Annotated in this window: 54 protein-coding genes (2 of these 54 only partly in view); 31 read left to right on the top strand and 23 right to left on the bottom strand. The window is 72.5% G+C overall.

Annotation, left to right across the window (positions count from 1 at the left end):
• From AC0VY3_RS30930 to AC0VY3_RS30915, 4 genes are all read right to left on the bottom strand, one after another.
• On the bottom strand, positions 1 to 888 hold the 5' portion of the coding sequence (locus tag AC0VY3_RS30930; RefSeq protein WP_475551104.1) for a hypothetical protein. It extends 39 nt beyond the left edge of the window; the window shows 888 of its 927 coding nt (coding positions 1–888); it begins with the start codon at positions 886 to 888; its stop codon lies beyond the left edge, outside the window.
• 248 nt (positions 889 to 1,136) lie between these two features.
• Positions 1,137 to 1,682, bottom strand: coding sequence for an N-acetyltransferase family protein (locus tag AC0VY3_RS30925; protein ID WP_475551103.1), 546 nt, complete (start codon positions 1,680 to 1,682; stop codon positions 1,137 to 1,139).
• Positions 1,683 to 1,786: 104 nt separating this feature from the next.
• Positions 1,787 to 1,981, bottom strand: a complete 195-nt coding sequence (locus tag AC0VY3_RS30920) for a DUF397 domain-containing protein (RefSeq protein WP_475551102.1) — start codon at positions 1,979 to 1,981, stop codon at positions 1,787 to 1,789.
• Complete coding sequence (locus AC0VY3_RS30915) at positions 1,978 to 2,820, bottom strand: helix-turn-helix domain-containing protein (RefSeq protein ID WP_475551101.1); 843 nt, start codon at positions 2,818 to 2,820, stop codon at positions 1,978 to 1,980. The genes AC0VY3_RS30920 and AC0VY3_RS30915 overlap by 4 nt, the downstream gene beginning before the upstream one ends.
• Before the next feature lie 142 nt (positions 2,821 to 2,962).
• Here AC0VY3_RS30915 and AC0VY3_RS30910 point away from each other — a divergent pair, with 142 nt between their 5' ends.
• Together AC0VY3_RS30910 and AC0VY3_RS30905 are read left to right on the top strand one after the other, a co-directional pair.
• Complete coding sequence (locus tag AC0VY3_RS30910; RefSeq protein ID WP_475551100.1) at positions 2,963 to 3,382, top strand: ATP-binding protein; 420 nt, start codon at positions 2,963 to 2,965, stop codon at positions 3,380 to 3,382.
• Positions 3,383 to 3,726: 344 nt separating this feature from the next.
• Complete coding sequence (locus AC0VY3_RS30905) at positions 3,727 to 4,668, top strand: hypothetical protein (protein ID WP_475551099.1); 942 nt, start codon at positions 3,727 to 3,729, stop codon at positions 4,666 to 4,668.
• A gap of 28 nt (positions 4,669 to 4,696) precedes the next feature.
• Here AC0VY3_RS30905 and AC0VY3_RS30900 read toward each other — a convergent pair whose 3' ends face one another.
• Positions 4,697 to 5,221 (bottom strand): hypothetical protein, encoded by a 525-nt coding sequence (locus tag AC0VY3_RS30900; RefSeq protein WP_103509538.1) that lies wholly within the window; start codon positions 5,219 to 5,221, stop codon positions 4,697 to 4,699.
• Positions 5,222 to 5,403: 182 nt separating this feature from the next.
• On the opposite strand from AC0VY3_RS30900, the gene AC0VY3_RS30895 reads away from it, so the two are divergent.
• The 3 genes from AC0VY3_RS30895 to AC0VY3_RS30885 all read left to right on the top strand — a co-directional run bounded on the left by AC0VY3_RS30895 (position 5,404) and on the right by AC0VY3_RS30885 (position 8,616).
• Complete coding sequence (locus AC0VY3_RS30895; RefSeq protein WP_103509536.1) at positions 5,404 to 6,774, top strand: AfsR/SARP family transcriptional regulator; 1,371 nt, start codon at positions 5,404 to 5,406, stop codon at positions 6,772 to 6,774.
• Positions 6,775 to 6,961: 187 nt separating this feature from the next.
• Positions 6,962 to 7,312 carry a YciI family protein gene (locus tag AC0VY3_RS30890; protein WP_030084361.1) on the top strand — a complete coding sequence of 117 codons (351 nt, stop codon included), beginning with the start codon at positions 6,962 to 6,964 and terminating at the stop codon, positions 7,310 to 7,312.
• 95 nt (positions 7,313 to 7,407) lie between these two features.
• Positions 7,408 to 8,616 (top strand): RNA polymerase sigma factor, encoded by a 1,209-nt coding sequence (locus AC0VY3_RS30885; protein ID WP_475551762.1) that lies wholly within the window; start codon positions 7,408 to 7,410, stop codon positions 8,614 to 8,616.
• 37 nt (positions 8,617 to 8,653) lie between these two features.
• Here AC0VY3_RS30885 and AC0VY3_RS30880 read toward each other — a convergent pair whose 3' ends face one another.
• The 3 genes from AC0VY3_RS30880 to AC0VY3_RS30870 form a co-directional block, all read right to left on the bottom strand.
• Entirely contained in the window at positions 8,654 to 9,031 is a 378-nt protein-coding gene (locus AC0VY3_RS30880; RefSeq protein ID WP_146065830.1) for a hypothetical protein, read from the bottom strand.
• Positions 9,032 to 9,119: 88 nt separating this feature from the next.
• Complete coding sequence (locus AC0VY3_RS30875) at positions 9,120 to 12,512, bottom strand: ALF repeat-containing protein (RefSeq protein ID WP_475551098.1); 3,393 nt, start codon at positions 12,510 to 12,512, stop codon at positions 9,120 to 9,122.
• 134 nt (positions 12,513 to 12,646) lie between these two features.
• Entirely contained in the window at positions 12,647 to 13,159 is a 513-nt protein-coding gene (locus tag AC0VY3_RS30870; protein ID WP_475551097.1) for a hypothetical protein, read from the bottom strand.
• Positions 13,160 to 13,410: 251 nt separating this feature from the next.
• Here AC0VY3_RS30870 and glmS point away from each other — a divergent pair, with 251 nt between their 5' ends.
• The 8 genes from glmS (at position 13,411) to AC0VY3_RS30830 (ending at position 21,008) form a co-directional block, all read left to right on the top strand.
• Positions 13,411 to 15,258, top strand: a complete 1,848-nt coding sequence (gene glmS / locus AC0VY3_RS30865) for a glutamine--fructose-6-phosphate transaminase (isomerizing) (protein ID WP_103507543.1) — start codon at positions 13,411 to 13,413, stop codon at positions 15,256 to 15,258.
• Positions 15,259 to 15,303: 45 nt separating this feature from the next.
• The gene (locus AC0VY3_RS30860; protein WP_103507544.1) at positions 15,304 to 15,672 is read left to right on the top strand and encodes a holo-ACP synthase; all 369 of its coding nucleotides are present in this window, start codon (positions 15,304 to 15,306) and stop codon (positions 15,670 to 15,672) included.
• Between the two features lie 75 nt (positions 15,673 to 15,747).
• Positions 15,748 to 17,196, top strand: a complete 1,449-nt coding sequence (locus AC0VY3_RS30855) for an NAD(P)H-hydrate dehydratase (RefSeq protein WP_475551096.1) — start codon at positions 15,748 to 15,750, stop codon at positions 17,194 to 17,196.
• A gap of 44 nt (positions 17,197 to 17,240) precedes the next feature.
• Positions 17,241 to 17,618 (top strand): DUF488 domain-containing protein, encoded by a 378-nt coding sequence (locus tag AC0VY3_RS30850; protein ID WP_242741490.1) that lies wholly within the window; start codon positions 17,241 to 17,243, stop codon positions 17,616 to 17,618.
• Positions 17,619 to 17,678: 60 nt separating this feature from the next.
• The gene (gene alr / locus AC0VY3_RS30845) at positions 17,679 to 18,857 is read left to right on the top strand and encodes an alanine racemase (RefSeq protein WP_103507374.1); all 1,179 of its coding nucleotides are present in this window, start codon (positions 17,679 to 17,681) and stop codon (positions 18,855 to 18,857) included.
• A complete protein-coding gene (locus tag AC0VY3_RS30840; RefSeq protein WP_475551095.1) occupies positions 18,854 to 20,104 on the top strand; it encodes an alpha/beta fold hydrolase in 1,251 nt (416 codons plus the stop codon). The genes alr and AC0VY3_RS30840 overlap by 4 nt, the downstream gene beginning before the upstream one ends.
• Entirely contained in the window at positions 20,073 to 20,618 is a 546-nt protein-coding gene (tsaE, locus tag AC0VY3_RS30835) for a tRNA (adenosine(37)-N6)-threonylcarbamoyltransferase complex ATPase subunit type 1 TsaE (RefSeq protein ID WP_103507376.1), read from the top strand. The genes AC0VY3_RS30840 and tsaE overlap by 32 nt, the downstream gene beginning before the upstream one ends.
• Before the next feature lie 189 nt (positions 20,619 to 20,807).
• Positions 20,808 to 21,008 (top strand): hypothetical protein, encoded by a 201-nt coding sequence (locus AC0VY3_RS30830; RefSeq protein ID WP_103507377.1) that lies wholly within the window; start codon positions 20,808 to 20,810, stop codon positions 21,006 to 21,008.
• Positions 21,009 to 21,038: 30 nt separating this feature from the next.
• Here the strand turns inward: AC0VY3_RS30830 and AC0VY3_RS30825 are convergent, their stop codons facing one another.
• Positions 21,039 to 21,635 (bottom strand): hypothetical protein, encoded by a 597-nt coding sequence (locus AC0VY3_RS30825; RefSeq protein ID WP_475551094.1) that lies wholly within the window; start codon positions 21,633 to 21,635, stop codon positions 21,039 to 21,041.
• Positions 21,636 to 21,769: 134 nt separating this feature from the next.
• On the opposite strand from AC0VY3_RS30825, the gene tsaB reads away from it, so the two are divergent.
• The 4 genes from tsaB to AC0VY3_RS30805 are packed head-to-tail and all read left to right on the top strand — an operon-like array spanning position 21,770 to position 24,316.
• On the top strand, positions 21,770 to 22,417 hold the full coding sequence (gene tsaB / locus AC0VY3_RS30820; protein WP_242741864.1) for a tRNA (adenosine(37)-N6)-threonylcarbamoyltransferase complex dimerization subunit type 1 TsaB: 648 nt from the start codon (positions 21,770 to 21,772) through the stop codon (positions 22,415 to 22,417).
• Positions 22,414 to 22,932, top strand: a complete 519-nt coding sequence (gene rimI / locus AC0VY3_RS30815; protein ID WP_030084389.1) for a ribosomal protein S18-alanine N-acetyltransferase — start codon at positions 22,414 to 22,416, stop codon at positions 22,930 to 22,932. The genes tsaB and rimI overlap by 4 nt, the downstream gene beginning before the upstream one ends.
• Complete coding sequence (gene tsaD / locus AC0VY3_RS30810) at positions 22,932 to 24,050, top strand: tRNA (adenosine(37)-N6)-threonylcarbamoyltransferase complex transferase subunit TsaD (RefSeq protein ID WP_475551093.1); 1,119 nt, start codon at positions 22,932 to 22,934, stop codon at positions 24,048 to 24,050. The genes rimI and tsaD overlap by 1 nt, the downstream gene beginning before the upstream one ends.
• Complete coding sequence (locus tag AC0VY3_RS30805) at positions 24,047 to 24,316, top strand: hypothetical protein (protein ID WP_103507381.1); 270 nt, start codon at positions 24,047 to 24,049, stop codon at positions 24,314 to 24,316. Before tsaD ends, AC0VY3_RS30805 begins: the two co-directional genes overlap by 4 nt.
• Before the next feature lie 21 nt (positions 24,317 to 24,337).
• Here AC0VY3_RS30805 and AC0VY3_RS30800 read toward each other — a convergent pair whose 3' ends face one another.
• Positions 24,338 to 25,057: a TetR/AcrR family transcriptional regulator gene (locus tag AC0VY3_RS30800; protein WP_103507382.1), complete on the bottom strand. Its 720-nt coding sequence runs from the start codon at positions 25,055 to 25,057 to the stop codon at positions 24,338 to 24,340.
• 117 nt (positions 25,058 to 25,174) lie between these two features.
• Here AC0VY3_RS30800 and AC0VY3_RS30795 point away from each other — a divergent pair, with 117 nt between their 5' ends.
• The 3 genes from AC0VY3_RS30795 (at position 25,175) to AC0VY3_RS30785 (ending at position 28,077) form a co-directional block, all read left to right on the top strand.
• The gene (locus tag AC0VY3_RS30795; RefSeq protein ID WP_475551092.1) at positions 25,175 to 26,638 is read left to right on the top strand and encodes an MFS transporter; all 1,464 of its coding nucleotides are present in this window, start codon (positions 25,175 to 25,177) and stop codon (positions 26,636 to 26,638) included.
• A 116-nt stretch (positions 26,639 to 26,754) separates the two neighbouring features.
• A complete protein-coding gene (locus AC0VY3_RS30790) occupies positions 26,755 to 27,219 on the top strand; it encodes a VOC family protein (protein WP_103509682.1) in 465 nt (154 codons plus the stop codon).
• A 69-nt stretch (positions 27,220 to 27,288) separates the two neighbouring features.
• Positions 27,289 to 28,077, top strand: coding sequence for a hypothetical protein (locus tag AC0VY3_RS30785; RefSeq protein ID WP_475551091.1), 789 nt, complete (start codon positions 27,289 to 27,291; stop codon positions 28,075 to 28,077).
• Between the two features lie 171 nt (positions 28,078 to 28,248).
• Here the strand turns inward: AC0VY3_RS30785 and AC0VY3_RS30780 are convergent, their stop codons facing one another.
• The gene (locus AC0VY3_RS30780; protein ID WP_242741481.1) at positions 28,249 to 29,472 is read right to left on the bottom strand and encodes a THUMP-like domain-containing protein; all 1,224 of its coding nucleotides are present in this window, start codon (positions 29,470 to 29,472) and stop codon (positions 28,249 to 28,251) included.
• 132 nt (positions 29,473 to 29,604) lie between these two features.
• Between AC0VY3_RS30780 and AC0VY3_RS30775 the strand changes: the two genes are divergently transcribed.
• Positions 29,605 to 30,528: a polysaccharide deacetylase family protein gene (locus AC0VY3_RS30775; protein WP_475551090.1), complete on the top strand. Its 924-nt coding sequence runs from the start codon at positions 29,605 to 29,607 to the stop codon at positions 30,526 to 30,528.
• 38 nt (positions 30,529 to 30,566) lie between these two features.
• Here AC0VY3_RS30775 and AC0VY3_RS30770 read toward each other — a convergent pair whose 3' ends face one another.
• Positions 30,567 to 31,049, bottom strand: coding sequence for a DUF6234 family protein (locus tag AC0VY3_RS30770; protein WP_475551089.1), 483 nt, complete (start codon positions 31,047 to 31,049; stop codon positions 30,567 to 30,569).
• A gap of 290 nt (positions 31,050 to 31,339) precedes the next feature.
• Here AC0VY3_RS30770 and groES point away from each other — a divergent pair, with 290 nt between their 5' ends.
• Together groES and groL are read left to right on the top strand one after the other, a co-directional pair.
• Complete coding sequence (groES, locus tag AC0VY3_RS30765) at positions 31,340 to 31,648, top strand: co-chaperone GroES (protein ID WP_030084405.1); 309 nt, start codon at positions 31,340 to 31,342, stop codon at positions 31,646 to 31,648.
• Between the two features lie 97 nt (positions 31,649 to 31,745).
• A complete protein-coding gene (groL, locus tag AC0VY3_RS30760) occupies positions 31,746 to 33,371 on the top strand; it encodes a chaperonin GroEL (RefSeq protein ID WP_103509686.1) in 1,626 nt (541 codons plus the stop codon).
• Between the two features lie 88 nt (positions 33,372 to 33,459).
• On the opposite strand, the gene AC0VY3_RS30755 is transcribed toward groL, so the two are convergent.
• From AC0VY3_RS30755 to AC0VY3_RS30720, 8 genes are all read right to left on the bottom strand, one after another.
• Positions 33,460 to 34,446, bottom strand: coding sequence for a hydroxyacid dehydrogenase (locus tag AC0VY3_RS30755; protein WP_103509701.1), 987 nt, complete (start codon positions 34,444 to 34,446; stop codon positions 33,460 to 33,462).
• Between the two features lie 26 nt (positions 34,447 to 34,472).
• On the bottom strand, positions 34,473 to 35,315 hold the full coding sequence (locus AC0VY3_RS30750; RefSeq protein ID WP_103509687.1) for a carbohydrate ABC transporter permease: 843 nt from the start codon (positions 35,313 to 35,315) through the stop codon (positions 34,473 to 34,475).
• Positions 35,312 to 36,247, bottom strand: coding sequence for a carbohydrate ABC transporter permease (locus AC0VY3_RS30745; protein WP_103509688.1), 936 nt, complete (start codon positions 36,245 to 36,247; stop codon positions 35,312 to 35,314). The genes AC0VY3_RS30750 and AC0VY3_RS30745 overlap by 4 nt, the downstream gene beginning before the upstream one ends.
• Positions 36,244 to 37,572 carry an ABC transporter substrate-binding protein gene (locus AC0VY3_RS30740; protein ID WP_475551088.1) on the bottom strand — a complete coding sequence of 443 codons (1,329 nt, stop codon included), beginning with the start codon at positions 37,570 to 37,572 and terminating at the stop codon, positions 36,244 to 36,246. Before AC0VY3_RS30740 ends, AC0VY3_RS30745 begins: the two co-directional genes overlap by 4 nt.
• A 124-nt stretch (positions 37,573 to 37,696) precedes the next feature.
• A complete protein-coding gene (locus AC0VY3_RS30735; protein ID WP_475551087.1) occupies positions 37,697 to 38,821 on the bottom strand; it encodes a LacI family DNA-binding transcriptional regulator in 1,125 nt (374 codons plus the stop codon).
• Between the two features lie 110 nt (positions 38,822 to 38,931).
• Positions 38,932 to 39,705: an SDR family NAD(P)-dependent oxidoreductase gene (locus AC0VY3_RS30730; protein WP_103509691.1), complete on the bottom strand. Its 774-nt coding sequence runs from the start codon at positions 39,703 to 39,705 to the stop codon at positions 38,932 to 38,934.
• Between the two features lie 75 nt (positions 39,706 to 39,780).
• On the bottom strand, positions 39,781 to 41,355 hold the full coding sequence (locus tag AC0VY3_RS30725) for an outer membrane protein assembly factor BamB family protein (protein ID WP_475551086.1): 1,575 nt from the start codon (positions 41,353 to 41,355) through the stop codon (positions 39,781 to 39,783).
• Between the two features lie 179 nt (positions 41,356 to 41,534).
• A complete protein-coding gene (locus AC0VY3_RS30720; protein ID WP_475551085.1) occupies positions 41,535 to 42,203 on the bottom strand; it encodes an MOSC domain-containing protein in 669 nt (222 codons plus the stop codon).
• 81 nt (positions 42,204 to 42,284) lie between these two features.
• Here AC0VY3_RS30720 and AC0VY3_RS30715 point away from each other — a divergent pair, with 81 nt between their 5' ends.
• The gene (locus tag AC0VY3_RS30715; RefSeq protein WP_030084425.1) at positions 42,285 to 43,175 is read left to right on the top strand and encodes a LysR family transcriptional regulator; all 891 of its coding nucleotides are present in this window, start codon (positions 42,285 to 42,287) and stop codon (positions 43,173 to 43,175) included.
• Positions 43,176 to 43,314: 139 nt separating this feature from the next.
• On the opposite strand, the gene AC0VY3_RS30710 is transcribed toward AC0VY3_RS30715, so the two are convergent.
• Complete coding sequence (locus tag AC0VY3_RS30710) at positions 43,315 to 43,650, bottom strand: WhiB family transcriptional regulator (protein ID WP_103509695.1); 336 nt, start codon at positions 43,648 to 43,650, stop codon at positions 43,315 to 43,317.
• Between the two features lie 453 nt (positions 43,651 to 44,103).
• Here AC0VY3_RS30710 and AC0VY3_RS30705 point away from each other — a divergent pair, with 453 nt between their 5' ends.
• The 4 genes from AC0VY3_RS30705 (at position 44,104) to AC0VY3_RS30690 (ending at position 48,441) form a co-directional block, all read left to right on the top strand.
• The gene (locus tag AC0VY3_RS30705; protein WP_003948568.1) at positions 44,104 to 44,715 is read left to right on the top strand and encodes a response regulator transcription factor; all 612 of its coding nucleotides are present in this window, start codon (positions 44,104 to 44,106) and stop codon (positions 44,713 to 44,715) included.
• 279 nt (positions 44,716 to 44,994) lie between these two features.
• Positions 44,995 to 45,570: a sigma-70 family RNA polymerase sigma factor gene (locus AC0VY3_RS30700; RefSeq protein WP_030084428.1), complete on the top strand. Its 576-nt coding sequence runs from the start codon at positions 44,995 to 44,997 to the stop codon at positions 45,568 to 45,570.
• Positions 45,571 to 45,709: 139 nt separating this feature from the next.
• Positions 45,710 to 47,212, top strand: a complete 1,503-nt coding sequence (gene guaB, locus AC0VY3_RS30695) for an IMP dehydrogenase (protein ID WP_030084431.1) — start codon at positions 45,710 to 45,712, stop codon at positions 47,210 to 47,212.
• A gap of 104 nt (positions 47,213 to 47,316) precedes the next feature.
• On the top strand, positions 47,317 to 48,441 hold the full coding sequence (locus tag AC0VY3_RS30690; RefSeq protein WP_103509696.1) for a GuaB3 family IMP dehydrogenase-related protein: 1,125 nt from the start codon (positions 47,317 to 47,319) through the stop codon (positions 48,439 to 48,441).
• A 73-nt stretch (positions 48,442 to 48,514) separates the two neighbouring features.
• Here the strand turns inward: AC0VY3_RS30690 and AC0VY3_RS30685 are convergent, their stop codons facing one another.
• Complete coding sequence (locus tag AC0VY3_RS30685) at positions 48,515 to 49,144, bottom strand: hypothetical protein (RefSeq protein ID WP_242741472.1); 630 nt, start codon at positions 49,142 to 49,144, stop codon at positions 48,515 to 48,517.
• Positions 49,145 to 49,278: 134 nt separating this feature from the next.
• Positions 49,279 to 50,541 carry a nucleotide sugar dehydrogenase gene (locus tag AC0VY3_RS30680; RefSeq protein ID WP_103509698.1) on the bottom strand — a complete coding sequence of 421 codons (1,263 nt, stop codon included), beginning with the start codon at positions 50,539 to 50,541 and terminating at the stop codon, positions 49,279 to 49,281.
• Between the two features lie 242 nt (positions 50,542 to 50,783).
• Between AC0VY3_RS30680 and AC0VY3_RS30675 the strand changes: the two genes are divergently transcribed.
• From AC0VY3_RS30675 to AC0VY3_RS30665, 3 genes are all read left to right on the top strand, one after another.
• Positions 50,784 to 52,490, top strand: coding sequence for a glycerol-3-phosphate dehydrogenase/oxidase (locus tag AC0VY3_RS30675; RefSeq protein ID WP_103509699.1), 1,707 nt, complete (start codon positions 50,784 to 50,786; stop codon positions 52,488 to 52,490).
• A gap of 54 nt (positions 52,491 to 52,544) precedes the next feature.
• Complete coding sequence (locus AC0VY3_RS30670) at positions 52,545 to 53,753, top strand: IS701 family transposase (protein ID WP_475551084.1); 1,209 nt, start codon at positions 52,545 to 52,547, stop codon at positions 53,751 to 53,753.
• 549 nt (positions 53,754 to 54,302) lie between these two features.
• On the top strand, positions 54,303 to 55,725 hold the 5' portion of the coding sequence (locus tag AC0VY3_RS30665; RefSeq protein ID WP_475551083.1) for a serine/threonine-protein kinase. 704 nt of this gene lie beyond the right edge of the window; the window shows 1,423 of its 2,127 coding nt (coding positions 1–1,423); its start codon is at positions 54,303 to 54,305; its stop codon lies beyond the right edge, outside the window.

Here is a 55,725-nt window from a genome sequence, read left to right as displayed (position 1 = left end):
CGTAGCCCCGGGCCCCGTAACGCCACAGCGGCAGTTGGTGGTTGGGGCCACGGCTGCGGCCCGCCTGCTCGGTCCGCAGGATCTCCCGCTCGGTGGCGAGGCGTTCGACCGGCAGGTCACGCAGGGAGGCGCAGACCCCGTTGAGGTGGGCGACGACCTCCTCGGCGGTGCCGGAGAGTCGCGCACCTCGGCCGCGCGCAGGTAGGAGCCGGGCCCGTCGTCGCTCTCGTCCAGCCAGCGTTCCAGGTGCGCCTGCGCCACCAGCCGGCCCGCGTGGGCTCCCGCCGGCGCCGCCTCCACGCACGCCCGGGCGAAGCCGAACGCGTCCTCCCAGCGCCCGCCCCACTTGGGGCAGAGCTGCTGGAGCAGCAGGATCTGGCCCTGGATGTGGTGCGGGTGATGCTCCGCCAGCCGGTCGTACCGCCGTCGCGCCTCGCTCGCCCCGAGTTCCAGCCCCCGGGCGGTCGTCAGCCGGGACATCCAGGCGAGGGCGTACGCGGGTTCGTCGGCGCAGACGCCGATCAGCAGCTGCTCGGCACGCCGCAGCCACGCGTGGAACTCCTGGAACTGATCCCGCGAGACGTGCTGCGCCGTGTACGAGCTGCGGATGTTCCAGCCGACGACGATGTAGCGCGCGGCGAGCAGCGTGCGGGCCAGCGGTGACCCGTGGTCGGCGACGGCGCGTTCCAGGAAGCGTTCGGAGGAGCTGAGGTCGGCGACGAGGTTCGAGGCGACGGCCCGCTCGTCCTCGTCGTCCAGGAAGTCGAAGTACGCCTCCACGGTGTCCCAGTCGTTCCCGCGTACGGCGGTGCGGAGATCCACGAGGGAGGGGATCTGGCGGCAGAGGTCGAACTCCGCGCGTATCAGGTCGGGGTCGGTCGGAGACACGTCGGTCCTTGGATTCGGGCTGCGGACGCGACCGGTGGGGGGCCGGGCGTACGAGGCGCGCGGCGTGTCGACGAACAGGCAGGTGGAGGCGGGGTCGAGCGGTGGGACGAGCGGTGCGGTGATCGGAACGGGAGGCTAGCACCCGGTGCGCGGTGTGTGCCGGGGAGTTTCCCGCAGGCCGGCGCCGACGGCGAGGCGGATGTGGTCCGGGCTCGCCGCGACGGCGCGCGGACGGTCGAGCGCCGACGTCACTCCGTCCGGGCACCGACGCGCGAGGCACCTGCAGCCAGAGCCTTCGCGGTCCAGGTGTACTCGACTTCGGGCAGCGCGAAGCCCTGGTCGAACCGGCAGACTCGCTCGTCCGTACGTGTGGCCCCGTGGCGCTCGTAGAAGGCGATGGCGCGCGCGTTGGCGCTCAGCACCTCCAGGTGGAGGTCCCGCCCGCCGTGTTCGGCAGCGGCCCACGCGAGCGTGTGCCGAAGCAGCCGGCCGCCGATACCGGAGCCCGTACGGCCGGGCCGGGCGTGCAGGTTGTCGAGAAGCAGGCGGCCGTCGGGTCGCGGCGTGATGTAGGCGAACCCCGCGACTTCGCGGCCGCCCACGGCCACGAAGAGTCCCGATGCCGGATCGGGTTCGGCGGTCCGCTCCTGCCAGAGAGCCAGCTTCTCCGCGTCCAGAGGGCTGCCGCTCAGGTAGCTGTCCGGCATGATTCCCGCATAGGCGGTACGCCAACTGTCGGCGTGCAGAGCGGCTATCTGCTCCACGTCGTCCCTCGAACCTGCTCTGATCTCCATGGAGCCGAGCCTCGCGTACGAGCCCGGCCCTTGTCACTCCGCTGCCGCACGGCCTCGACCCGGTCCCCCGGAGTACCCGGAGGGACCGGCGGTACGGACGTGGCTCAGCCCTGCGCTGCGGCGTACGTGATGAAGTCCGCCCAGGCGGAAGGAGTGAAGCCGAGGTGCGGGCCGCCGGCGGGGAGTTGCTTGGAGTCGCGTACGTGGACGGTGGCGGGGGCGGCGGCGACCTCGACGCAGTCGGGGCCGTCGTTGGTGCTGTAGCTGCTCTTGAACCACGTCAGCTCGGTGGTGTTCACGTCTCTCCCAGCAGTTTCTCGATGAATTCCCGCGACAGCCGCGGCGTGAGGGCCTGTGACCGGATGAGGTTGTAGCGCATCTCCAGGATCTGCACCTGCCTCGGATCGGTGATCAGCCCGCTGATGAGCTGAACCTCGTTGTGCCCGACGGTCTTTCCGTCCTTGAGCTTAAGGATGCGGTGCGAGCCGCCCAGACCCGCGTGCTCTTCCGCCTCCGTCGGCATGACCTGGATCTCGACATGCCGCAACTGGCTCAACTCAAGCAGATGTTCGAGCTGGCGTCGCAGGACCATTCTGCCTCCGGTCCGCCGTCGGAGCGTCGCCTCTTCCTGGACAAAGGTCAGCAGAGGAGCGGGGCGGCGGTCGAACACCACCTGCCGGGCCATGCGAGCGGTCACCAAGCGCTCGATGTCGTCCTCGGTGTACGCGGGCCGACGCTGTGCGTACAGCGCGCGGGCGTACTCCTCGGTCTGGAGCAGCCCGTGGATCACCACCCCGGCATACGCGCCGAGTTCGATCGCCTCCGCCTCCAGCTTCGTCAGATCGCGGACCTTCTTCGGATACCGCGCCTCCTCCACGTCCTTCTTCATCGCCGAGACCTTGCCGTTCGCCCCGACGGCCGCGTCCGTCCTGTCCAGGAACTCCGGCTTCGGGATGCGCCGCCCGCCCTCGACCTTGAAGACCAGGTTCTCGCTGTACCCGATGATCGAACCCAGCTCGGCGGCGCGTAATCCGGCTTCCTCGCGCCACAGCTTGATCTGCCGGCCCACGGCCGCGATGACCGCTCCGGAGTCGTCGTCCAGGCCGAACTCATGGTCCTCTTCGGTTCCGTCGATCATCTGCCGTGCCCGCCTTCGGTCCGTGCGCCCGCGCGGCGGGCACCGTACGTACGGGGACAGGCCTGTACACACCAGGGACAGTGACGGTCCGTACCCGTGTCAGTGCTTCTCAGCGTAGTTACGGGCGGCCACGCTGAGTGACGTGAACCGAAAAATCACCCACCCGCGTGCACGCACCGGACAGTTCGCCGTCCAGCTCTCCGCCACCCGCCGGGGCGCCCGCCTCGCCCGGCTGCTCGCCACCGAGCAACTGCGCTCCTGGGGGCTGCCGCTGGAGGACGCGAGCCTCGTCATCGGCGAGCTGGCCACCAACGCGGCGCTCCACGGGTACGTCCCCGGGCGGGACTTCCGCATCCTGCTCAGCGTGTACGGCGACGTGCTGCGGATCGAGGTCGCCGACACGCGGGGTGACCGCCTCCCGGAGAAACGGGATGCGGACGCCGACTCCGAGAGCGGGCGCGGGCTGTTGCTCGTCGAGGCGTTGTCGGTGCGATGGGGTACGGAGCACGGGCCGTTCCCGCGCAAGACGGTCTGGGCGGAGGTGGCGCTCACCGGATCGTGACGGTCGCGACCCGGTGGGGTGGGAGAGGTCGCCGGGAGCGTGGGTCACCGCGTCGCGGTGGACCGCGACGCGGTGACCCACGACGTAAAAGCTCTTAAGCACTGGTCTTTGAGTACGGGAGAAATGACCCGACCCAACCCCCTGGGCCGACCTCTGCGGGTCCTGGTCAGCTCCGGCGGGGCCGTGATCACTCGCATGGGTGAAGTGTGCCAACCGGGCTGGATTTATGACCTGTTGGCGGGCATATGCTCGCGCTGACCACAACATCAGACATTGAGACGGCCCCCGGCCGGGACTGGCATCCCGACCGAAGGCCTGACCACCGAGGAAGTAGGAGCTTCCCGATGGATACCCAGCAGATTAGCGCGCCCTCGCGCGGCCCGTCCTCCGGTGTTGTCCACATCAACATCCGGCTCACCGACGGTTTCTCGATCATCTCCAACCGGCTCTCCCAGCACCGGGGCATGTCCCTGCTGGCGATCGGCCTCGGCACCCACATCCAGTCGCTGCCCGCCGGGCGGCGCATCGGCGTCAAGGCGCTGGCCGCGATCTTCCCGGAGAGCGAGGTCCGTATCGCCGCCGCGCTGCGGGAGCTGGAGCGGCACGGGTTCCTGCGCCGGACCCGGGAGCGTGGCTGCGGCGGCCGCTTCGCCACGCGTACGGAGTCGTACAACCACCCGGAGGCGGCGGCCCGGGTCGCGGTGAGGGCCGTGCCCGAGCCGGAGACCGCGTCCGCGTCCGCGCACGCGCCCGCTTTGGAGCCGGAGACCGCGTCCGTGCCCGTGACGGAAGCTGTGCCCGTGCCCGTGCCCGTGACGGAAGCTGCGCCCGTGCCCGCGCCCCGTCTCGTGCCGCCGCCCACCGCGCCCAAGCCGCCGCCCCCGCCGCTGCCCGTCCCGTGCGAGCCCAGCGCCGCGTTGTCCGCCGAGGCCGCGCGGCTGCTCGCCGGGCTGCACGTCGGCGCGCCCCTCTTCGTCCTCTCCGAGGCGGACGTGGAGCGGCTCACCCCCGGCGTCGCCGCCTGGCTGGAGCGCGGGATGCGGCCGGAGGCCGTACGGGCGGCGCTCACCGGCGATCCGCCCGTACCCCTCCGGCACCCGGCGAAGCTGCTGCGGCACCGGCTCATCGCGCTCCTCCCGCCGACCCGGCCCGCCGCCGTGCCCGTCGTGCCCCTCCAGACCTGCGACGACTGCGACCGCGCCTTCCGGTCGTCCGTGCCGGGGTGCTGCGGGGAGTGCCGCGAGATCCGTGCGTACGGCGGCGAGCCGTCCCTGCTCAGTGTGTGAGGTCAACGGCCCGCCGCCCCGCGTCCGTTCAGTCGATCTGCGCGCAGACGTCGGTCTTGGACAGGACCGCGCCGGTCACCGTCTTGACGCGGTCCGCGCTCCAGTGGAGCTTGTAGGCGCCGTCGACCAGCCACATGCCCCGGGGCAGATTGCCCTCGCCCACGCCGAGGAGCACCGGGCCGATGATGTGCCAGCGCTGGGCCCCGTCGGCGTACTCGTCGATCAGGGCGACACCGCTGGAGTCGGCGTCGTAATAGGCCCCGGTCTCCTTGTTCGTCACCCGGACCACGAGGTCGCCCTTGTAGAAGCTGCGCGTCACGCCTTCGGGCGCGGGCAGTTCGCGGCGGACGACCTCGTCCACGATGGGCTCGCCGTGGATGGGGAAGGCGCACCGCTCTCCCGCCGGTACGTCCCACGGGGCCGAAGGAGCCGGTTCCCAGCCGGATCCCTGCGGAGCGGCCTTGGCCGGGGCCGCCGCCGCCACAGGGGCCGTGCCGAGCGCCACCACGGCCAGGCAGGCCGCGCCGAGAGCGCCGAGAACGATGCTGCGCATGTGAACTCTCCATAGGGTCGAGATCGGGTGATCGTGTGCTGCTCGTGGTCCTGGTCGTGCTGTTCGCCGAAGGATGCTCCGGGGGGCTCACCAAAGACTCACCACGACAGACCCGCCACGACACAGGCGCAGATGTAGGCAAGGTCTGGCCTTGCGGGCGGCGGCAGTTGGATGCTTTGCCGATGGAATTCCAGTTGCTCGGACCCTTCGCCGCGCGGCACGGGGGGCGTCCGGTACTCGCGGGGCTGCGCCGCCAGGAGCGGTGCCTGCTGGCCGTCCTCCTCCTGGAGGCGGGCCGGACCGTCCCGACCGGCCGGCTCATCGACCTGCTCTGGAACGGCGAGGCCCCGGCCGGGGCCCGTTCCACCGTGCACACGTACATCGGCAGGCTGCGCGCCTCCCTCGGGCCCGACGGCGTCCACCTGGAGACCCGCAACGACGGCTACTTACTCCGTGCCGACGACCATGTGATCGACACCCGGGCCTTCGAGGACGGGGTACGGGAGGCCGCGGCCGCCGTGGACGACGAGGAGCGGGTGCTCCGCTACGACCGGGCGCTGGCGCTGTGGCGCGGCGAACTCCTCGCCGACGTCGCCGCCGACGCCCTGCGCGACCGGATCGGCCGGCGGCTCGCCGCGCTGCGGCTCTCGGCGGCGGAGGAACGCGCCCGGCTCCTGCTCTCGCTCGGGCAGCACGAGCGCGTCGCCGCCGAACTGCCCCCGCTCGCCGAGGAGCACCCCGAACGCGAACGCCTCGTCGCGGACAGCATGGTCGCCCTGCACCGCGGCGGCCGGTCGGCGGAGGCGCTCCAGCTCTACCGGGCCACGCGCAGCGCCCTGCGGTCCGCCTTCGACGCCGAGCCCGGCGAGGAACTGCGCACCCTGTACGAACGGGTCCGCCGCGACGACCCGGCCCTGCGGCAGGCCGCCACGCCCACGTACGCCGTCCGGGTGCGCGGCGAGTGGCTGCCGTGGAACACCAGCGGCGATCCGGCCCTGGAGTTCTGCAACACCTACGCCGGGTGGGGCGGCGAACGGCGGGCCGGTTCGGAGTGGCTCTGCGGCTACCGCACGCTCGTGGTCTGGGCCGGGCACCTGGACCTCGTCGACGAACGTACGGTCGTCCGGCTGCTGCGCACCGCGGAGGAGCGGCCCGAGGAGGCGGGCGCCGTGCTGGCGGCGGCACGGGGGTTCCGGAGCGCGCTGTACGGGTGCCTCACGGAGGGACCGGGCCCGGGTGGCAGCGGGGCCTTCGGCCGGGCCGCCGAGATGATCCAGGAGGCCATGCGCCACGCGTCCTTCGTCCGGGGCGAGGACGGTCTCGGGCGCTGGAGACCCCATCCGGAGTCCGGGCTCCGGCTTCCGCTGCACGCCGTGGCCCAGCGCGCCGCGGACCTGCTCGCCCACCCGCGCCGCCTCACCGTCCGGGTCTGCCCGGGGAAGGACTGCGGGTGGCTCTTCCTCGACGCGGGCGGCCGCCGCCGCTGGTGCAGCATGGGCGTCTGCGGGCGGGCCGAGCCGGTGGGGGAGAGCCGGCGGGCGCACTCGTGCTGAGGTCCGTGAGCCGTCGTGCCGAGGCCCGCGAGCGTGAGACCCGCGTGCTGAGGTCCGCAGAACCTTCCTGCTCGAGGTCCGCGAAAAAAGATGTCGGCGGCGTGTCGATCGGACCCGGTCCCGTTCGTCGTCATCGTGTAGGGCGACCCGCACGGCGGGCGCGACACACAGGTGACGGGAGCCGACCATGAAGTACATGCTGCTGATCCACAGCGGGGCCGTCGACGAGCAGGGCGGCGCGCCCGAGTGCACCGTCGAGGACTGGATGGCCTACGACAAGGCCGTACGCGACGCCGGGATCCATGTCTCCGGGGAGTCGCTGGCCGATCTGGTGACCGCGACCACCGTGCGGGTCTCGCCGACCGGGGAGCGGACCGTGACGGACGGGCCGTTCGCCGAGACCCGGGAGCTGCTGGGCGGGTTCCTCGTGATCGACGTGCCCGACCTCGACGCCGCCCTCGACTGGGCCGCCCGGTGTCCCGGCTCGCGCGACGGCGGCTCGGTCGTCGTCCGGCCGGTCGCGGACTTCGGGGCCTGAGAACCGTGGCGGACGAGGACGCCCCGGCGGGGCAGGGCCTTCCGGCGGCCGGCGAGGACGCCCCGGCGGGGCAGGCCGGGGTCGCCGTCGAGGCGGTGTTCCGGGAGGAGCGCGGGCTGCTGCTCGCCTCCCTCGTCCGCCGGTTCGGCGACCTCGACCTGGCCGAGGAGGTGACGTCCGAGGCGATCGAGGCCGCCCTGCGGCACTGGCCCGCCGAGGGCGTCCCCGCCCGGCCCGGGGCCTGGCTGCTGACGACCGCGCGGCGCAGGGCCGTGGACCGGCTGCGGCGCGACCGGACGTACGCCGCCCGGCTCGCCGTCCTGCGGGCCGACGCGGAACGGGCCGAGCCCGCGCCCGCCCCGGAGGCGGCCGGAGCCGGTGAGCTTCCCGACGAACGGCTCCAGTTGTTCTTCACCTGTACCCACCCCGCCCTCGCCGCCGAGGACCGCGCCGCCCTGACCCTGCGCTGCCTCGCCGGGCTCACCACACCGGAGGTGGCGCGCGCCTTCCTCGTACCGACGGCGACCATGGCCCAGCGCATCGTGCGGGCCAAGAAGAAGATCCGCGAGGCCCGCATCCCGTTCCGGGTGCCCGGCCCCGACGAACTGCCGGAGCGGCTGCCCGGAGTGCTCCAGGTCGTCTACTCGGTCTTCACGGAGGGGTACGCGGCCAGCTCCGGGCCCCGTCTCCAGCGGCTCGACCTGGCCGAGGAGGCGATCCGGCTGGCCCGGATACTGCGCAGGCTGCTGCCCGCCGAGCGGGAGAGCGCCGGGCTCCTCGCGCTGCTGCTCCTGGTCCACGCCCGGCGCGACGCGCGGACCGGGCCGGAGGGCGAGCCGGTGCTTCTGGAGGACCAGGACCGGGGGCGCTGGGACCGGCCGATGATCGAGGAGGGGCGTGCCCTGGTCGTCCGGGCGCTGACCGGCGGACCGGCCGGGCCCTACGGGGTGCAGGCCGCCATCGCCGCCCTGCACGACGAGGCGGCGGACGTGGCGGGCACGGACTGGCCGCAGATCGTGGCCCTGTACGACGTGCTCCTCACGCTCACCCCGTCGCCCGTGGTGGCGCTCAACCGCGCCGTGGCGGTGGCGATGCGGGACGGGCCCGAGGCGGGGCTCGCGCTGCTGGACGCGCTGGCGGAAGAGCCCCGGCTGCGGGCGTACGCGCCGTACGCGGTGGCGCGCGGCGATCTGCTGAGCCGGCTGGGGCGGGACGGCGAGGCCGCCGAGGCGTACCGGGAGGCCCTGGAACGCGCGGGCACCGGGCCGGAGCGGGCAGCCCTGCGACGGAAGCTGGGGGAGTAGGGGCGTCCGACACCCCTGGGGCCGCTCAGCCGGCTGCTCACAGCAGGACGAACACCACCGTCACCGCGAACGCCACCGCCAGCACCCCGTACAGGCCGGTCTTCCACTTCGGCATCTCGTACGTCTCACCGGCCAGGGCCGCCGCCCTGATCCTCGGCAGCTCCGGCTTGAGCGCCAGGACCAGCAGTGCCACGGCGAGCATCGAGGCGGAGAACATGATCAGCGCCTCCGCCTCCCCGTGGTCGCGTACGCCGGCGGCGCCCAGGACGGTGACCCCACCGGCGGCGGGTGCGATCAAGGAGAGGAGCGTGGCCTTGCCGTTCCTGAAGGTGAAGTGGACCGCCGCGAGCAGCACCGCGGAGGTCGCCAGTGCCACGAGCCACCACTGCGCCGTCGTCAAGCTCTCTGCCTGCACGCTCTCTCCCGTCCGTTCCGTCGTCCCGTGTGCGGTGCGGGTGGGCGGCGCCGTGTCCGGCGCCGCCCACCCGCACCGGTCAACCCGGTCAGCTCCAGTTCAGCAGACCGATGGCCGCCGTCGTGGTGTCCTCCAGGAAGCCGGACACCTTCATGCCGACCTCGTCCGCGATGCCCGACAGGCTGCTGCCGACCTTCTTGGACACATGGGCCACCGCTCGGCCCTTCCCGAAGAACAGGGCGCTCAGTGCGAACGTGCCCAGATTCTTCTTGAAATCGTCCGTCCCCCAGCTCGCGATGACGTTCACACCGCCCGCCAGCAGGGAGACTCCTCCCGCGACGAGCGAGATCCCACCGAGGATCGCGGCCGCGCCCTGGCCGACGACCGGGATCCAGCCGACCGCCAGGGCCAGACCGCCGGCGCCGGCCGAGATCGTACCGGCGATGGTGCTGACACGGCCGGAGTACTTGATCCACTGGTCCTTGGTCAGGCCGAGGAACTCACCGTCCTCCTCCGCCTTGTTCTTGTCGTTGTCGGCGCTGTCGGCCGGGTTCTTGCCGCTCTGCGCGTCCTCCTTCGCCTTGCGTTCCGCGGCGGCCGCGGCGGCGGCGATCTCCTGCTGCCGCTTCTCGCGGGCGATGCGGTGCGCGTCGGAGGCGACCGCGGCCGCCTCCGAGGCGTCCTTGCCCGCCTGCTCGGCGGAGGCGCGGGCGCTCGCCGCGGACTGTGCGGCGGAGGCGGCGGAGGCCTGGGCCCGGCCGGCGGAGGCGTAGGCCTGGTTCATGGAGTAGTTCGCGGCCCGGGCGGCGGACCGTGCCACCACGGCGGCGCTCTCGGCGCGCTGGGCGGAGGCGGCGGCGCGCGCGGCGGACGCGTCGGCCGCCTCGGCGTTGTTGCGCGCCTTGGTGGCCGCGGCCTCCGCGGCCTTGGCGTAGCCCTTGGCCTTGTCCGCCCAGTCCGCCGCCTCCTCGGCCGCCTGCCGGGCGTCCGCCGCCGCCTTGGAGGCGCGCGCGGCGTCCTCCAGGGCCCGCTGGGCGATCTGCGCGGCGTGCGCGATGGCGGCCCGGATCGCGGCGACGTGCGCCTCGGCGTCGTGGTCGAGGCGGGCGACGTTGAACTGGTCGTGCGCCACGAAGGACCGCCGCATGAGGGCGGACCCCTCCAGGACGACCTTGGCCGCCGAACGGAGGTAGGCCCCGCCCTCGTTGAGGATCTTGAAGACCTCGACGGTGTCGTCTTCCTTGACCGCCTCGACGTACTCCGTGCTCAGGAAGCGGAACAGCGCCTCCGGACTGCCGTCGGCGAGGGCCGCCTCCGCCTTGGCCTTGACCGCGCGGCCGGGGTCCTGGCCGAGGATCGTGAAGATCTTGACGCGGTTCTCGGTGGCGGCCGAATCGGTCATGCCCGCTTCGAGGAACGTGCTCGCCGCGTCGGGGTCCTCGCTCTTCAGCGCCACATGCGCGCCGGCCGCGACATCCGGCGCCGCCATCTCGGCCAGGGCCAGGACGGTCTCGCGGTCGTCCTGCCGCTGGGCCGCCGGGCGGTCGACGTCGATCCAGTTGAGGATCTCGTAGTCGCCCGCCGCGAGCGCGAACTCCGCCGCCTGGCGTGTCCATGTTCCGTGGCTGTCGAGGAGCTTGACCGCCGCCTGGCGGCCCGTGGACACCGCCCGCGGCTGGTCCCCGGCGGTCATGGCCTCCTGCGCCTGCGCGACGAGATCGCGGATCTCCTGCGCCATCTGGTCGTTCTGGGTGCGCTGGGTGGCGATCCGGTCCAGGGCCTCCTGCTCCTGGGCGGCCTTGAGGCGGGCCGCGACGATGCCGACCTCGGTGTCCTGCTCGATGCGTTCGGCCTCGGCCTCGCGCGCCGCCGCCTCGACGTCCGTCGCCTCCTGGACGGCGTCGGCCGCGGTGTTGGCGGCCTTCACAGCCTCCTCGGCGAAGATGCGGGAGCGCTTCGCGTACTCGATCGCCTGTCCGGCGTGCTTGGCCGCGTCCTCGGCGGCGTCGGCGGCCTTCTCGGCGTGCGCGGCGGCGGAGTTGGCCGCCTTGTGCGCCGCGGAGGCCGCCGACGCGGCCTTGTCCGCCAGCTGCCGGGAGAGCGCGGCCGCCCGGGTGGCGCGGGCCGCCTGCGCGTTGGCGTCGGCGGCGGCCTCACGGGCCTTGCGGGCCTCGGAGGTGGCGGCGCCGGCGGCGTTGGCCGCGTCGGCGGAGGCGCTCGCGGCGGCCGCGGCGTTGCCGGCCGCGGAGGCAGCGGCGGCGCCCGCCGCCGAGGCCTGCGTGGAGGCGATGGAGGCCTGGTCGGCGGCCTTCGCGGCGGTCCGCGCCTTTGCGGCGGCGTCCCGGGCGCCCTTGGCCGCCGAGAGCGCGGCGGAGGCCTTGTTGGCGTCACCGGAGGCGGCGATGGCCGCGTTGTAGGCGCGTGAGGCCGCGCGGCCGGCCACGGCGGCCGCCGCTGCCGCCGCCTGTGCGGCGTTCGCCGCCCGCTGCGAGGCGGACTGCGCGGACCGTGAGGCGCTGATCGCGGTCTGCGCCGCGCGGGCGGCCCCGCGCGCCGCGTCGGACGCCTTGTTGGCGGCCGCCGCCGACTTGCGTACGTCGTTCTGCGCGGCCTTGGCCTCGGCCGCCGCGATCAGCGCGGCCTCCTTGGCCTTGACCGCGGCTTCCTTCGCCTGCTCGGAGGCGGCGACGGCCTTGTCCGTCTTGAGCCGTGCCTGCTTGCCCTCGCGCTCGACGATCGACACGAGCTGGTCGATCGTGGCCGTTTCCTCGTCGCGCGCCCGGGCGATGTGCTGACCGGTGTTCAGGAACCACTGGATCGCCTTCGCGGACCCGTCCTGCAGCGCGCGCTGCGCGTACTCCTTCACCTGGGGCGAGGCGGTGGCGAGGATCTTGAAGACCTCGACCTGCTCGTCCTCCTCCTGGCCGTCGAAGCGGGTTTCGAGGAGGAACTTCTCCAGCGACTCCTGGGTGTCCGCGTTCAGCGCGGTGTTCGCACGGCTCTTGATGCCCGTGCCGCCGCTCTCCATGACGCGGAGGACCTCGGCCCGGAGGTCGGTCTTGAGCGGCGCCAGATAGCCGTCCTTGAGGTAGGCGGCGACGGCCTCGTCGCCGCCGGACAGCGCCCGGCTCGCCGCCGTCTGGACGGACCGGCCCGCCCAGGCGAGGCCCTGGAACACGGCCACACGGTTGTCCTCGGCCCTGGCCGGGGCGAGTTCGCCCGACAGGAACGCCGCGATCCGGGCGTCGTTGCCGAGCAGCGCGGCGGCGGCGGCCTCCCGTACGGCCCGGCCACCGGTCAGATACGCCCACAGCACCTGGCCGCGGTCGGTGTCCGGGAGGTTGTCGGGCAGGTCGGAGGCGGTGCCCGCGGCATACGCCGGGGCCCCGGACAGGACGAGCGAGCCGGGTACGGCGGCGACGGCGGTCATCGCGGAGAGTGTGGTGAGGATGCGGCGTCTGCTCCACATGGTGGGTGGCACGACGGAATTCCTTTCGGTGTGGGAACGCTGGACGCGCCGCTCACCCGGGTGAGCGGCGCTGATGGCGTTACGCACGGCGGCATAGCCCCGCGGCTGACCTGCCGTCGGCGCTTTCTCGGGGTGTGTGCCGGCGGCTAGCCGGAGGTGACGATCTCCACGAGCACGTGCTCGCGGCCTTCCGGGTCGGCCGTCTCGCCCACCGGGGCCCAGGAGTTGGCCGCCACGTCGTACTGGTGGTCCTCGCCGTCGACCGTCGTGGACAGCTCGGTCGCGTGGTCCTTGGTCTGGACGCCGTAGACGGCGGGCAGCTCCAGGCTCAGATAGCCGGAGGCGCCCGTGGTCCGGAAGCAGAACTTGTCGGCGCTCTCGTGGCGTACGTAGATCTCCAGCAGATCCGGAGAACTGCCGCACTGCGCCAGCACGATGTGCCCGTCGCCCCGCTTCAGCAGGATCCCCTGCTCGGCGAGGATCTTGTCGGCCTGTGGATAGGCGAAGTCCTCCACGGCGTGGCCCGGCCCCTCGTCCGCCACCGGACGGAGCGTCAACTCCTGCTGGTCCGAATCCGGTTGTCCGGTCACGAGCGCTGCCACGACCACCCCGGACAGGGCGCCAGCGGCCAGGGCGGACTTCAGTACGCGCCTTCTCAAAACCCCTCCTCGCATCACCGGAAGGTGTCCCGAGCCCCCTGCTCGTACCCCGCTGTCACCTTCCGGGTGAACTCAGCCCAACAGCTGCCGCACCCGAAGGCAAGCAAGGCACGTACGGCATAGGCGACATGGGAGGAAGGGGAGTGTGAGCTTCACCACACTGCCGAAAAGGTTGTATGAAGATCAGCGTCGATCGCGTCACGAAGTTTTCAAGAGGCCTGGAATCCGCCTTCCGGCCTTAGGGTGCCGTTATGTGCGGAATCGTGGGTTATGTCGGTGGACAGTCGGCGCAGGACGTCGTCGTCGCAGGACTCAAGCGCCTCGAATACCGGGGCTACGACTCGGCGGGTGTCGCCGTACTCGCGGACGGCGGGCTGGCCGCCGCGAAGAAGGCGGGCAAGCTCGTCAATCTGGAGAAGGAGCTGGGGGACCGGCCGCTGCCGGCCGGGCGGACCGGCATCGGGCACACCCGCTGGGCGACGCACGGAGCGCCCACCGACGTCAACGCCCACCCGCACCTGGACAACGCGGGCCGGGTCGCCGTCGTGCACAACGGGATCATCGAGAACTTCGCCGCCCTCCGCCGCGAACTGACCGGGCGCGGGCACGCCCTGGAGTCGGAGACGGACACCGAGGTCGTCGCGCATCTGCTGGCCGAGGCGTTCTCGGCGGGCGGAGACCTCGCGGACGCGATGCGGCAGGTGTGCCGGCGGCTGGAGGGGGCGTTCACCCTCGTCGCCGTCCACGCGGACCAGCCGGACGTCGTCGTCGGCGCCCGGCGCAACTCACCGCTCGTCGTGGGTGTGGGGCAGGACGAGTGGTTCCTCGCCTCCGACGTCGCCGCCTTCATCGCACACACCCGCTCCGCGATCGAGCTGGGCCAGGACCAGGTCGTCGAGCTGAGCCGCGAGGGCGTCACCGTCACCGGCTTCGACGGAGAGCTCGCCGAGGTGCGCGAATACCACGTCGACTGGGACGCCTCCGCCGCCGAGAAGGGCGGCTACGCCTCCTTCATGCTCAAGGAGATCGCCGACCAGCCGCAGGCCGTCGCCGACACCCTCCTCGGCCGGATCGACGGCGAGGGCGCGCTCCACCTCGACGAGGTGCGCATCCCGGACACCGAACTGCGCGAGGTCGACAAGGTCGTCATCGTCGCCTGCGGCACCGCGTTCCACGCCGGGATGATCGCCAAGTACGCCATCGAGCACTGGACCCGGCTGCCCTGCGAGACCGAGCTGGCCAGCGAGTTCCGCTACCGGGACCCGATCCTGGACCAGCGCACCCTCGTCGTCGCCATCTCCCAGTCCGGCGAGACCATGGACACCCTGATGGCGCTGCGGCACGCCCGCGAACAGGGCGCGAAGGTGCTCGCCATCTGCAACACGAACGGCTCGACGATCCCGCGCGAGTCCGACGCCGTCCTCTACACGCACGCCGGGCCCGAGGTCGCCGTCGCCTCCACCAAGGCCTTCCTCACCCAGCTCGTCGCCTGCTACCTGGTGGCGCTCTACCTCGGCCAGGTGCGCGGCACCAAGTGGGGCGACGAGATCCGTGCGGTGGTGCGCCAGCTCTCCGCCGTCCCCGGCGAGGTCGACCGCGTACTGGAGACGATGGAGCCGGTGCGCGAGCTGGCCCGGTCCCTCGCCCACCACGACACCGTGCTGTTCGTCGGCCGGCACGTCGGCTACCCGGTCGCCCTCGAAGGCGCGCTCAAGCTCAAGGAACTCGCCTACATGCACGCCGAGGGCTTCGCGGCCGGCGAGCTGAAGCACGGGCCGATCGCGCTCATCGAGGAGGGGCTGCCGGTCGTCGTCATCGTGCCGTCGCCGCGGGGGCGTTCGGTCCTCCACGACAAGATCGTGTCCAACATCCAGGAGATCCGGGCCCGGGGCGCGCTCACGGTCGTCGTCGCCGAGGAGGGCGACGAGGCCGTCGTCCCGTACGCCGACCACCTCATCACCGTCCCCGCAACGCCTACGCTGCTTCAGCCGCTGGTCGCCACCGTGCCGCTCCAGGTCTTCGCCTGCGAGCTCGCGACGGCCCGCGGCAACGAAGTGGACCAGCCGCGCAATCTGGCGAAGTCCGTGACCGTGGAGTGAACCGGGGCGTGCGTCCCGGGTGATGGGGATGGCGAGGGTGGGTTCGTGATCATCGGAGTCGGCATCGATGTGGCCGAGATCGAGCGGTTCGGCGCGGCGCTGGAGCGTACGCCCCAGTTGGCCGACCGGCTCTTCGTCGGGAGCGAGCTGACGCTGCCGAGCGGCGAGCGGCGCGGTGTCGCCTCGCTCGCCGCCCGGTTCGCCGCGAAGGAGGCCCTGGCCAAGGCGCTCGGCGCACCGGGCGGGCTGCTGTGGAGCGACGCGGAGGTCTGGGTCGAGGAGAGCGGGCAGCCCCGGCTGCGGGTACGCGGCACGGTCGCCGCCCGCGCCGCCGAACTGGGCGTGCGCGGCTGGCACGTCTCGCTCAGCCATGACGCGGGGGTCGCCTCGGCGGTGGTGATCGCGGAGGGGTGAGCACCCGCACGGCCGAACCGGTCGCCACGCCCTGCGGGGGTGGCGTCGGCCCCTGTGATCGCGGAGGGTTGGACCATGCGACGTGCCTACAGCGTGGAGACCGTACGGGCCGCCGAGGCCGCCCTCATGCAGCGGCTGCCGGAGGGCGCCCTGATGCAGCGCGCCGCCGCCGGACTCGCCGTGGCCTGCGGCGATCTGCTGCGGCGCAACGGCCGGGTGTACGGGTCCCGGGTCCTGCTCCTGGTCGGCAGCGGCGACAACGGCGGCGACGCGCTCTACGCCGGCGCCCGCCTCGCCCGCCGGGGCGCGGGCGTGCGGGCCCTGCTGCTCGCCCCCGACCGGGCGCACCCCGGCGGCCTCGCCGCGCTGCTGGCGGCCGGCGGACAGGTCGCCGACGGGCCGGACGGGCTCGGCGTGCTCGACCTCGTGGTGGACGGCATCACCGGCATCGGCGGGCGCGGCGGGCTGCGCGAGGACGCCGCCGACGTGCTGCACGCGGTGACCCGGGACCGTACGCCGGTCCTGTCCGTCGACCTGCCGAGCGGGGTGGAGGCCGACACCGGGGAGGTGCACGGCGACGCGGTCCGGGCGGACGCGACGGTCACCTTCGGCACCTACAAGCCCGGCCTCCTGATCGACCCGGCCGCCGAACACGCGGGGGCGCTGCGGCTGGTGGACATCGGGCTCGGGCCGGAGCTGCCCGAGCCGCCGGACCTGGAGGCGCTCCAGTACGCGGACGTCGCGGCGCTGCTGCCGGTGCCGGGCGCGGAGAGCGACAAGTACCGGCGCGGGGTCGTCGGCGTGGTCGCCGGGTCCGAGCGCTACCCGGGCGCGGCGGTCCTCGCGGTCGCGGGCGCGCTGCGCGGCGGGGCCGGGGCGGTGCGGTACGTCGGACCGGGCGCGGACGCGGTGATCGCCCGGTTCCCCGAGGCGCTGGTGCACGCCGGGCCGCCGTCGAAGGCCGGGCGGGTGCAGGCCTGGGTGGTCGGGCCCGGGCTCGGTGACGGGCGGGGCGCGGAGGCGGCCGTCGCCGATGTGCTGGCCGCCGACGTGCCCGTGCTCGTCGACGCGGACGGGCTGCGGCTGCTGGACGCGGAGACCGTACGCACCCGGACCGCCCCGACCGTTCTGACCCCGCACGCGGGTGAGGCCGCCGCGCTGCTCGGCGCCGCCCGCGAGGAGGTGGAGTCCGGGCGGCTCGCCGCGGTCCGCGAACTGGCCGCCCGCTACCGCGCCACCGTGCTCCTCAAGGGCTCCACGACCCTGATCGCGGAGGCCCGCGACACCCCCGTACGGGTCAACCCGACCGGTACGTCCTGGCTGGCCACGGCGGGCAGCGGCGATGTGCTCTCCGGTCTGACCGGCTCCCTGCTCGCGGCCGGGCTCGCCCCGCGCGACGCCGCGTCCGTCGGCGCCTATCTGCACGGGCTGGCCGCCCGGCACGGCTCGGACGGGGCCCCGGTCTCCGCGCAGGACGTCGCGGACGGCATCCCGGCGGCCTGGCGCGACGTGCGGGCGGGGTGAGCGGGGGCGATGGTGGAAGCCCCGGCAGAAGGGCGGTGCAGGCGGTGAGCGACCCCGTACGCGTACGCAGGGCGTACGACCCGGCCGAGGACGGCGACGGCACCCGGGTCCTGGTCGACCGGCTCTGGCCCCGGGGCGTCTCCAAGGAGCGGGCCGCCGTCGGCGTATGGCTCAAGGACGTCACGCCCTCGGACGAGCTGCGCTCCTGGTACCACCACGACCGCGCGGACCGGCACGAGGAGTTCGTCGAGCGCTACCGCACCGAGCTGGACGACCCGACGCACACGGAGGCGGTCGAGCAGCTCGCCGGCCTGGTGCGCGAGGGCGGCCCGGTCACCCTGATCACAGCGGCCAAGGACGTCGAGGACAGCCATGTCCCGGTCCTGGTCGACCACCTCAGGCATGTGATGAAACGTACATAAGCCCGGATACCGGCGTGCACTGCCCGGGAGGTGGCGGGTGCCTCTGAGAGACTGGGCGCGATGAACGAGACAGCGTCCCTGAGAGCCCGTGCCGAGATCGACCTCGCCGCGCTGCGCGCCAATGTGCGTGTCCTGCGCGAGCGGGCGGCCGGTGCGCAGCTCATGGCCGTGGTGAAGTCCGACGGGTACGGGCACGGGGCGGTGCCCTGCGCCAGGGCCGCGCGGGAGGCCGGGGCGGCCTGGCTGGGCACCGCGACCCCGCACGAGGCCCTCGCCCTGCGGGCGGCCGGACTCGACGGCCGGATCATGTGCTGGCTCTGGACGCCCGGCGGCCCCTGGCGCGAGGCGATCGAGGCCGACCTCGACGTGTCGGTCGGCGGTATGTGGGCGCTGCGCGAGGTCGTCGCCGCCGCCGGAGCCGCGGGCCGCCCGGCCCGCGTCCAGCTCAAGGCCGACACCGGCCTCGGCCGGGGCGGCTGCCAGCCCGCCGACTGGCCCGAACTGGTCACCGAGGCGCTCGCCGCCGAGCAGGCCGGACGGGTCCGGATCACCGGCCTGTGGTCGCACTTCGCCTGCGCCGACGAACCGGGCCACCCCTCGATCGCCGCCCAGCTCGACGTCTACCGCGACATGGTGGCGTATGCCGAGAAGGAGGGCGTGGAGCCCGAGGTGCGGCACCTGGCCAACTCCCCGGCCACGCTCACGATTCCCGAGGCGCACTTCGACCTCGTCCGGACCGGCATCGCGATGTACGGCATCTCGCCCGCCCCCGAGCTGGGCACCTCCGCCGACCTCGGGCTGCGCCCCGTGATGACGCTCGCCGCGTCCGTCGCCCTGGTCAAGGACGCCCCGGCCGGACACGGCGTCAGCTACGGCCACCACTACCGCACGACCACCGGGACGACCCTCGGCCTGATCCCCGTCGGCTACGCGGACGGCGTCCCGCGTCACGCGTCCGGCCGGGGCCCCGTCCTGGTCGGCGGTCGGCGGCGCACGGTCGCGGGCCGGGTCGCCATGGACCAGTTCGTCGTCGACCTCGACGGCGACCGGCCCGAGGCGGGCGCGGAGGCGGTGCTGTTCGGGCCCGGCGACCGGGGCGAGCCGACCGCGCAGGACTGGGCGGAGGCCGCCGACACCATCGCGTACGAGATCGTCACGCGCATCGGCACCCGGGTGCCCAGGGTGTACGTGAACGGGACAACCGGTCACACCGATCCGACCGGGGGCGGACAGCAGTGAGCGAGAGCAGCGCGGAGGCCGTGGTGGCCGCGACCGCGAACGTGGCCGGCGCGGCCGGTGCGGCGGGCTGGCGCCGGGCGGGGATCGCCGGGGCCGCGATAGGGGTGCTCGCCGCGGGCGCGGCGGCCGGGGTCGCCGTCGAGCGGCTCACCGTCGGGCGCGGCATGCGCAAGAAGGCCCGTCTCGCCCTGGACGCCACCGGGCCCTACGGCTCGCTGCGCGGCACGCCGGGCCGGGCCGTCGCCGACGACGGCACCGAGCTGTACTACGAGGTCGACGAGGTGGAGGACGCGCAGGCGACGGCCGACGAGGGCGCCTCCGGCGCCCGCCGCCGTCGCCTCTTCGGACGCAGGGCGCCCGCCCCGGTCACCGTCGTCTTCAGCCACGGCTACTGCCTCGGCCAGGACTCCTGGCACTTCCAGCGGGCCGCGCTGCGCGGTCTCGTCCGCTGCGTCTACTGGGACCAGCGCAGCCACGGCCGCTCCGGGCGGGGCCGGGCCCAGGCGGACGGGGTGCCGGTCGGCATCGACCAGCTCGGCCGCGATCTGAAGGCGGTCATCGACGCGGCGGCCCCCGAGGGCCCGCTGGTGCTGGTCGGGCACTCCATGGGCGGCATGACGATGATGGCGCTGGCCGACCAGTACCCGGCCCTGATCCGCGACCGGGTCGCCGCCGTCGCCCTGGTCGGCACCTCCGGCGGCAGGCTCGGCGAGGTCGACTTCGGGCTGCCGGTGGCGGGCGTGAACGCGGTGCGCCGGGTGCTGCCCGGGGTGCTGAAGGCGCTCGGCTCGCAGACGGAGCTGGTGGAGAAGGGCCGGAGGGCCACGGCGGACCTGTTCGCCGGGCTGATCAAGCGGTACTCGTTCGGCTCGCGGGACGTGGACCCGGCGGTCGCCCGGTTCGCGGAACGGCTGATCGAGTCCACCCCGATCGATGTGGTCGCCGAGTTCTACCCGGCCTTCACCGACCACGACAAGAGCGGCGCGCTGCCCGCGTTCCGGGACGTGCCGGTGCTGGTCCTGGCCGGGGACAAGGACCTGGTCACCCCCAGCTCGCACAGCGAGGCCATCGCGGACGTCCTGCCCGACGCCGAGCTGGTGATCGTGCCGGACGCCGGGCACCTGGTGATGCTGGAGCACCCGGAGACCGTCACGGACCGGCTGGCCGACCTGCTCGTACGCAGCGGCACGGTGCCGGCCGCTAACGTTGGCGGACATGGAAGCACCGCACAACAGCCCGGCCGCTGAGACCGCTCCCGCCCCCGCGGGGGCCGTGCCCGAGGCCGTCGCCGTGACGCTCACCGTCACCTCCCCCGAACAGATGCAGGACCTGGGCCGCCGCCTCGCCCGGGTGCTGGCCCCCGGCGACCTGGTCATGCTCACCGGCGAGCTGGGCGCCGGGAAGACGACGCTGACCCGCGGCCTCGGCGAGGGCCTCGGCGTGCGCGGCGCGGTCACCTCGCCGACCTTCGTCATCGCCCGCGTCCACCCTTCACTGGTCCAGGGCCCGGCCCTGGTCCACGTCGACGCCTACCGCCTCGGCGGCGGCCTCGACGAGATGGAGGACCTGGACCTGGACGTGTCGCTGCCGGAGTCGGTGGTGGTCGTGGAGTGGGGCGACGGCAAGGTCGAGGAGCTGGCCGAGGACCGACTGCGGGTCCTCATCGACCGCGCGACCGGAGACACCGACGACGAGCGGCGCGAGGTGACCCTGGTCGGCATCGGGGCGCGCTGGGCGGGGCTGCGGGAGGACCTGGCGTAGAGCCCGGTCGGTGACGCCCGGTCGGTGACGCCCGGTCGGTGACGCCCGGTCGGTGACGCCCGGCCCTACCCTTCCCGACAGCGCGTCGGTAAATTGTTGCGCGGGGGACCGTGGTCGTGGTCACATGAGTACGAGACGTGGTTAGGTTTACCTAACCGTGCCCTCCACCGGAGCACCCAGGAGGCATCCATGCCGACGCCCGAGCGCGCAGCGCGACCGCAGCCGCGACCGACTCCGTCCGCCCTGTCGATGAGAGACCTGCTGGCCTCGTGCGCCGCGGCCACCGCGGTCTCCACCCCGCCGGGCGGGACGCGCCACGAGCCGGAGGAAGCGAGCGCCGGTGACGCCCGCGGCGCGGTGCCCCCGCCGGCCAGGCGCGACGCCGCGTGACGGACCCGGCAGCGATCCGCCGGACGCCGCCTACGGGACGACGACGACCTTCGCGCCGATCGTCGCGAAGGACCACATCGCGTTGCCGTCCGCGCGCTTCATCCGGACGCCGCCGGTCTTCGACGTCGGGTCCGGGCTGGCCATCGAGCCGTCCTGGGCCGCGCTGAAGCCGATCGCCACCTCGTCCACGTTCGCGAAGCGGACCACGTGCTCGATCGGGACGCCGTCCGAGCCCCGGACCGTGCCCGAGCGCGAGGTGACCTGGTGGACGCCGGGCGGCGGGCTGACGGGGCTCGGCATCACGGTGAAGGTGCGGATCGCCTTGTTGTTCTCGTCGACCAGCCACACCCGGCGGTCCTTCAGCGCGTACACGACGCGCTCGCCCTTGCCGGAGGCAGCCGGGACAGCCAGCGGGTCGGCCGGGGGCTTCGGCTTGGCGGAGGGCTGCGCCGAGGCCGCGGCGGACGTCTTCGGGCCGGGCGTGGACGCCACCGAGTCGGGGGCGTTCGCCGAGGCCTGGTAAGCGAGGAAGGCGACCGCGGCGACCGCCGCCGCAGTGAGCCCGGCCACGATTCCCGAGCTGCTCCTTGCCACCGTGAACTCCCCTTTCGGCGCCGCCTGCCGCATGTCGTACAAGCGTTTACGTCGTACCCGCGGATACCCGGTGACGGTAGCAGCAGCGCGTGCGCGGACCGGGACGCCGTACGGACGCCGTACCGCCGTCGGCGGAGCCGTAGGCTGTTTGCGTGCTCTTGCTCGCCATGGATACCGCCACGCCCGCCGTCACCGTCGCCCTGTACGACGGTACGTCCGTCATCGCCTCCTCCGGCCAGGTCGACGCCCGCCGGCACGGGGAGCTGCTGCTGCCCGCCGTCGACCGGGTCCTCGCCGAGGCCGGGACGAAGCTCGACGCCGTGACGGACGTGGTCGTGGGCGTCGGCCCCGGCCCGTACACCGGCCTGCGGGTCGGCCTGGTCACCGCCGCCACCTTCGGCTCCGCCCTCTCCGTACCGGTCCACGGTCTGTGCACCCTGGACGGGATCGCGTACGCCGCCGGGCAGGAGGGCCTGGAGGGGCCGTTCGTCGTGGCGACGGACGCGCGCCGCAAGGAGGTCTACTGGGCGCGGTACGAGGACGCCCGCACCCGTACGGGCGAACCCGCCGTCGACCGGCCCGCCGACATCGCCGAAGCCCTCGCCGGGCTTCCCGTGGCCGGCGCGGGCGCGCGGCTCTACCCGGAGTCCTTCCCGGACGCGCGCGGCCCCGAGCACGTGGCCGCCGGGGCGCTCGCCGCGCTCGCCGCCGAGCGGCTGGCCGCCGGGCAGGAGCTCCTGGAGCCGCGGCCGCTCTATCTGCGCCGGCCCGACGCCCAGGTCCCGAAGAACTACAAGGTGGTCACCCCGAAGTGAGCGCCGCCACCGCCGTACTGCGCGAGATGCGCTGGTGGGACATCGCACCGGTGCTGGAGCTCGAACACGCGCTGTTCCCGGACGACGCCTGGTCGCCCGGCATGTTCTGGTCCGAGCTGGCCCACGCCCGCGGCCCCGGCGCCACCCGCCACTACGTCGTCGCCGAGGAGACCGCCACCGGCCGGATCGTCGGCTACGCCGGGCTCGCCGCCCTCGGCGACCTGGCCGACGTCCAGACGATCGCGGTCAGCCGCGAGGCCTGGGGCACCGGCCTCGGCTCCGAGCTCCTCACCGACCTGCTGAAGGCCGCGACCGCCTTCGAGAGCGCCACCGTGCTCCTCGAAGTACGGGTCGACAACACCCGCGCGCAGAAGCTGTACGAGCGCTTCGGCTTCGAGCCGATCGGCTTCCGGCGCGGCTACTACCAGCCGGGGAACATCGACGCGCTCGTCATGCGCCTGACCATGCAAGAGCAAGCCGTGCACGAGCACGCACCAGAGACCGGGACTGAATGATGGCTGCCGACGAACCCCTCGTACTCGGCATCGAGACCTCCTGCGACGAGACCGGCGTCGGCATCGTGCGCGGCACGACCCTGCTCGCCGACGCCGTCGCCTCCAGCGTCGACACCCACGCCCGCTTCGGCGGCGTCGTCCCGGAGATCGCCTCCCGCGCCCATCTGGAGGCGATGGTCCCCACCATCGAGCGCGCCCTGAAGCAGGCGGGCGTCAGCGCCCGCGACCTCGACGGCATCGCCGTCACCTCCGGGCCCGGGCTCGCGGGCGCCCTGCTGGTCGGCGTCTCGGCCGCGAAGGCGTACGCGTACGCGCTCGGCAAGCCGCTCTACGGGGTCAACCACCTCGCCTCGCACATCTGCGTCGACCAGCTGGAGCACGGCCCGCTGCCCGAGCCGACGATGGCCCTGCTGGTCAGCGGCGGGCACTCGTCCCTGCTCCTGGCCCCCGACATCACCAGCGACGTCCGCCCGCTCGGCGCGACGATCGACGACGCGGCGGGCGAGGCCTTCGACAAGATCGCCCGCGTGCTGAATCTGGGCTTCCCCGGCGGCCCGGTCATCGACCGGCTGGCGAAGGAGGGCGACCCGAAGTCCATCGCCTTCCCGCGCGGTCTGACCGGCCCGCGCGACGCCCCCTACGACTTCTCCTTCTCCGGCCTCAAGACGTCGGTGGCGCGCTGGATCGAGGCGAAGCGCGCGGCGGGCGAGGAGGTGCCGGTACGGGATGTGGCGGCGTCCTTCCAGGAGGCCGTGGTGGACGTGCTCACCCGCAAGGCGGTCCGGGCCTGCAAGGACGAGGGCGTCGACCACCTGATGATCGGCGGCGGCGTCGCGGCCAACTCCCGGCTGCGCGCCCTGGCCCAGGAGCGCTGCGAGCGGGCCGGCGTCCGGCTGCGGGTGCCGCGCCCCGGCCTCTGCACCGACAACGGGGCGATGGTCGCGGCGCTCGGCGCGGAGATGGTCGCCCGCAACCGCCGCCCCTCCGACCTGGAGCTGTCCGCCGACTCCTCGCTGCCGGTGACGGAGCCGCACGTGCCGGGGGCCGCGCACCGCCACGACCACGACCACGACCACGACCACGTGCACGAGATCAGCAAGGACAACCTGTACTCATGAGCGGCGCGACCATCGTCCTGATGTGGGAGGCCCGGGCCGTGGAGGGCCGTGGCGGCGAGCTCCTGGAGTGGGCCCGCGCCCGGGCCGCCGAGCTGGCCCGTGAACCCCGCCGCCGCGAGCTGCTGCGCGCCCCGCAGGACCGGGTGCTGGTGATGACGTGGTGGCAGGACGCCTCGTACGCCGACGACCTGCCCGAACTCCCCGAGCCCGACGCCGCCCTGATCACCCGCCCGGTGCACCGCTGGCGCTTCGAGGCGGTGGGCTGAGCGGCGGGCCCGCCGGGGGCCTCAGGCTCCCGCGCCCCGGGTTCCGCGCCGGATCAGGCCGTCCACGATCGCGTCGAGCTCCTCGACGGTCTCGTAGTCGGCGGCGTACTCCCGCCAGCGGTCCTTGAACCCGGTGAGCCGGGGCAGCTCCGCCGCGTCCTCCTCGGTGATCATCTCCGGGAAGAACTCCCGGCGCGAGGGGTTCTCCGCCCGGCGGGCCGCCGCCCTGCGGAAGACCAGGTCGCCGTAGACGTAACTCCAGATCGTCCGGTACGCCCGGACCGCGCGGGCCGGTGAGAGGCCGCAGGCGAGCGCGCAGTCGACGATCTCCTCCACCATCCACAGGGCGTTGCGGTCGGTCAGCTCGCCCAGCGCCAGGACGTCCAGCACCCAGGGGATCCGGCCGATGACGTCGTGCATGTGCGCGGCCACCGCCACGATCCGCTCGCGCGGGTCCTCGGGCAGCTCCGGGCGCGGGAAAGCCGCCGCCGTGCCGGACAGGGTGAGCATCAGCAGCTCGTCCTTGTCCTGCACGTAGTGGTAGAGGGCCATCGGCGTACTGCCCAGCTCCTTCGCCACCCGCCGCATGGACAGGGCGGCCACGCCCTCCTCCTCGACGATGCGGCGCGCGGTGGCGACCATCACGGCCGGGTCCAGCCGCCGGGGCCGTCCCACGGGCCGCCCGGACGCCCCGGTCTTCTTCTTCGCGGTCTTCTTCTCGGTCTTCTCGCTGCCTGACACCTGGGCATTCTCCCCTTACGGCTCCCTCTCCGTACCGGCGCGTCTATTTTCTATACGTGTATGGTAATTCTCGATCGAGGGTGACGCCGAGGGACACATCGAGGGGAAGGGGACGTCATGGGCGGGACGACGAAGGAACCGGGTGCGGGGGAGCGGCATGCGCGATGGCTGCTGGTGGTGGCGCTCACCGTGCAGTTCCTGGTGTCGCTGGACATGTCCGTGGTGAACGTCGCGCTGCCCGACATCCGCAGCGACCTCGGCTTCGGCGGGGACGGGCTGCTGTGGGTCGTGAACGCCTACGCCCTCGCCTTCGGCGGGCTCCTCATGCTCGGCGGCCGGCTCGCCGACCTGGCGGGCCCCCGCCGCGTCCTGACGGCGGGTCTGGTCCTGTTCGGACTGGCCAGCCTGGCGGGCGGCCTCGCCTGGTCACCCGGTTCGCTGGTGGCGGCGCGCGCGGTGCAGGGCGTCGGCGCGGCGGCCCTCGCCCCGGTGGCGTTCGCCCTGATCACCCTCGCCTTCCCGGCCGGGCCCGCCCGGTCCAGGGCGCTCGGACTGTGGGGCATGGCGGGCGCGGCGGGCGGCGCGGTCGGGGTGCTGGCGGGCGGCGTGCTCACCGACGCGACGGGCTGGCGGTCCGTGATGCTGGTCAACGTGCCGATCGTCGCCTTCGCCCTGGCCGCCGCCGCGCGCACCGGCTCCGTCGGCGGGCAGCGGCGGGCCGGGGCCCGGCTGGACGTCGCCGGGGCGCTGCTGGCCACGGCCGGGACGACGCTGCTGGTCCTCGGACTGGTGCGGACCTCGGACCACGGCTGGTCCTCGGCGACCACGCTCGCCTCCCTCGGCGCGGCGGTCGTCCTGCTGTCCGCCTTCGTCGCCGTCGAACTGCGGACCGCCTCCCCGCTGCTCCGGCCCGGCCTGCTGAAGGGGCGGCCGGTGCTCACCGCGAACCTGTTCTGTCTGCTGCTCGCCTCGGCCCAGTTCGGCGCGTTCTACTTCGTCTCGCTCTACATGCAGCTGGTCCTCGGATTCGGGCCGACCGCCGCCGGGTTCGCGTTCCTGCCCTTCTGCGTGGGTGTCGTCGCGGGCTCGGTCCTCGCCACCCGCGCGGTCGCCGCGCTCGGCATCCGGCGGCTGATGACGGTGGGCGCGACGCTGGCCGCGCTCGGGATGGGCTGGTTCGCGGTGACCGCCACGGTCGACGGCGGCTTCCTCGTCTCCATCCTCGGCCCGTCGCTGGTCTGCTCCTTCGGGATCGGCCTGTGCTTCGTCCCGCTCGGCACGGCCGCGACGACCGATGTGGACCCCGGCGAGACCGGCATGGCCTCCGGGCTGCTCAACAGCTCGCGGCAGGTCGGCGGCTCGCTCGGCCTCGCGGTCCTGGTCACCGTCGCCGCCCGGGTCACCGGCGGCTCCACCGTTCCCACCGAGCTGTCCTCGGGGTACGCGGCCGCCTTCTGGGCCGCCGCGGGCCTGCTGGCGGCGGCCGCGCTGGCGGCGTACGTCCTGCTGCCGGCGGAGCGCCGGACCGGGGCCGCGGGCCCGGTGGCCGTGGAGCCGGACAGCGGCGCGGCCGCCCGCTGAGTCCGTACGGGTGCGGGGCCGGGCGGGTCCGATGAGTTCGGGCGGCGGGCCGGGTCTGCCTTCCACGACGTCCGGGCCGCCCGGCCCGGACGGGTGGACGGCCCGAGGAGCAGACCATGCAGAAGATCACCCCCTGTCTCTGGTACGACGGCCAGGCGAAGGAGGCGGCCGAGCACTACGTCGCGATCTTCGGCGGCGACTCCCGGATCGGGGACATCACCTATTACGGCGAAGAGGCCCCCGGCAGGACGGGTTCCGTGCTCACCGTCGACTTCCGGCTCGCGGGCCAGGACTTCATCGGGCTCAACGGCGGACCGCAGTTCCCGTTCACCGAGGCGATCTCGCTCTCCGTCGACTGCGCCGACCAGGCCGAGGTGGACCGGTTCTGGGCCGCGCTCTCGGAGGGCGGCGAGGAGGGACCGTGCGGCTGGGTCAAGGACAAGTTCGGGGTCTCCTGGCAGGTCGTCCCGAACGAGCTGCAACGGCTGGTCACCGGCCCGGACAAGGAGCGGGCGCAACGTGTCGTCAAGGCCATGCTCGGCATGGGCAAGCTGGACGTCCAGGCCCTGCGCGACGCCTGACCCGCACCGCGTCGGTGGTGACCGCACCGCGTCGGTGGTGACCCGCGGCGCATCGGTAGTGTTCTGCGCATGCCACGCCGTGCCCCGCTGCCACCCCCTCCGCCGCCCGCCGAGATCCGCTCCTGGCCCGACCGCGAGGCGATGCTCGCCGACCGGGCGGTGGTCCTGGGCGAGCTGGTGACGATGCACGTGGGGCCGGGGCGGCTGGGGCTGCTGTGGATGTGGGCGGCGCTCGCCGCGATCGGCTGGGGCGTGGTGGGCACCGGGATCGTCATGTTCGAGCAGGCGATCGACCTGGTCGACTTCGTCAGTGTCATCGGCGGCGCCGTCAGCCTGGTCATCGGCGCGGCGGTCCTGATCCCGGCCGTCGTCTTCCTCTGCGTCGGCGTCTCCCGGGACCGGAAGGTCCGCACGCTGCTCACCGCCTGGGGTGCGCTGGCGCGCGACCCGGAGCGCGACCGGCGGCTGCGGATGCCCGGGACGAGCCTCACCTGGCTGCTGCTGTCGTTCGCCCTGGGCGCGGTGGGGCTGGCCCTGTGCGTCATCGGGCCCGCGAGCGCCCGGCCCGGCCGGGACACGTACGGGCTGGTCGCCCTGATGATGGGCGTCGGCATGGTCGCCTGGCTGACCGCGCTGATCGGCGCGGTCACGGCCCTGGCGCACCGCCGCTGGGTGGTGGGCGTCCTGATGGGAACCGGGGGCGGAGGAGGTACGGGGACCGGGCTCGGAGCCGGGCTCGGAGCCGGTACCGGGGGCGGTGCGGGGACCGGGGACGGGACCGTACGGCCGTCGGCCGCGCCGGAGTCCGGGCCCGTGCGCCCGCCTTTTGTCCGCACCGGCGGGCCCGGCCACCGCTGATCCAGCCCGTCCGGCGTTCGAGGACGGAACCCTTCGCCTGGTGGGCGAGCCCCTTACGGGCCCCGTGGCAGGGGAGACCCTTGTCCGCACCCGAGAACGTGCTCGACGGTTCCGTCCTCGAACGCCGGACGGGCCGGGTGGGTCCGCCGGACGGCGGTCGAACCGCCCGGCTCACCCCAGCGGGTGGCCGATCAGCATCGTCGGAGCCCCCGCCACCCGGGTCAGGAACACCGTCACCGCGTTCGGTCCGCTCAGCTTCATCCGGCGGCGCAGCTCCTCCGGCTCGACCGCCGAACCGCGCTTCTTGACGGTCAGTACGCCGACCTCCCGCTCCCGCAGCAGCGCCTTCAGCTTCTTCATGTTGAAGGGCAGCCGGTCGGTGATCTCGTACCCGGCGACGTACGGGGAGGAGTACGGCTCGTCGCTCGTGACGTACGCGATCGTCTCGTCCACCAGCCGCCCACCGCACCGCTCCACGATGTCGGCGACCAGATGGGCCCGGATCACCGCGCCGTCCGGCTCGTACAGATAGCGCCCGACCGGGCCCACCGGCGGGGCGGGCAGCGGGGCCGGGGCGGTCAGGGTCGCCCCGGAGGGCAGCAGCGTGGCCCGGAACGCACCGGGCGCGAAGCCCTCCCCGTACCAGAGCACCGCCTCCTTCACATCGCCGCCGTCCGAGATCCACTCGGCCTCCGCCTCCGGGCCGATCGCCTCGTGCGGGATGCCCGGGGCGATCTTCAGCGCCGCCCTCGGAGCCTTCAGCGCGGTGGCCGTCGCCCAGGACAGCGGCGGTGAGTACGCCTCCGGATCGAAGATCCTGCCCCGGCCGCCGCGCCGGGCCGGGTCCACGAAGACCGCGTCGTACGGGGCGATGTCGATCTCCGTGACATCGGCGCACCGCACCTCGATCAGCCCGGCGAGGCCGAGCGCCTCGGCGTTGGCGCGGGCCACCTCGGCGGTCAGCGGGTCGCGGTCCACGGCCAGTACGGAGATCCCGGCGCGGGCCAGCGCGATGGCGTCGCCGCCGATGCCGCAGCACAGGTCGGCCACGCTCCGCACGCCGAGCCCGGCGAACCGGGCGGCTCGGTGGGCGGCGACCGAGGTGCGGGTGGCCTGCTCGACGCCGTTGGGCGTGAAGTACATCCGGTGGGCGTCCTCGGCCCCGAACTTCGCCACCGCCCGCTGCCGCAGCCGGGCCTGGCCGAGCGCCGCCGACACCAGCTCCGCCGGGTGCGTACGGCGCAGCCGGGTCGCGGTGGCCAGCTCGTCGGCGGGGTCGTGGTCGCGCAGCCCGGCCAGCAGCTGCTCGCCCTCGGGGGTGCGCAGCGCGGCGAAGGCGGTGCGCGCGGGGTCGTCGGACGGGGCGGCGGGGGTCGATGCGTTCACCCGGTCCATTGTGGCCGGTGTACGGGTGTGGGCCGGCCGGGGGACGGCGCCGGTCCGCTCGCGGTGTCGGGGCCGGAGACGGGCCGACGGCTGGCAGGATGCGGCGCCATGCAGCTAGTACGACAAAACGAAAAATCAGCCATGAAGTGGCACAGGTCGGGCGTCGTCGTGCTGGCGGCTCTGCTGGCCGCCGCCGTCGCCTCCGGATGCGCGGCGGAGACGGGCGGCAGCGGCACGGGAGCCCCCGGCGGGCCCGCGAAACCCGCCGCAGGCCAGCAGGGCGAGGCCGCCCCGCAGGCCGGGCCGGCGCGAGCCCTCGACACCTACGCGGAGGCGCTCAGGAAGAAGCAGGCCGCACGGGCCGTCGCCGCGAGGAAGTGGGGCCTCGCCAAGACCCCGCTCGCGGCCCCCGAGCCGCCGAAGGCAAAGCCGGTCATCACCACCCGCAAGGGCTTCGAGGTCCGGGACGACAAGGGGCTGCCGCCCGTCTTCACCACCGTCCCCACCAAGGAGAAGATCGTCTTCCTGACGATGGACGACGGGGCGGAGAAGGACCCCGAGCTGCTGCGGATGATGACCGAACTCGACATCCCGTACAGCGCGTTCCTCAGCGACTACGTCATCAACGACGACTACGGCTACTTCAAGAAGATGCAGCAGCGCGGGGTGACCATCAGCAACCACACCCTCAACCACCGCTATCTGCCCGGCCTCTCCTACGCCGAGCAGAAGCGGGAGATCTGCGGCCAGCAGGAGAAGATCCTCAAGCACTTCGGGAAGCGGCCCACCCTCTTCCGCCCGCCCTACGGCAACTACAACCGCGACACCCTCGTCATCGCCAAGTCCTGCGGGATCACCGCCGTACCGCTGTGGTCCTCCGAGGCCTTCCCCGACCACATGGAGTGGCGCGAGTGGGACCGGGACCTGCACCCCGGCGACATCGTCCTCACCCACTTCCGGGGCAAGGGGGACTGGAAGGGCTCGATGCCCGACATGATCCGCCGGGTCATGAAGACCATCACGGACAAGGGGTACGCGGTGGCGAAGCTGGAGGACTACGTCTGACCGGAGCCCTTCCCCGCACTCCGGCCCCGCATGCGCGCTCAGCCTCCGCTGTGCGCGCATGCGGCGTTGTCGCCGCCGCTGCGGCAGGGCGGGGAGACGTAGGTGGGGGCCGGTGCGGTCGTGGGGCCGGGGCCGCGGTCCGTCCACGGGTCCGGCCGCCGCTCCACCGCCGACGCGAGCGCGGCGGCGCACAGGGCCGCCGCGACGAGCACCTGCATGCCGCCCGCCCAGTGCCACCGGTTGCGCAGCAGGCTCACGGCGAGGCCGGCGGGGATCACGGCCGGAACGGCGAGCGCGATGGTCGGGCCCCACGCGTCGGCGAAGCCTTCGGAGGGGCCGTGCGGCGGCGCCAGGGTCCGCACCGCGATCACGATGAGCAGCAGTGCCCCGGCTGTCGCCTCCGCGACCACCAGCAGCAGGCCCATCAGCAGGTCCGCGCACCCGCCCGGCTCCGACGCCCGCCGTCGCGATGCGGCTTTCTCGTCGGGGCGTTCCGGCGGGCGGCTCTCGGAGTGCGTCATCTCCGCACCGTCGTACGGAACACCGCGCTCCGTCCCCACGTTGTCCGGACGGTGACCCGACGGAGCCCTGATCGAGCCTCGATCGAGACGGCGCGAGGGTGGTGAATTGGCACTCCGCTTGACCGAGTGCTAATCGCGGTCATAGTCTCGGGTCTGGCACTCCCCACTGGAGAGTGCCAGCACCACCTTTGCGCGACAGGGCAGGTCCGGCACCCGCGACGACGGATCGGTCTGGTCGCCGCCCACAGACTGTTAAACCCCGTGAGATCTCCGAAGGGGGAGACCGGATCGTGTCGACCACCAGCTCCAAGGTTGCGATCAAGCCGCTCGAGGACCGCATTGTGGTCCAGCCGCTCGACGCCGAGCAGACCACGGCTTCCGGCCTGGTCATTCCGGACACCGCGAAGGAGAAGCCCCAGGAGGGCGTCGTCCTCGCCGTGGGCCCGGGCCGCTTCGAGAACGGCGAGCGGCTTCCGCTCGACGTCAAGACCGGCGACGTCGTCCTGTACAGCAAGTACGGCGGCACCGAGGTGAAGTACAGCGGCGAGGAGTACCTCGTCCTCTCGGCCCGCGACGTCCTCGCGATCGTCGAGAAGTAATTCACCCACGTTTGCTTGTGTTCTGCGCCCCTGGCCCCCTGCGAAATAACTAGCCGGGCGGCGAGGGGCGCAGTTCATTTTGAGAGGGATACAGCCCATGGCGAAGATTCTGAAGTTCGACGAGGACGCCCGTCGCGCCCTTGAGCGCGGCGTCAACAAGCTTGCCGACACGGTCAAGGTGACGATCGGCCCCAAGGGCCGCAACGTCGTCATCGACAAGAAGTTCGGCGCTCCCACCATCACCAACGACGGTGTCACCATCGCGCGTGAGGTCGAGCTCGACGACCCGTACGAGAACCTCGGTGCCCAGCTCGTCAAGGAGGTGGCGACCAAGACCAACGACGTAGCGGGTGACGGCACCACCACCGCGACCGTCCTGGCCCAGGCGCTCGTCCGCGAGGGTCTGCGCAACGTCGCCGCCGGCGCCTCCCCGGCCGCCCTGAAGAAGGGCATCGACGCCGCCGTCAAGGCCGTGTCCGAGGAGCTCCTCTCCACGGCCCGCCCGATCGACGACAAGTCCGACATCGCCGCCGTGGCCGCGCTCTCCGCGCAGGACACCCAGGTCGGCGAGCTCATCGCGGACGCGATGGACAAGGTCGGCAAGGACGGTGTCATCACCGTCGAGGAGTCCAACACCTTCGGTCTGGACCTGGAGTTCACCGAGGGCATGGCCTTCGACAAGGGCTACCTGTCCCCGTACATGGTGTCCGACCAGGAGCGTATGGAGGCCGTCCTCGACGACCCGTACATCCTGATCCACCAGGGCAAGATCGGCTCCATCCAGGAGCTGCTGCCGCTCCTGGAGAAGGTCATCCAGGCCGGCGCCTCCAAGCCGCTCCTGATCATCGCCGAGGACGTCGAGGGCGAGGCGCTCTCCACCCTCGTCGTCAACAAGATCCGCGGCACCTTCAACGCCGTCGCGGTGAAGGCCCCGGGCTTCGGCGACCGCCGCAAGGCCATGCTCGGCGACATCGCCACCCTCACCGGTGCGACCGTCATCGCCGAGGAGGTCGGCCTCAAGCTCGACCAGGCCGGTCTGGACGTGCTCGGCACCGCCCGCCGCGTCACCGTCTCCAAGGACGACACGACCATCGTCGACGGCGGTGGCAACACCGAGGACGTCAAGGGCCGCGTCAACCAGATCAAGGCCGAGATCGAGTCCACGGACTCCGACTGGGACCGCGAGAAGCTCCAGGAGCGCCTCGCGAAGCTGGCCGGCGGCGTGTGCGTCATCCGCGTCGGCGCCGCCACCGAGGTGGAGCTCAAGGAGAAGAAGCACCGCCTCGAGGACGCCATCTCCGCCACCCGCGCCGCGGTCGAGGAGGGCATCGTCTCCGGCGGTGGCTCCGCCCTCGTCCACGCCGTGAAGGTCCTGGAGGGCAACCTCGGCAAGACCGGCGACGAGGCCACCGGTGTCGCGGTCGTCCGCCGCGCCGCCGTCGAGCCGCTGCGCTGGATCGCCGAGAACGCCGGCCTGGAGGGTTACGTCATCACCTCCAAGGTCTCCGAGCTCGACAAGGGCCAGGGCTTCAACGCCGCCACCGGCGAGTACGGCGACCTGGTCAAGGCCGGCGTCATCGACCCGGTCAAGGTCACCCGCTCCGCCCTGGAGAACGCCGCGTCCATCGCGTCGCTGCTGCTCACGACCGAGACCCTGGTCGTCGAGAAGCCGGCCGAGGAAGAGGCCGACGCCGGTCACGGCGGCCACGGCCACTCCCACTAGTACGGCCCCGTACCTTCCGGTACGGCCGAGGCCCGGTACCCCCGTCGCGGGGGCACCGGGCCTCGGTGCGTTCCGGGCGGCCTGGCCCCTACGCCCTGCGCGCCAGGTCGTCCGGGGCGACCGGGTCCGCGAACGGCAGCCCGCTCGCGTACCGCGCCACCTCGTCCAGCGCGCAGTCCGCCAGCCGGTGGATCTCGTCGCCCAGCGAACCCGCGACATGCGGTGTCAGCAGTACGTTCGGCAGGTCGTACAGCGGCGATCCGGGCGGCGGAACCTCCGGCTCCGTCACATCGAGCACCGCGTTCAGCCGCCCCGCCACCAGCTCCGGCAGCAGCGCTTCCTCGTCGATCAGCGAACCGCGCGAGGTGTTGATCAGCGTCGTCCCGTCCGCCATCGCCGCGAGCTGGGCGGCACCGATCAGGTGCCGGGTCGCGGGCAGTTCCGGCGCGTGGACCGAGACGATCCTGCTACGGGCACAGAGCTCGTCCAGGCCCGCCTTCGCCGCGCCGAGCCGCGCCGCCGCCCCCGCGTCCACGTACGGATCGAAGAGCAGCACGTCCAGATCGAACGGGCGCAGCAGCTCGATCACCCGGCGGCCGATCCGCGAGGCGCCCACGATGCCCACGCACCGCCGGTAGTTGCCGTGCCCCGCCAGCTCCGCCCGCCAGTCGTGCGGGGCGCGCAGCTGCCGGTAGCGGTGGGCGGCGGGCAGCACGTTCTTCCCGGCGAACAGGATCGCGGCCAGCGTGTACTCCGCGACCGGCAGCGCGTTGGCCCCGGCCGCCGAGGTGACCTGGATGCCCCGCTCCCAGCAGGCCGGGGTGATGTGGTGCTTGACGCTTCCCGCCGCGTGGACGATGGCCCGCAGCCGGGGCGCGGCGGCGAGGACGCCGGCGGTCAGCGGGGGCGCGCCCCAGCAGGTGATGAGCAGCTCCGCCCCGGCGAGCGCGGCCGCCACCTCGGGTTCCGGGTCGGTCAGCCGGTGCGCGACGAGCGCCGGGTCGGTGTCCACGAGCGCGGTGAGCCGCTCCCGTCGTACGGGGGTGAAGAGGCGGTCCGCGATGCCGGGGCCCATGGCGAGGAGGGCGGTGGGGGTGGATGTCACTTCAGGCTCCCTGCGGTCAGGCCCGCCTTCCAGTGCCGCTGGAGCAGGACGAAGGCGATGATCAGCGGCGTGACGGCGAGGAGCGAGCCGGTCACGACCATCGGGTAGAAGGCCGGGTCGGCGTTGGCGTTGCTGTGCCAGTTGTAGAGGCCCAGGCTCAGCGGGTAGAGGTCCTTGTCCGAGAGCATCACCAGCGGCAGGAAGAAGTTGTTCCAGATCGCGGTGAACTGGAAGAGGAACACCGTCACGAACCCCGGCATCACCATCCGCAGGCCGACCGACCAGAAGGTGCGCAGTTCACCGGCCCCGTCGATCCTGGCGGCCTCCAGGACCTCGTCGGGTATGTAGCCCGCGCTGAAGATCCGGGACAGATACACACCGAACGGGTTGACCAGCGCCGGGATCAGCACCGCCCAGTAGGTGTTGACGGTGCCGGTCTCGACCGCGAGCAGATACAGCGGCAGGGAGAGGGCGGTGGAGGGCAGCAGCACGCCCAGCAGCACCAGGGCGAACAGCTTCTCCTTGCCCCGGAAGCGGTATTTGTCGAAGGCGTACCCGGCGGCGACGCTGACCAGCGAGCAGCCGAGCGCCCCGATGCCCGCGTACAGCAGCGAGTTGCCGTACCACCGGAAGTAGATGCCGTCCTGGTAGGACGTCAGCTCGGAGAGATTGTGTCCGAGGTCGAAGCCCTCGAAGGAGAGGACATCGCCGCCCAGCAGATTCCCGGCGTCCTTGGTGGCCGCCGTCAGCAGCCAGATCAGCGGGAACAGCGTGTACACGGCGGCGATCAGCAGGACGACGTTGACCGCCGTCTTCGACAGCCATCGGCCGGAGGTCATCGGCGTGCCTCCTTCCTGCGGTTGGCGAAGCGCGTGACGACGAAGGACAGGGCGGCGGCGACCAGGGCGATCAGGACGGACGCGGCGGCGGCGAGACCGTAGTCGTTGCGCTCGAAGGCGGCGCTGTACGCGTACATGTTCGGGGTCCAGGTGCTGGTCACCGCCGAGCCCGAGCCACGGCTGAGGATGAGCGGTTCGGTGAACAGCTGGAGCGAACCGATGATCGTGAAGAGCAGGACCATCACCAGCGACGAGCGGATCAGGGGAAGCTTGACCGAGAAGGCGATCCGCCAGTTCCCCGCGCCGTCGACGGTCGCCGCCTCCAGCAGTGAGCGGTCCACGGCCTGGAGGGCGGCGTAGAAGATCACCACGTTGTAGCCGAGCCACTGCCACAGCGCGATGTTCACGATGGAGGGCAGCGTGCCCTCGGAGGAGAAGAAGTCGAAGCCGAAACCGCCGGCCTCCATGGCGGCGACGACCGGGCTGAGCTGCGGGGTGTAGAGGTAGATCCAGATCAGCGCGGCGATCAGGCCGGGGATGGCGTGCGGCAGGAACAGCGCCAGCTGGAAGAAGCGGCGGGCGCGGGCCAGCGCGGTGTCCAGCAGCAGCGCCAGCACGATCGCGCCGCCGCCCATCAGCGGGATGTAGAACGCGCAGTAGCCGAGCAGCACCCGGAAACCGTCGCGGAACGCCTGGTCGCCCAGGGCCGTCGCGTAGTTGCCGAGCCCGTCGAAGACGGTACGGGGGCCGTCGAAGCCCAGGCCGGACTGCTTCTCGGTGAAGAGGCTGAGCCAGAGCGCGTAGCCGACCGGGACGATCATCGCCACGGTGAACAGGGCGAAGAAGGGGGCCAGGAGCGTGCCCGCCGCCAGCCGGGTCCGGGCACGTGAGCCGATGACCTTCGGGGGGCGTCCCCCGTCGTTGCGGTTCATGAGTGCTCCGCCACCTTCAGGCCGCGCTTCCTCAGGTCGGCGACGGTGGCTTCATGGGCTCTCCTGAGCGCGCGCGGCAGCGTCGAGCCGCCGCCGACGACCTCACCCAGCTCGTCGCCCAGCGCGGAGTTGGTCGCCCCCGGGCTCGGGCCCCACACCCAGTCGGGCCCGATGGACCTGCCCGCCTCCTCGAACAGCCCGTACAGGTCCTGACCGCCGTAGAAACCCGTGTCGAAGGCCTTCCTCGCGATCGGCACCATGGCGGGGGAGGCGGGCAGAGCGCTCGATGTGCTCGCCCCGATCCGGGCGTTGATCGCGTCCTCGTGCGTCGACATCCACAGCGCGAACTCGACGGCGGCCGCCGTCCTGGTGCTGCCCTTGCTGACGGCGAACGTGGAACCGCCGATCATCCCGCTGGCCGGCCGGTCCGCCTCCTGGCTCGGCAGCCGTACCGCCGCCCACTTGCCCTTCTGCTCGGGCACGATGCCCGCGAGCACGCCCGCGCTCCAGGACGCCCCGAGGTAGCCGACGGTGGTGCCCTGCTTGAGGGAGCCGGTCCACTCGGGGCTGAACGAGGAGGCGGTGGAGACGAGCCGGTCGTCGATCAGGCCCTGCCAGTACGCGGCGGTGCGCTCCGACGCGGGGTCGGTGGTGTCGATCCGCCAGGCGTCCGTCCCGGCCCGGAACCACTGCGCGCCGGCCTGCCACGCCATGGCCTGGAAGAACGTCGGGTCGTCGGGGAAGAAGGTGGCGATCCTGGTCCTCGGCGAGGCCTTCTTCACCTGCTCCGCCGCGACCCGGAAGTCGTCCCAGGTGGCGGGCGGTTCGATGGAGTGCTCGGTGAAGAAGTCCTTGCGGTAGTAGAAGATCTGCGGCGCGGCGTCGAAGGGGACGGCCCAGTTCTTGCCGCCGAGCGTCGTCATCTCGATCGTCTGCGGCAAGAACTTCTTCTTGATGTCCTCCGTCAGATAGGGGCTGATGTCCTGCAGCGACCCCTGGCTGACGAACGCGGACAGCTGCGGATACTCGATGGAGAGCAGATCGGGGGCGATGCCCGCCTTCACCGCGTTGGCGATCTTGGGGTAGCCGCCGAGACCGCCCGAGGGTATCTCCTCGAACTTCACCCGGATCGTGTCGTGGGTGGCGTTGAACGCGTCCACGACCTCCTGGGATCCCTTCGTCCATGCCCAGAAGGACACGGTCACCGGGTTGTCGGCGGTACCTCGGGCGCGGGAGTCGTCGGCGCCGCCGCACGCCGTGACGACGGCGAGAGCGGTGGCGGCGCCGACCAGCGCATGGACGGGACGGGACCAACTGCGGCTCACGGCATGGCTCCTGTACGGACGGTACGAGCTGGGTAGCCGCGATGTTTCGATCCCTCCTGAGCGAAGTCAAGAGCGAAAGATTGAATGATCGAATAATGATCGATTTGGGAGGGGGTGAAGAGGGTCAGACCGTCGCAAGACGGTCGGCGTCGCCCGCCCCCGGCCGCCCGCAGGACTCCCGCACCCGCAGCGCCGGCAGCAGCGCCACCTGCCGCCGGGGCGAAGACCCGTCCCCGCCCGGATACCGGGGCCCGGCCAGCCGCTCCACCAGCAGCTCCGCCGCGCTGCGCCCCACCTCCCGCTTGGGCGGGGCCACCGCGCTCAGCGGGGTGTCGGCCAGCGCCGCCACCTCGTCGTCGTACGTGATCAGCGCCAGGTCCCCGGGGACCCGCACCCCCAGCTCGGCCAGCCGGCGCACCAGCCGGATGGCCTCCTCGTCGTTGTGGACCAGCACCGAGCTCGCCCGCCCCTCGCGCACCGCCGACCGCACCGCCTGCGCCGACCGCTCGAAGAGCGCCGGATCGCGGTCGGCGGAGACCGTCGCGATCAGCGGTTCCGTCCCGGCGAGCCCCAGCGCGGCCAGCGCCCGAGTGAACCCGGCCCGTACCGCCAGGGCCGTCGGGCTGTCCGAACGGGCCACCAGCATCGGCGTCCCGTGTCCCAGCCGCACCAGGTGCCGAACGGCGAGCAGCACCCCGTGCGCATGGTCCGAGCCCACCTGGTCCAGGCCCTCCAGCGGGCTGCCGGGTGCGCCCTTCCGCTCCACCAGCACCTTCTCGCCCGGCAGCCGGGCCATCCACTCGCCGTACCGCTCCGGGTGGTCCGGCTCCGTCCAGCTCGGCGCCAGCAGCAGCCCCTGCGCCCCGGCCGCCAGCAGACCGGCCGCGTGCGCCGCGTCGTCCTCGGGGCGGTAGTCGGTGACCCGCAGGATCAGCCGCGCGCCGAGCCGGGCGGCCGCCTCGTGGGCGCCCCGGATCACCTCGGCGAAGTAGTAGGCGGCGGCCGGGGCCAGCATCCCGATCACGGGGCCGCCGCCCGCCGGCGTACCGGCCGGGCCCCGGTCGGCGGGCCACGACACCGAACCGTGCGCCCGCTCCAGCAGCCCCCGGGAGGCCAGCGCCTCGACATCGCGCCGGGCGGTGACCGTGGCGACGCCGAGCCGGTCCGCCAGATCGGAGACCCGTACGGTGCCGCGCTCGCGCACCAGGTTCAGCAGCCGGTCATGACGTTCAGCAGCACCTTCGCGCACGGAGACAGCCCCCTGGAGCAGAATGATCGAACCCTGAGCAACGGGCGATCATTCGATCACAGGGCGGCCGGACGCGGGAGGGGCCGAGCGACTCCCGTACCGCTACTGCCCTACTGCGGGCCGTACTTGCGCCCCGTCCGCGAGGTCACCCCGCCGAGCAACCCGCGCGGGGCCACCTTGACCAGACCCATCAGCGCCTTGTAGCGCGGGTCCGGGATCGACACCGTCTTCCCCCGGGCCAGATCCGCCAGCGCCGAGGCCACCAGCTTGTCGGCGTCCAGCCACATCCAGTTCGGGATGTTGTCCGTGCCCATTCCGGCCCGCTCGTGGAACTCCGTCCGCACGAACCCGGGGCACAACGCCATCAGCCGTACCCCCGAACCGGCCAGATCCCGCGCCGCGCCCTGGGTGAACTGCACGACCCACGACTTCGACGCCCCGTACGTACCGCGCGGCACGAACGCGGCGACGGACGCCACGTTGACGACCCCGCCCCGGCCCCGCTCCCGCATCCCGGCGACGGCCGCCGAGGTCAGCCGCAGCACCGCCTCGCAGTGCACCTTCAGCATCGTCAGCTCATCGGCCATGGACACCTCCAGGAAGCGCCCCTTGTTGCCGAACCCGGCGTTGTTGACCAGCAGATCGATCGGATGCGTGCGCTCCGCGAGCCGCTTCGCGACCGCCTCGATCCCGTCGTCCGTGGACAGGTCGGCGCTCAGCACCTCGGCCTCGATGCCGTGCCGGTCGTGCAGCTCCGTGGCCTGCTCGCGCAGCCGTGCGGTGTCCCGCGCCACCAGCACCAGGTTGTGCCCCTGGGCCGCGAGCCGCCGCGCGAACGCGGCCCCGATACCCGCCGTCGCGCCCGTGATCAGTGCAGTCGTCATACGCGGCACGTTAGTGCCCCGCCCGGCCCGGGACGACACCCGCCCGGCCGACCGGGGGAGACCCCGCGGTCCGGGTCAGGGCGCCCCCGGGGCGAAGGACAGCATGCGGGCCTCGCGCACGGGCTTGCGGTCCTCGTCGCCGCTCATGTGGGTCGAGGTCAGGACGAGCCGTCCGTCGACGTAGGCCGTGTGCCCCATGAACATCTCGTACTCCCACCGCGCGGTCGCCACCGGGTGCTTCACGACGTCCGTCTCCGTGCCGGCGCCGCGCGGGCCCATCAGGAAGGTCCGGCCCGGGGTGCTCGGGCCGGCCGCCTCGTAGATGCGCATCGACGTGCCGTCCTCCGCGCGCAGCGGATACAGCGTGCGCAGCTCGTCGGACTTGATCCCCCACAGGAACTTCCCGGTCTTCACGTCGTACGCGCCTACCTGGTCCTGGCCGCCCAGCATGATGAGGCCCTTGTCGACCGAGGCGCCCCGGCAGGGCTGGATGTCACCGCCCGACCCGGTTCCGGCGCACTCCTCGAAGCCCTTGTCCCGGGCGTCGAAGGTGACGCGGTGCTTGCCCTTGGGGTCCAGGACCGTGATCCGCCAGTCGGACGCGGTGTCCTTGTCGTTGTAGACGGTGAAGACGACCGGGTCCATGGAGATCAGACTGCCGAACCTCCAGCCGGTCTTCATCCGGTAGCGCCACAGCACCTTGCCGGTGCGCGGGTCGAGTTCGCGCACCTGGCCGTAGTTCTTGCCCCGCTCGACGGCGATCATGCACTCGGAGCTCACCAGGAGCCGGGCCGGGCCGCCCGCCACATCGTCGGGAACGCACTTGTCCTTGTTCTCCCGGGGGATCTCGTACAGCTTGCTCCCGTCGGCCATCCGGTAGGTGATGGCCACCATGCCCCGGGCGACGGACAGGACGTCGCCACTGATGGCGCTGTAGACGATGAACGCGCTCTCGTCACCGGGCTCGTCGAGCTTCTTGTGCCACCCCTGCTTCCCCGTCTTCAGATCGATCATCTGCATCTGGTTGCAGAGATTGCCCCGCTCGTTGTCGGGCCTCTCGTTCCGGAAGACCACGACCTTGCCGTCCGGCGTCGGGTTGGCCGGTGTCTCGCAGACGGCGGACGGCAGCGTCACGCTCCAGACCTCGGCGCCGTCCGAGAGCCGGTAGGCGGTGACCTTCCGGTGCAGCGCCTGGACGGCGGTGTCGCCGACGATCCACAGGTCATGGACGACGTTGATCTGCTTGGGCAGGTCGGTCCTGTCGTCGGCGATCCACGCCGCCGCCTCACCCGGCTTCCGCGCGGCCGAGACCTCCTCCGTCGTCGGAATGTGGCTCAGCCCCGGGGCGCCGGCCGCGGGCGTACGGGACGGGGACGCCGGTCCGGAAGGGCCGGGCGTCTGCTTCGCCGCGGGCTTCGTCGGCTCGTCCCGTCCCCGGTCGGTGATGGCGTACACCCCGCCCGCCACCACCACGAGCACCAGCGCGACGACCGCCGCGACGACCGGCCCCCGGCCGAACCGCCGACGACGCGGTGGCGGTGGCGGCGGCCCGAACCCCTGGGGCGCGCCGTCCTGCGAGGCGTACGGGTTTCCGGGAACGGGCTGCTGCGGCGGGCCCGGGTTGTACCAGGGCTGCTGCGGGTCGGGCATGGTCTTCCCCCTGAGACGTGCCACGCGGCTCGAGAACCGATTCTCGGACGCAAGGTCCCTGGTGGTGGACGCGCCGCGCGCCGGTCCAGTTCCCGCTCAACGCCCCCGGGCATCGCGAGGAGTGACGCTACGTCACCGAACCGGGGCGCCGTCCTCGTACGGGACCGTCCCGCCCGGCCTCAGCCCTGCCGCGCGGCGTACTCCCGGGCCTTGCGCAGCGCCTCGGGGTGCAGCGCCTCCCCGGCGGCCAGCAGCAGGGGCAGCAGGGTGCGTTCGGTGGTCACGGCCCGGAACTGCAGGGCGGCGGTCACCTCGTGGCCGGGCCGGTGCACGATCTCGATGGAGTCGCCCGCGCGGACGGTCCCCGGCTCGATCACCCGCAGATACGCGCCGCTGACGCCCTGCTGGGTGAACCGCCGGACCCACCCCTTCTCGCCGAGATGGTGGGCGAAGGTCCGGCACGGAATGCGGCCCGAGGTCACCTCCAGCACCAGGTCCGCGCCCACCCGCCAGCGCTCGCCGATCAGTGCGCCGCTGACGTCGAGCCCCAGCGTCGTGAAGTTCTCGCCGAACGCGCCATTGGCCAGTTTCCGGCCACCCAGCTCCCGCTCCCAGGCGTCAAGCTCCTCCCGGGCGAAGGCGTACACCGCCTGGTCGCTGCCGCCGTGATGGCGCAGGTTGCACACCGCGTCACCGGCGAGTCCGCTGCCGCCGACGCCCTTGGGGCCGGGGTCGAGCACCTCGACCGGGCCCTCCACCGGTCGCTTGTCGATCCCGGTGAGCCCTCCGGGCCCGTCGGCCTGGGCGGAGTGGCGGGGTTGGCCGGTATTCACGGTCAGCAGCTTCATACGATCACGCTAGCCGCCCCTGATCCCAAAGGGTCACCTCATTAATTCGCCCCGCCTCCAAGAATTTCTTATGCTGGAAGGGTGATCGAAGCTCGCCACCTCCGTGTCCTGCGTGCCGTGTCCACCACCGGCTCGTTCTCCGCCGCCGCCCGCGAACTCGGCTGCACCCAGCCCGCCGTCAGCCAGCAGATGAAGGCCCTGGAAGCCTCCGCGGGCACCACGCTGCTGATCCGCACCGGACGCGAGATGCGCCTCACCCAGGCCGGCGAGGCGCTGGTGCGGCACGCCTCCGGCATCCTCGCGGGGCTGACCGCCGCCGAGGAGGAGGTGGCCGCCATCGCCGGACTGCGGGCCGGCCGGGTCCGGCTGGTCTCCTTCCCCAGCGGCAGCTCCACCCTGGTGCCGGGGGCGCTGGCCGCCCTGCGTGCCGAACACCCCGGGACCCGGGTGTCGCTCGTCGAGGCCGAGCCGCCACGCTCGGTGGACCTGCTGCGTGAGGGCGACTGCGACATCGCGCTGGCGTTCCGTTACGGGGCGACCGGCGGCGAATGGGACGACCTGGTGGTCCGGCCGCTGCTCACCGACCGGCTGATCGGCCTGGTCCCGGACGGGCATCGGCTGGCCGGGGCGGCGAGCGTGTCCATCGGCGAGCTGGCCGAGGAGTCGTGGATCGCGGGCTGCCCGCGCTGCCGCCGGCAGCTGGTCGAGGTCTGCGAGGAGTCCGGGTTCACCCCGCGCATCGACTTCGCCACCGACGACTACCCGGCGGTGATGGGCCTGGTCGGGGCGGGGCTCGGGGTGGCGGTGCTGCCGGAGCTGGCCGTCGAGTCGGTACGCCCCAAGGGGGCCAGGGCAGTGCCGGTCGAGCCCGCGATCGAGCGGGAGATCGTCGCCCTGACCCTGCCGGACCTGGCCCGGGTCCCGGCGGTGGCGGCCACGCTGGACCAGCTGGCGCGGACGGCCGCGCGCTGAGACCGCGCGGGGCCGCGGAGCCCGCCGGGCCCCGCGGCCCACGGGCGGTGAGGGGGCCGGTCCCGCTGCGGCTGGTCGCGGGCCGGATGGCTGAAGGTGCTGAAGAAACGTTTCTGCGTTCAGTGGTCGCGTACGGGTGTCAGGTGGCGCCGGGGCCGTCGGCGGAGGCCCCGGAGGGCGCCGCGGTGATCAGCCGGGTCCTGGCCCGGCCCATCAGCTCTTCGCGTTCGTCCTCCGTCAGGCCGCCCCACACTCCGTAGGGCTCCCTGACGGCCAGGGCGTGCGCCGCGCACTCGGCTCGTACCGGGCAGCGCATGCACACCTCCTTGGCGGAGGTCTCGCGGGCGCTCCGGGCGGCGCCGCGCTCACCCTCCGGGTGGAAGAACAGGGAGCTGTCCACGCCTCGGCAGGCGGCGAGCAGCTGCCAGTCCCACAGGTCTGCGTTGGGTCCGGGAAGGCGGGAGAAATCTGCCATTGCTTGTCCCCTCGGAGCTGTGCTGCGTCGGAAGCGGCATCCTCGACCGTCTGTGATCGACGGCCTGCGGTGTTCGGACCGTCTGTGATCGGTGTGACCGAAGTCTCGACCGTACATCTACGGTGCTAGTAGATGTAAATATGACTGATTGCGAATCTAGCCACAGACACCCTCTAAAGGGAAGAAAAGCTGCCAAATAGGGCATGCCAGAGAGTGAAGATTCGGTTGATGGGTGAATCAATCGTGCCGTTCTCCTCCGTACACGGCCCTTCACGTAGAGTGCCGAACCCGACCGCCCGACCCGTAACTCTTTCGAGTGACCGTCGTTAAGAGAGCGGATGCGGTTGACGGATATCCGGCTCGGGCACATGTCCGAGGGGGTCAACCGCACAGGTGACGACTTGTACCAGCCTGGAGGCTCAAGGTGACGCGCATCAGCTGCGGAGGACGGTCATGACATCCGTCCTCGTCTGCGACGACTCCCCGCTTGCCCGAGAAGCGCTCCGTCGCGCGGTGGCCACCGTGCCCGGCGTCGAGCGCGTGACGACGGCGGCCAACGGCGAGGAAGTCCTCCGCCGCTGGGGTGCCGATCGTTCGGATCTGATTCTGATGGACGTACGCATGCCCGGTCTGGGGGGTGTGGAGACGGTCCGGCGGCTGCTCTCCGCCGACCCCGGGGCCCGGATCATCATGCTGACCGTCGCCGAGGACCTGGACGGCGTCGCGCTCGCGGTCGCCGCCGGGGCCCGCGGGTATCTGCACAAGGACGCCTCGCGCGCCGAGCTGCGGGCCACCGTCACCCAGGCGCTGGCCGACCCGACGTGGCGGCTCGCCCCGCGCCGGCTGCGGTCCGCCGAGATGGGGGCGGCCCCGACGCTCACCGCGCGCGAGATCCAGGTGCTCGAAGGCATGAGCCACGGCCGCTCCAACGCGGAGATCGGCCGTGAGCTGTTCCTCTCCGAGGACACGGTCAAGACCCACGCCCGACGCCTGTTCAAGAAGCTCGGGGCCTCGGACCGCGCCCATGCGGTGGCCCTCGGATTCCGCTGGGGCCTGGTCCGCTGACGACCGGCCCGGGCCGCGCCCCGTCCGCACACCGGCGGACGGGGTCACGGAGCGGGCCACCGGCTCCACACCCCGTATCCGGGCGCCCGCACAGCGGTGCCATGTGACGCTTCCCGGCCGATGACGCATCCTTGAGTCGTGGAGTTCCTCAGGAACGATTCGGTCGAGCGGAAGGGGAGGGCGCAGGACATGACATCCGGCGCACCCGCTCATAACGCTTCGGTGCACAACTCGGGACGCGATGGAGCGGACCTGACGGCATCAGGGCACCATGGTCCGATGCGCGACGACGAAACCACGGTGATCGGTGCCCTCGTGCACCGGGCCGTCGACGGCGACGCGCAGGCCACCCATGATCTGCTGGCTCATGTACACCCCCTCGCCCTGCGCTACTGCCGCTCCCGGCTGAACCGCCTTCCCGGTGATGCTCGCCACTTCGTGGAGGACCTGGCGCAGGAGGTCTGCGTCGCGGTGCTGATGGCGCTGCCGCGCTACAAGGACACCGGCAGGCCCTTCGAAGCCTTCGTCTTCGCGATCGCCGGTCACAAGGTCGCCGACCTCCAGCGCGCCGCGATGCGCCACCCCGGGTCGACCGCCGTCCCCTCCGACGAGATGCCGGAGCGGCCCGACGACTCCCTCGGTCCGGAGGAGCGCGCCCTGCTCAGCAGCGATGCGGCCTGGGCCAAGAAGCTCCTCGCCAACCTCCCGGAGAACCAGCGCGAGCTGCTGGTCCTGCGGGTCGCGGTCGGGCTGACCGCGGAGGAGACCGGACAGATGCTCGGGATGTCGCCGGGTGCGGTCCGGGTCGCGCAGCACCGCGCGCTCAGCAGGCTCCGGGCGCTCGCGGAGCAGTAGGGGCGCCTGTTCCGGCCCTCCCCGAGGGGTCTGTAGGAAGCTACAGAACGGCCAAGTGATCTTGATCGTGGAATGAGACACCCGTGGAGCCCGTTAGCATGGACATCCGCACCGATCAAGGCCATTTGGGGAAGGTGTCATGACTGCAAACGTCGACGGAGTGCCCGAGAAATTCGCGACGCTCGGGTTGACCTACGACGACGTGCTGCTGTTGCCCGGCGCGTCCGAGGTCCTGCCCAACGCGGTCGACACCTCGACCCTCATCTCGCGCAACGTCCGGGTGAACATCCCCCTGCTGTCCGCCGCCATGGACAAGGTGACCGAGGCCCGCATGGCGATCGCCATGGCCCGTCAGGGCGGCGTCGGCGTGCTGCACCGCAACCTCTCCATCGAGGACCAGGTGAACCAGGTCGACCTGGTCAAGCGGTCCGAGTCCGGGATGGTCACCGACCCGATCACCGTGCACCCCGACGCCACGCTCGGCGAGGCGGACGCGCTCTGCGCGAAGTTCCGCATCAGCGGTGTCCCGGTCACCGACGCCGCGGGCAAGCTGCTCGGCATCGTCACCAACCGCGACATGGCCTTCGAGTCGGACCGTACGCGCCAGGTGCGCGAGGTCATGACGCCGATGCCGCTCGTCACCGGCAAGGTCGGCATCTCCGGCGTCGAGGCCATGGAGCTGCTGCGCCGCCACAAGATCGAGAAGCTGCCGCTGGTCGACGAGGCGGGCCTCCTCAAGGGCCTCATCACGGTCAAGGACTTCAAGAAGGCCGAGCAGTACCCGAACGCGGCCAAGGACGCCGAGGGCCGGCTGCTCGTCGGCGCGGCCGTCGGCGCCAGCCCCGAGGCGCTGGAGCGCGCGCAGGCGCTCGCCTCCGCCGGGGTCGACTTCCTCATCGTCGACACCTCGCACGGCCACAACAGCAACGCCCTCGCCTGGATGGCGAAGATCAAGTCGAGCGTCGGCGTCGACGTCATCGGCGGCAACGTCGCCACCCGCGACGGCGCCCAGGCCCTGATCGACGCCGGTGTCGACGGCGTGAAGGTCGGCGTCGGACCCGGCTCGATCTGTACCACCCGCGTGGTCGCCGGCATCGGCGTCCCGCAGGTCACCGCGATCTACGAGGCCGCGCTCGCCGCCCGTGCCGCGGGCGTCCCGGTGATCGGCGACGGCGGCCTCCAGTACAGCGGCGACATCGGCAAGGCCCTGGCCGCCGGTGCGGACAGCGTGATGCTGGGCAGCCTGCTGGCGGGCTGCGAGGAGTCGCCGGGCGAGCTGATGTTCATCAACGGCAAGCAGTTCAAGTCGTACCGCGGCATGGGCTCGCTGGGCGCGATGCAGTCGCGCGGCCAGGGCCGGTCGTACAGCAAGGACCGCTACTTCCAGGCCGAGGTCTCCTCGGACGACAAGCTCGTCCCCGAGGGCATCGAGGGCCAGGTGCCCTACCGCGGCCCGCTGGCCAACGTCCTCCACCAGCTCGTCGGCGGCCTGCGCCAGACCATGGGCTACGTCGGCGCCGCGTCCGTCGACCAGATGGAGAGCAAGGGCCGCTTCGTCCGGATCACCTCGGCGGGTCTCAAGGAGAGCCACCCGCACGACATCCAGATGACGGTGGAAGCGCCGAACTACAGCAGGAAGTAACGCATCAGCGCAGGTGAGGGGCGGACCGGAGTTCCCGGTACCGCCCCTCAGCCGCGTGTCGGGGATACTGGTCAGCGCAGACGTAGAGGGAAAGGCCACACATCGTGACTGAGATCGAGATCGGGCGCGGCAAGCGCGGCCGCCGGGCATACGCATTCGACGACATCGCCGTCGTTCCGAGCCGCCGCACCCGGGACCCGAAGGAGGTCTCGATCGCCTGGCAGATCGACGCCTACCGCTTCGAGCTGCCGTTCCTGGCCGCTCCCATGGACTCCGTGGTCTCCCCGCAGCACGCCATCCGGATCGGCGAGCTCGGCGGCCTGGGTGTGCTGAACCTGGAAGGCCTGTGGACCCGGCACGCCGACCCGCAGCCGCTGCTGGACGAGATCGCCGAGATGCCGGTCGAGTCCGCTACCCGCCGGCTCCAGGAGATCTACTCCGCGCCGATCCAGGAGGAGCTGATCGGGCAGCGCATCAAGGAGGTGCGCGACTCCGGCGTCGTCACCGCCGCCGCGCTCTCCCCGCAGCGCACCGCCCAGTTCTCCAAGGCGGTCGTCGACGCGGGCGTCGACATCTTCGTCATCCGCGGTACGACGGTCTCCGCCGAGCACGTCTCCGGTGCGGCCGAGCCGCTGAACCTGAAGCAGTTCATCTACGAGCTGGACGTCCCGGTCATCGTCGGCGGCTGCGCCACGTACACCGCCGCCCTGCACCTGATGCGGACCGGCGCGGCCGGTGTCCTCGTCGGCTTCGGCGGCGGCGCCGCGCACACCACGCGCAACGTCTTCGGCATCCAGGTCCCGATGGCCACCGCCGTCGCGGACGTCGCCGGCGCCCGCCGCGACTACATGGACGAGTCCGGCGGCCGGTACGTGCACGTCATCGCGGACGGCGGCGTCGGCTGGTCCGGCGACCTGCCGAAGGCCATCGCCTGCGGCGCCGACGCCGTGATGATGGGCTCCCCGCTGGCCCGCGCCTCCGACGCGCCGGGCCGTGGCCGTCACTGGGGCATGGAGGCCGTCCACGAGGACGTGCCGCGCGGCAAGCTGGTCGACCTCGGTCCGGTCGGGACGACGGAGGAGGTCCTCACCGGTCCTTCGCACACCCCGGACGGCTCGATGAACATCTTCGGCGCCCTGCGCCGCGCGATGGCCACCACCGGCTACAGCGACCTCAAGGAGTTCCAGCGCGTCGAGGTGACGGTGGCGGACTCGCAGCACCGCCGCTGATCTCCCGTACGTACGTATACGGAAGGGCCCGGACCGTCACGGTCCGGGCCCTTCCGGGTGGTCCCGCCGGGTGTCAGCCGGCCTTCTTGGCGCCACCGACGGCGGCGACCGCGGCGAGGCCGAGGAAGAGGTAGGTCATGAAGTCGGCCTCCTGCGACCAGGCTTCGGTCACGGTGTCGAAGTGGTCGCCGATGACCTCGGAGAACGGGATCTGCGCCAGGTCGGCGAGCACCATCGAGATGCCGACGAGCTGGCCGAGGTAGACGGCGCCGATGGAGAAGACCGCCGAGGCGGCGATGACTGCCGGGTTGGAGCCGCCGACCTTGCTCGCCGCGAAGCCGACCAGGAAGCCGACGCCGACCGCCGCATAGCCGACCTCGCGCTCGATGGAGCCCGCGATCACGCCGTACAGGATGCCCGCGACGAGCGCCGCGCCGAGCGCGACCAGCACACCGAGCAGGACGTTGTTACGGGCCGGGGGCGCCGGGGCGAAGGGCGCGCCGCCGCCGAACGGGGCGCCCTGGCCCGGCTGCTGGCCCGCGAACGGGTTGCCGGTCGGGGCTGGGGGCTGCTGGCCGTACGGGTTGCCGGTCGGCGCGGCGGGAGCGGGCTGACCCGGCTGGCCGGCGTACGGGTTGCCCTCGACGGGCTGACCGCCGTAGGGCTGCTGGGGCTGGTTCGGCGGCTGCACGGGCTGACTCACGGTGGAACTCCCCCTGGGGCGGCTGCGCACGAGTGTGCGTGGTGCGCACGTCTGTGCGCCCTGTGACGCCGCAGGGTAGCAGTACGCACCGGATTCGGTCACCGGCAATCTTTTTCGGCCGCCGCGCACCGCCCTCAGAGCCGGTGCGCGGCCCCCGCCGGAGTGGCTCCCCGGGTGTCCAGGAGCAGTTGGGCCTTGACCGCGAGACCCTGGAGGTCGTAGGTGCGGTGCTGCTGGAGCAGGACGGTCAGATCGGCGGCGGCAGCCGCCTCGTACAGCGAGTCGGCGCGCGGGACGGGGCGTTCGCGCACCCGCCAGTCCAGGACGTGCGGGTCGTGGTAGCCGATCTGGGCGCCCATGTCCATCAGCCGGGTGGCGATCTCCCGGGCGGGGGAGGCCTCTTGGTCGGCGCTGTCCGGTTTGTAGGTGACGCCGAGGAGCAGGACGCGTGCGCCCCGGACGGACTTGCCGTGCTCGTTCAGGAGGGTGGCGCAGCGCTGGATGACGTAACTGGGCATCCGGTCGTTGATCTCCTGCGCCAGCGAGACCATCCGCAGCGGGTGTCCGGGCGTGCGGGTGCTGTAGGGCAGGCAGCCCGGGTCCACCGGGACGCCGTGGCCGCCGACGCCGGGTCCGGGGCGGAAGGGCTGGAAGCCGAACGGCTTGGTCTCGGCGCACCGGATGACGTCCCAGAGGTCGACGCCGAGGTCGTGGCAGAGCACCGCCATCTCGTTGACCAGGGCGATGTTGACGTGCCGGAAGTTGGTCTCCAGCACCTTCGTCATCTCCGCCTCGCGCGGTCCGCGGGCCCGGACGACCTTGTCGGTGAGCCGTCCGTAGAAGGCGGCGGCCGACTCGGTGCAGGCGGGGGTGAGGCCGCCGATGACCTTGGGCGTGTTGGCCAGGGTGTGGCCGCGGTTGCCGGGGTCGAGCCGGCTCGGCGAGCAGGCCAGGTGGAAGTCGCGTCCGGCGAGGAGCCCGGAGCCCTCTTCGAGAAGGGGGCGCAGGAAGGTCTCGGTGGTGCCGGGCGGCACGGCGGACTCCAGCAGCACGGTGGTGTGCGGGCGCAGTCGGGCGGCCAGGGCGCGGGCGGCGTCGCCGAGGGCGGTGAGGTCGACGGTGCGGTCGGGGCCGAGGGGGGTGGGGGAGCAGATCACGGCGGTACGGATCCGGCCCAGCTCGGCGGCGTCGGTGGTGGGCCGGAAGCCGCCGGAGAGCATGCGGCGGATCTCGGACGCGGTGAGGGTGCCTTCGACGGGACTGCGGCCCGCTCCGAGCTCCGCGTAGGGGCGTGGGTCGGGGTCGTAGCCGACGGTGTCGATTCCGGCGGTGACGGCGGCCTGGGCGAGTGGCAGGCCGAGGTGACCGAGTCCGATGACGGCGAGGTCTGCGGGCATACAGGAAGACCCCCTAAGTGCGGAGAGCGAAGATCGCAACTGCTGTGGACAGCGCAATGTCAGACTAGGCGTAAATATGACCTATATGTCGCATTGCGTGGTTCCGGACGCCCGGGTGTTGTCCACAGGCGGTGGCTGAACTCGGGGAGCGCGGACAGAATCGAGGGGTGGACACGGGCGGCCGGCCCCTCGGCCGGGTGGCACTCCCGTGTCCGACCACCCCGATCCACCGGGAGGCAGCAGTGAGGACAGCGACACTGGGACCCGCCGAGCGCACCGCCGCGCTCGCCGCCATGGCCGAGCGCGAACTGGACGTGCTGGTCGTAGGAGCGGGCGTGGTCGGCGCGGGCACGGCGCTGGACGCCGCCACGAGAGGCCTCTCCACCGGCCTGGTCGAGGCGCGCGACTGGGCGTCCGGCACATCGAGCAGGTCGAGCAAGCTGATCCACGGCGGCCTGCGCTATCTGGAGATGCTCGACTTCGCCCTGGTCCGAGAGGCCCTCAAGGAGCGCGGGCTGCTCCTGGAGCGGCTCGCCCCGCATCTGGTGAGGCCCGTGCCCTTCCTCTACCCCTTGCAGCACAAGGGCTGGGAGCGGCTCTACGCCGGCTCCGGCGTCGCGCTGTACGACGCGATGTCGGTCTCCTCCGGCCATGGCCGGGGCCTCCCCGTCCACCGCCACCTCTCCCGCAAGCATGCCCTGCGGGTCGCCCCCGCGCTGAAGAAGGACGCCCTCGTCGGCGCCCTGCAGTACTACGACGCCCAGATGGACGACGCCCGCTTCGTCACCGACCTGGTGCGCACCGCCGCGTCCTACGGCGCCCGGGTGGCGAACCAGGCCCGGGTCGTCGGCTTCCTCCGCGAGGGCGAACGGGTCGTGGGCGCGCTCGTACGGGACGTCGAGAGCGGCGAGGAGTACGAGGTCCGGGCCAAGCAGGTGGTCAACGCGACCGGCGTGTGGACCGACGACACCCAGGGCCTCATCGGTGAGCGCGGACAGTTCCACGTCCGGGCCTCCAAGGGCATCCACCTGGTCGTCCCCAAGGACCGCATCCACTCCTCGACCGGCCTCATCCTGCGCACCGAGAAGTCCGTCCTCTTCGTCATCCCCTGGGGCCGGCACTGGATCATCGGCACCACGGACACCGACTGGGACCTGGACAAGGCCCACCCGGCCGCCTCCAGCGCCGATATCGACTACCTGCTCCAACACGTCAACTCCGTCCTGAACACCCCGCTGACCAGGGACGACGTCCAGGGCGTCTATGCCGGACTGCGCCCGCTGCTGGCCGGCGAGTCGGACGCCACCAGCAAGCTGTCGCGCGAGCACACGGTGGCCCACCCGGCCCCCGGCCTGGTCGTCGTGGCGGGCGGCAAGTACACGACGTACCGGGTCATGGCCAAGGACGCGGTCGACGAGGCGGTGCACGGACTCGACCAGCGCGTCGCCGCCTGCGTCACCGAGGACACCCCGCTGCTGGGGGCCGAGGGGTACAAGGCCCTGTGGAACGCGCGCGCCCGGATCGCGGCCCGCACCGGACTCCATGTCGCCCGGGTGGAGCATCTGCTCAACCGGTACGGCTCAATGACGGAGGAGATTCTGGAACTGATCGTCGCCGACCCCGTTCTGGGTGAACCGCTGCCCGCCGCCGACGACTATCTGCGCGCCGAGATCGTCTACGCGGCCTCCCACGAGGGCGCCCGCCATCTGGACGACGTGCTGACCCGGCGCACCCGGATCTCCATCGAGACCTTCGACCGGGGCACCCGCAGCGCCCGGCTCTGCGCGGAGCTGATGGCGCCGGTGCTGGGCTGGGACGAGGGGCGGATCGACCGGGAGGTCGAGCACTACGAGAAGCGGGTGGAGGCCGAGCGCGAATCGCAGCGGCAGCCGGACGACCTCACGGCGGACGCGGCCCGGCTCGGCGCGCCGGACATCGTGCCGATCTAGTAGGGCTTTGTTACGTCTCTGGGCAAGCGGTCGCTCTGGTGGTTTCCTGCTGGTATGAGGGTGGATGAACTCGTTTCGTGCAGGGGCCGGTTGGAGGAGTTTGCCGGGGAGGTGTTCGCGCCTTTGTCGCGTGCTGACCAGCGGGTGAAGGGCAGCCTCTATCTGCGGGGTTTGCTCCTGGACGGGCGTCGGAAGTCGATGCAGCCGATGGCCGGACGCCTGGGTGTGGACCATCAGCAGTTGCAGCAGTTCATGACGTCGTCGACCTGGCCGGTGGACACCGTCCGCACCAGGTTGGCCCGCCGGGCGGTGGCGGTGGTGAGGCCTCAGGTGTGGGTCGTGGACGACACCGGATTCCCGAAGGACGGAATGTCCTCGCCCGGGGTGGCCCGCCAGTACTCAGGCACCCTGGGCAAGGTCGGGAACTGCCAGATCGGGGTCAGTGTCCACGCCGCGTCCGACACCGCGTCGTGCCCGCTGTCCTGGCGGCTGTTCCTGCCCGGCAGCTGGGACCGGCCGGAGGCGGCGGACCGTCGGGCCCGCTGCCGCATCCCTGACGGTGCGCGTCACCGGCCGAAGTGGCAGCTCGCGCTGGACATGCTCGACGAGCTGGCCACGGTCGGACTGCGGCCGGCGGTGCTGGTCGCGGACACCGGCTACGGAGCGAACGCCGACTTCCGCCACGGCCTGGAGGACCGCGGCCTGGCCTATGCCCTGCAGGTCAAGGGCGAGATGACCGCCCACGCCGAGACAGCCGAACCCCGCACACCGCCTTACACCGGGCTCGGGCCACGCCCGCTGCCCCGCTACCGCACCCGGCCGGTCAGCCTGCGCGAACACGTCCTGGCCGCCGGACGGGCACGAGCCGTCACGGTCACCTGGCGCAAAGGATCCAAGGCCGCCATGTCCGCCCGCTTCGTGTTCCTGCGCGTCCGCCTCGCCGGCCGCCGCCCCAAACCCGCCCCGGACGGTGTCATCGCACTGCGGTGGCTGATAGCCCAGTGGCCCGAAGGCCAGGACGAGCCGGTCAAGTACTGGATCTCCAACCTGCCGGCCGACATCCCGGCCCGGGACCTGGTCCGCCTCGCGAAACTACGGTGGCGCATCGAGCACGACTACCGAGAGCTGAAGACCACACTCGGCCTCGACCACTTCGAGGGACGATCGTTCACCGGCTGGCACCGCCACGTCACCCTCGTCACCGCCGCCCACCTCTTCCTGACCGAACAGCGCTCCGCCCCAAAAGCCCCTGCCAGGGCCTGACCCTCTACCAGGCCCTGGCCCTCCTCCAACACCTACTGGCCACCTGGACCGGAACCTGCCCCACCTGCCGACAACCCACCCCATGGCAGCCCTACGACACCACCTAACAAAGCCCTACTAGGGTCTGTCGTTTGGATCAGGCCGGGCTCGCGGGGGCCGGTGCGTACATCTGCGGCGTTGTCGTCAGTCGCCGATGCTCCGCAGTGACTCCCTCCTCCGCCTTGCAGCTGTACGCACCGGCCCCCGCTCCCTGATCCGGCCTGATCCGAACGAAAGGCCCTGGGGGCGCTCTCTTCGGCGCCCGTCTGCCCGAGGAGCCCCGGACGGCGGCCACCGCCTGTTGCCTCCGGGGCAGTTGGGCCCCACCGGTCCCGTGGGGCGGGGCGGCGGCCCGGTCCGGCCTGGACGGGGAGGCCGGGTTGGTAGGAGGCTGTGGGAGATTCCTCCACGGGCCGCGGCTCGGCGGACCCCGGACCCGGCACCAGGACCGGTCCCGGGGTGAGGGACAATGAACGCTCTGCCAGGGCGGGTTGATCGCAGAGGGGACGCATGTCGGAGGCGGAGCAGTCACGGGAGCCCCAACGGGACAAGAACGGTCGTCTCCTCGCGGGGCGCTACCGGCTCGGTGAGGTGCTCGGCCGAGGCGGCATGGGTACGGTCTGGCGCGCCGACGACGAGACGCTCGGCCGCACGGTCGCGGTCAAGGAACTGCGGTTCCCCTCGGCGATCGACGAGGAGGAGAAGCGCCGGCTGATCACGCGCACCCTGCGTGAGGCCAAGGCGATCGCACGGATCCGCAACAACAGCGCGGTGACCGTCTACGACGTGGTCGACGAGGACGACCGCCCGTGGATCGTCATGGAGCTGATCGAGGGCAAGTCGCTCGCCGAGGCCATCCGCGAGGACGGCACGCTGACGCCGAAGCGGGCCGCCGAGGTCGGGCTCGCCATCCTCGACGTGCTGCGCTCGGCGCACCGCGAGGGCATCCTGCACCGCGATGTGAAGCCGTCCAACGTGCTGATCTCCGAGGACGGGCGCGTCGTGCTCACCGACTTCGGCATCGCCCAGGTCGAGGGCGACCCGTCGGTCACCTCCACCGGCATGCTCGTCGGCGCCCCCTCGTACATCTCGCCGGAGCGCGCGCGTGGTCACAAGCCGGGTCCGCCCGCCGACCTGTGGTCGCTCGGCGGACTGCTGTACGCGAGCGTCGAGGGCTGCCCGCCGTACGACAAGGGCTCGGCCATCGCCACGCTCACGGCCGTGATGACCGAACCGCTCGACCCGCCCAAGAACGCCGGTCCGCTCACCGAGGTCATCTACGGGCTGCTCGCCCGGGACCCCGAGCAGCGCCTCGACGACGCCGGAGCACGGGCGTTGCTCAACGACGTCATCAACGCTCCCGACGTTCCCGCGCCGGCCCCCGCCGACTCCACCCAGATCATGGCCATCCCGCCGGCCCCCGCCGCCGACCCCCTCGTCAAGCGGACGCCGAAGCAGCCCAAGGCCCCGAAGCCGCCGAAGCAGTCCACCGGCTCGGGCGAGTCCGGCGAGGGGGCCCGCGACCGGCTGCGCGGAGCTCTGCGCTCCGTGCGCAACGCGAAGACCCCGGCCGTGGCGGCGGGAGCCGCGGCGGGCGCGGCCGCGGCGTCGGCGAGCTCTCCGGCCGCCGCCGCCACAGGTTCGCCCGTCGCCCCGCCCAAGCCGCCGTCCCCGCCCGGGACTTCCACTTCGGGCGCGCAGTCCGGCGCGGTCACCCCGGCAGCCGCGAAGGGAGCCGTCGCGACCCCCGCCGCCCCCGTCGGCGCCCCGAAGTCCACGGCGACGGCGAGTGCTTCCCTACCCGGGCAGCGCCCGCCCGCCCCGCCCGCGTCCACGCGTGCCTCGATCACCGACGTGGTGCCCCGCCGCACCCTCGCGATCATCGCGGCCGTCGTCGCGCTGGCCATCCTCGGCACGATCCTCGCGCTCACCC

The sequence above is a fragment of the Streptomyces sp. iso_384 genome (genome assembly GCF_056172905.1).
The sequence above is the reverse complement of the archived record's forward strand: the minus strand, read 5'-3'. Positions and strand labels throughout refer to the sequence as shown.

Bases quoted from the DNA above. Each gene is read 5' to 3' on its own strand.
- AC0VY3_RS30925 (WP_475551103.1), bottom strand. From the start codon at position 1,682: ATGGAGATCAGAGCAGGTTCGAGGGACGACGTGGAGCAGATAGCCGCT.
- AC0VY3_RS30915 (WP_475551101.1), bottom strand. From the start codon at position 2,820: ATGATCGACGGAACCGAAGAGGACCATGAGTTCGGCCTGGACGACGAC.
- AC0VY3_RS30905 (WP_475551099.1), top strand. From the start codon at position 3,727: ATGGATACCCAGCAGATTAGCGCGCCCTCGCGCGGCCCGTCCTCCGGT.
- AC0VY3_RS30900 (WP_103509538.1), bottom strand. From the start codon at position 5,221: ATGCGCAGCATCGTTCTCGGCGCTCTCGGCGCGGCCTGCCTGGCCGTG.
- AC0VY3_RS30895 (WP_103509536.1), top strand. From the start codon at position 5,404: ATGGAATTCCAGTTGCTCGGACCCTTCGCCGCGCGGCACGGGGGGCGT.
- AC0VY3_RS30890 (WP_030084361.1), top strand. From the start codon at position 6,962: ATGAAGTACATGCTGCTGATCCACAGCGGGGCCGTCGACGAGCAGGGC.
- glmS (WP_103507543.1), top strand. From the start codon at position 13,411: ATGTGCGGAATCGTGGGTTATGTCGGTGGACAGTCGGCGCAGGACGTC.
- AC0VY3_RS30855 (WP_475551096.1), top strand. From the start codon at position 15,748: ATGCGACGTGCCTACAGCGTGGAGACCGTACGGGCCGCCGAGGCCGCC.
- alr (WP_103507374.1), top strand. From the start codon at position 17,679: ATGAACGAGACAGCGTCCCTGAGAGCCCGTGCCGAGATCGACCTCGCC.
- tsaE (WP_103507376.1), top strand. From the start codon at position 20,073: ATGGAAGCACCGCACAACAGCCCGGCCGCTGAGACCGCTCCCGCCCCC.
- AC0VY3_RS30830 (WP_103507377.1), top strand. From the start codon at position 20,808: ATGCCGACGCCCGAGCGCGCAGCGCGACCGCAGCCGCGACCGACTCCG.
- AC0VY3_RS30825 (WP_475551094.1), bottom strand. From the start codon at position 21,635: ATGCGGCAGGCGGCGCCGAAAGGGGAGTTCACGGTGGCAAGGAGCAGC.
- tsaB (WP_242741864.1), top strand. From the start codon at position 21,770: ATGGATACCGCCACGCCCGCCGTCACCGTCGCCCTGTACGACGGTACG.
- tsaD (WP_475551093.1), top strand. From the start codon at position 22,932: ATGGCTGCCGACGAACCCCTCGTACTCGGCATCGAGACCTCCTGCGAC.
- AC0VY3_RS30805 (WP_103507381.1), top strand. From the start codon at position 24,047: ATGAGCGGCGCGACCATCGTCCTGATGTGGGAGGCCCGGGCCGTGGAG.
- AC0VY3_RS30795 (WP_475551092.1), top strand. From the start codon at position 25,175: ATGGGCGGGACGACGAAGGAACCGGGTGCGGGGGAGCGGCATGCGCGA.
- AC0VY3_RS30790 (WP_103509682.1), top strand. From the start codon at position 26,755: ATGCAGAAGATCACCCCCTGTCTCTGGTACGACGGCCAGGCGAAGGAG.
- AC0VY3_RS30785 (WP_475551091.1), top strand. From the start codon at position 27,289: ATGCCACGCCGTGCCCCGCTGCCACCCCCTCCGCCGCCCGCCGAGATC.
- AC0VY3_RS30780 (WP_242741481.1), bottom strand. From the start codon at position 29,472: ATGGACCGGGTGAACGCATCGACCCCCGCCGCCCCGTCCGACGACCCC.
- AC0VY3_RS30775 (WP_475551090.1), top strand. From the start codon at position 29,605: ATGAAGTGGCACAGGTCGGGCGTCGTCGTGCTGGCGGCTCTGCTGGCC.
- AC0VY3_RS30770 (WP_475551089.1), bottom strand. From the start codon at position 31,049: ATGACGCACTCCGAGAGCCGCCCGCCGGAACGCCCCGACGAGAAAGCC.
- groL (WP_103509686.1), top strand. From the start codon at position 31,746: ATGGCGAAGATTCTGAAGTTCGACGAGGACGCCCGTCGCGCCCTTGAG.
- AC0VY3_RS30755 (WP_103509701.1), bottom strand. From the start codon at position 34,446: ATGGGCCCCGGCATCGCGGACCGCCTCTTCACCCCCGTACGACGGGAG.
- AC0VY3_RS30750 (WP_103509687.1), bottom strand. From the start codon at position 35,315: ATGACCTCCGGCCGATGGCTGTCGAAGACGGCGGTCAACGTCGTCCTG.
- AC0VY3_RS30745 (WP_103509688.1), bottom strand. From the start codon at position 36,247: ATGAACCGCAACGACGGGGGACGCCCCCCGAAGGTCATCGGCTCACGT.
- AC0VY3_RS30730 (WP_103509691.1), bottom strand. From the start codon at position 39,705: ATGACGACTGCACTGATCACGGGCGCGACGGCGGGTATCGGGGCCGCG.
- AC0VY3_RS30725 (WP_475551086.1), bottom strand. From the start codon at position 41,355: ATGCCCGACCCGCAGCAGCCCTGGTACAACCCGGGCCCGCCGCAGCAG.
- AC0VY3_RS30720 (WP_475551085.1), bottom strand. From the start codon at position 42,203: ATGAAGCTGCTGACCGTGAATACCGGCCAACCCCGCCACTCCGCCCAG.
- AC0VY3_RS30710 (WP_103509695.1), bottom strand. From the start codon at position 43,650: ATGGCAGATTTCTCCCGCCTTCCCGGACCCAACGCAGACCTGTGGGAC.
- AC0VY3_RS30705 (WP_003948568.1), top strand. From the start codon at position 44,104: ATGACATCCGTCCTCGTCTGCGACGACTCCCCGCTTGCCCGAGAAGCG.
- AC0VY3_RS30700 (WP_030084428.1), top strand. From the start codon at position 44,995: ATGCGCGACGACGAAACCACGGTGATCGGTGCCCTCGTGCACCGGGCC.
- guaB (WP_030084431.1), top strand. From the start codon at position 45,710: ATGACTGCAAACGTCGACGGAGTGCCCGAGAAATTCGCGACGCTCGGG.
- AC0VY3_RS30680 (WP_103509698.1), bottom strand. From the start codon at position 50,541: ATGCCCGCAGACCTCGCCGTCATCGGACTCGGTCACCTCGGCCTGCCA.
- AC0VY3_RS30670 (WP_475551084.1), top strand. From the start codon at position 52,545: ATGAGGGTGGATGAACTCGTTTCGTGCAGGGGCCGGTTGGAGGAGTTT.